Source organism: Paenibacillus sp. 05T425, from assembly GCF_056396205.1.
On sequence record NZ_JBFTLA010000001.1, the window covers coordinates 519043 to 576713 of the forward strand.

At 50.3% G+C, this 57671-nt stretch carries 44 protein-coding genes (2 of these 44 only partly in view); 13 read left to right on the top strand and 31 right to left on the bottom strand.

Annotated elements, in window-relative coordinates; all coding sequences use genetic code 11:
• Positions 1-1366: the 3' portion of a YheC/YheD family endospore coat-associated protein gene (locus tag AC1DF0_RS02225; RefSeq protein WP_442048767.1), read on the top strand. 17 nt of this gene lie to the left of the window's left edge; only the last 1366 of its 1383 coding nucleotides appear in the window; its start codon lies beyond the left edge, outside the window; its stop codon occupies positions 1364-1366.
• A gap of 1179 nt (positions 1367-2545) precedes the next feature.
• Here the strand turns inward: AC1DF0_RS02225 and AC1DF0_RS02230 are convergent.
• The 3 genes from AC1DF0_RS02230 to AC1DF0_RS02240 form a co-directional block, all read right to left on the bottom strand.
• Positions 2546-3292, bottom strand: a complete 747-nt coding sequence (locus AC1DF0_RS02230) for a DNA-binding response regulator (RefSeq protein ID WP_477572933.1) — start codon at positions 3290-3292, stop codon at positions 2546-2548.
• Between the two features lie 211 nt (positions 3293-3503).
• Positions 3504-4061 carry an NUDIX domain-containing protein gene (locus tag AC1DF0_RS02235; RefSeq protein ID WP_477572934.1) on the bottom strand — a complete coding sequence of 186 codons (558 nt, stop codon included), beginning with the start codon at positions 4059-4061 and terminating at the stop codon, positions 3504-3506.
• A 69-nt stretch (positions 4062-4130) separates the two neighbouring features.
• On the bottom strand, positions 4131-5111 hold the full coding sequence (locus AC1DF0_RS02240) for an aldo/keto reductase (RefSeq protein WP_477572935.1): 981 nt from the start codon (positions 5109-5111) through the stop codon (positions 4131-4133).
• Positions 5112-5289: 178 nt separating this feature from the next.
• Between AC1DF0_RS02240 and AC1DF0_RS02245 the strand changes: the two genes are divergently transcribed.
• The gene (locus tag AC1DF0_RS02245; RefSeq protein ID WP_477572936.1) at positions 5290-8679 is read left to right on the top strand and encodes a DEAD/DEAH box helicase; all 3390 of its coding nucleotides are present in this window, start codon (positions 5290-5292) and stop codon (positions 8677-8679) included.
• Between the two features lie 66 nt (positions 8680-8745).
• On the top strand, positions 8746-9735 hold the full coding sequence (locus AC1DF0_RS02250) for a lipoate--protein ligase (protein WP_477572937.1): 990 nt from the start codon (positions 8746-8748) through the stop codon (positions 9733-9735).
• 52 nt (positions 9736-9787) lie between these two features.
• Here AC1DF0_RS02250 and AC1DF0_RS02255 read toward each other — a convergent pair whose 3' ends face one another.
• Complete coding sequence (locus tag AC1DF0_RS02255; protein WP_477572938.1) at positions 9788-10957, bottom strand: MFS transporter; 1170 nt, start codon at positions 10955-10957, stop codon at positions 9788-9790.
• 176 nt (positions 10958-11133) lie between these two features.
• On the opposite strand from AC1DF0_RS02255, the gene AC1DF0_RS02260 reads away from it, so the two are divergent.
• Positions 11134-11502, top strand: a complete 369-nt coding sequence (locus AC1DF0_RS02260; RefSeq protein ID WP_477572939.1) for a winged helix-turn-helix transcriptional regulator — start codon at positions 11134-11136, stop codon at positions 11500-11502.
• 85 nt (positions 11503-11587) lie between these two features.
• Here AC1DF0_RS02260 and AC1DF0_RS02265 read toward each other — a convergent pair whose 3' ends face one another.
• Positions 11588-12328 (bottom strand): SDR family NAD(P)-dependent oxidoreductase, encoded by a 741-nt coding sequence (locus AC1DF0_RS02265; protein WP_442048775.1) that lies wholly within the window; start codon positions 12326-12328, stop codon positions 11588-11590.
• A gap of 133 nt (positions 12329-12461) precedes the next feature.
• Between AC1DF0_RS02265 and AC1DF0_RS02270 the strand changes: the two genes are divergently transcribed.
• Both AC1DF0_RS02270 and AC1DF0_RS02275 read left to right on the top strand, forming a co-directional pair.
• Positions 12462-13370, top strand: coding sequence for a LysR family transcriptional regulator (locus tag AC1DF0_RS02270; RefSeq protein ID WP_442048776.1), 909 nt, complete (start codon positions 12462-12464; stop codon positions 13368-13370).
• Positions 13371-13426: 56 nt separating this feature from the next.
• Complete coding sequence (locus AC1DF0_RS02275) at positions 13427-14617, top strand: oxalate decarboxylase family bicupin (RefSeq protein WP_442048777.1); 1191 nt, start codon at positions 13427-13429, stop codon at positions 14615-14617.
• A gap of 104 nt (positions 14618-14721) precedes the next feature.
• Here the strand turns inward: AC1DF0_RS02275 and AC1DF0_RS02280 are convergent, their stop codons facing one another.
• Together AC1DF0_RS02280 and AC1DF0_RS02285 are read right to left on the bottom strand one after the other, a co-directional pair.
• Entirely contained in the window at positions 14722-15174 is a 453-nt protein-coding gene (locus AC1DF0_RS02280; RefSeq protein WP_442048778.1) for an SRPBCC family protein, read from the bottom strand.
• A 36-nt stretch (positions 15175-15210) separates the two neighbouring features.
• The gene (locus tag AC1DF0_RS02285) at positions 15211-15978 is read right to left on the bottom strand and encodes a PIG-L family deacetylase (protein WP_442048779.1); all 768 of its coding nucleotides are present in this window, start codon (positions 15976-15978) and stop codon (positions 15211-15213) included.
• A gap of 206 nt (positions 15979-16184) precedes the next feature.
• Here AC1DF0_RS02285 and AC1DF0_RS02290 point away from each other — a divergent pair, with 206 nt between their 5' ends.
• Positions 16185-16307 (top strand): hypothetical protein, encoded by a 123-nt coding sequence (locus AC1DF0_RS02290; RefSeq protein WP_477572940.1) that lies wholly within the window; start codon positions 16185-16187, stop codon positions 16305-16307.
• Positions 16308-16362: 55 nt separating this feature from the next.
• Here the strand turns inward: AC1DF0_RS02290 and AC1DF0_RS02295 are convergent, their stop codons facing one another.
• Together AC1DF0_RS02295 and AC1DF0_RS02300 are read right to left on the bottom strand one after the other, a co-directional pair.
• Positions 16363-16920 carry a hypothetical protein gene (locus AC1DF0_RS02295; RefSeq protein ID WP_477572941.1) on the bottom strand — a complete coding sequence of 186 codons (558 nt, stop codon included), beginning with the start codon at positions 16918-16920 and terminating at the stop codon, positions 16363-16365.
• Positions 16921-16933: 13 nt separating this feature from the next.
• On the bottom strand, positions 16934-17116 hold the full coding sequence (locus AC1DF0_RS02300; protein ID WP_442048781.1) for a DUF3934 family protein: 183 nt from the start codon (positions 17114-17116) through the stop codon (positions 16934-16936).
• 247 nt (positions 17117-17363) lie between these two features.
• Here AC1DF0_RS02300 and AC1DF0_RS02305 point away from each other — a divergent pair, with 247 nt between their 5' ends.
• Together AC1DF0_RS02305 and AC1DF0_RS02310 are read left to right on the top strand one after the other, a co-directional pair.
• Positions 17364-17936 carry a TetR/AcrR family transcriptional regulator gene (locus AC1DF0_RS02305; protein WP_442048782.1) on the top strand — a complete coding sequence of 191 codons (573 nt, stop codon included), beginning with the start codon at positions 17364-17366 and terminating at the stop codon, positions 17934-17936.
• Positions 17937-18039: 103 nt separating this feature from the next.
• Entirely contained in the window at positions 18040-18690 is a 651-nt protein-coding gene (locus AC1DF0_RS02310) for a DUF2306 domain-containing protein (RefSeq protein ID WP_442048783.1), read from the top strand.
• Between the two features lie 75 nt (positions 18691-18765).
• Here AC1DF0_RS02310 and serS read toward each other — a convergent pair whose 3' ends face one another.
• Together serS and serC are read right to left on the bottom strand one after the other, a co-directional pair.
• The gene (serS, locus tag AC1DF0_RS02315; protein WP_442048784.1) at positions 18766-20043 is read right to left on the bottom strand and encodes a serine--tRNA ligase; all 1278 of its coding nucleotides are present in this window, start codon (positions 20041-20043) and stop codon (positions 18766-18768) included.
• A 12-nt stretch (positions 20044-20055) separates the two neighbouring features.
• On the bottom strand, positions 20056-21150 hold the full coding sequence (gene serC, locus AC1DF0_RS02320; protein WP_442048785.1) for a 3-phosphoserine/phosphohydroxythreonine transaminase: 1095 nt from the start codon (positions 21148-21150) through the stop codon (positions 20056-20058).
• Between the two features lie 604 nt (positions 21151-21754).
• Here serC and AC1DF0_RS02325 point away from each other — a divergent pair.
• Both AC1DF0_RS02325 and AC1DF0_RS02330 read left to right on the top strand, forming a co-directional pair.
• Positions 21755-22309 carry a GNAT family N-acetyltransferase gene (locus AC1DF0_RS02325; protein WP_477572942.1) on the top strand — a complete coding sequence of 185 codons (555 nt, stop codon included), beginning with the start codon at positions 21755-21757 and terminating at the stop codon, positions 22307-22309.
• Positions 22310-22439: 130 nt separating this feature from the next.
• Positions 22440-24002, top strand: a complete 1563-nt coding sequence (locus AC1DF0_RS02330) for a sensor domain-containing diguanylate cyclase (protein ID WP_477572943.1) — start codon at positions 22440-22442, stop codon at positions 24000-24002.
• Positions 24003-24066: 64 nt separating this feature from the next.
• Here the strand turns inward: AC1DF0_RS02330 and AC1DF0_RS02335 are convergent, their stop codons facing one another.
• From AC1DF0_RS02335 to AC1DF0_RS02425, 19 genes are all read right to left on the bottom strand, one after another.
• Positions 24067-24786, bottom strand: a complete 720-nt coding sequence (locus AC1DF0_RS02335) for a YebC/PmpR family DNA-binding transcriptional regulator (RefSeq protein ID WP_442052491.1) — start codon at positions 24784-24786, stop codon at positions 24067-24069.
• 121 nt (positions 24787-24907) lie between these two features.
• Complete coding sequence (locus AC1DF0_RS02340) at positions 24908-25159, bottom strand: hypothetical protein (RefSeq protein WP_442052492.1); 252 nt, start codon at positions 25157-25159, stop codon at positions 24908-24910.
• Between the two features lie 75 nt (positions 25160-25234).
• Positions 25235-26230: a Gfo/Idh/MocA family protein gene (locus AC1DF0_RS02345; protein ID WP_442052493.1), complete on the bottom strand. Its 996-nt coding sequence runs from the start codon at positions 26228-26230 to the stop codon at positions 25235-25237.
• A gap of 668 nt (positions 26231-26898) precedes the next feature.
• Positions 26899-29718: a glycoside hydrolase family 2 protein gene (locus AC1DF0_RS02350; protein WP_477572944.1), complete on the bottom strand. Its 2820-nt coding sequence runs from the start codon at positions 29716-29718 to the stop codon at positions 26899-26901.
• 29 nt (positions 29719-29747) lie between these two features.
• On the bottom strand, positions 29748-31346 hold the full coding sequence (locus AC1DF0_RS02355; RefSeq protein ID WP_477572945.1) for a response regulator transcription factor: 1599 nt from the start codon (positions 31344-31346) through the stop codon (positions 29748-29750).
• Positions 31346-33133 carry a cache domain-containing sensor histidine kinase gene (locus tag AC1DF0_RS02360; protein ID WP_477572946.1) on the bottom strand — a complete coding sequence of 596 codons (1788 nt, stop codon included), beginning with the start codon at positions 33131-33133 and terminating at the stop codon, positions 31346-31348. The genes AC1DF0_RS02355 and AC1DF0_RS02360 overlap by 1 nt, the downstream gene beginning before the upstream one ends.
• Before the next feature lie 98 nt (positions 33134-33231).
• The gene (locus AC1DF0_RS02365) at positions 33232-34935 is read right to left on the bottom strand and encodes a type 2 periplasmic-binding domain-containing protein (protein ID WP_477572947.1); all 1704 of its coding nucleotides are present in this window, start codon (positions 34933-34935) and stop codon (positions 33232-33234) included.
• Between the two features lie 75 nt (positions 34936-35010).
• Positions 35011-35907 (bottom strand): carbohydrate ABC transporter permease, encoded by an 897-nt coding sequence (locus tag AC1DF0_RS02370; RefSeq protein WP_442052498.1) that lies wholly within the window; start codon positions 35905-35907, stop codon positions 35011-35013.
• Between the two features lie 3 nt (positions 35908-35910).
• Positions 35911-36804 carry an ABC transporter permease gene (locus AC1DF0_RS02375; RefSeq protein ID WP_442052499.1) on the bottom strand — a complete coding sequence of 298 codons (894 nt, stop codon included), beginning with the start codon at positions 36802-36804 and terminating at the stop codon, positions 35911-35913.
• 540 nt (positions 36805-37344) lie between these two features.
• Positions 37345-40008, bottom strand: a complete 2664-nt coding sequence (locus AC1DF0_RS02380) for a family 78 glycoside hydrolase catalytic domain (protein ID WP_477572948.1) — start codon at positions 40006-40008, stop codon at positions 37345-37347.
• 16 nt (positions 40009-40024) lie between these two features.
• Positions 40025-43138 (bottom strand): glycosyl hydrolase, encoded by a 3114-nt coding sequence (locus AC1DF0_RS02385; protein ID WP_477572949.1) that lies wholly within the window; start codon positions 43136-43138, stop codon positions 40025-40027.
• Positions 43139-43175: 37 nt separating this feature from the next.
• A complete protein-coding gene (locus AC1DF0_RS02390; protein WP_442052502.1) occupies positions 43176-44060 on the bottom strand; it encodes a carbohydrate ABC transporter permease in 885 nt (294 codons plus the stop codon).
• Positions 44061-44074: 14 nt separating this feature from the next.
• Positions 44075-44980: an ABC transporter permease gene (locus AC1DF0_RS02395; RefSeq protein WP_477573127.1), complete on the bottom strand. Its 906-nt coding sequence runs from the start codon at positions 44978-44980 to the stop codon at positions 44075-44077.
• An 85-nt stretch (positions 44981-45065) separates the two neighbouring features.
• The gene (locus AC1DF0_RS02400; RefSeq protein ID WP_477572950.1) at positions 45066-46754 is read right to left on the bottom strand and encodes an extracellular solute-binding protein; all 1689 of its coding nucleotides are present in this window, start codon (positions 46752-46754) and stop codon (positions 45066-45068) included.
• 140 nt (positions 46755-46894) lie between these two features.
• Positions 46895-48550 (bottom strand): type 2 periplasmic-binding domain-containing protein, encoded by a 1656-nt coding sequence (locus AC1DF0_RS02405; protein ID WP_477572951.1) that lies wholly within the window; start codon positions 48548-48550, stop codon positions 46895-46897.
• 29 nt (positions 48551-48579) lie between these two features.
• Positions 48580-50211: a response regulator gene (locus AC1DF0_RS02410; RefSeq protein WP_442052505.1), complete on the bottom strand. Its 1632-nt coding sequence runs from the start codon at positions 50209-50211 to the stop codon at positions 48580-48582.
• Complete coding sequence (locus tag AC1DF0_RS02415; RefSeq protein WP_477572952.1) at positions 50186-51955, bottom strand: sensor histidine kinase; 1770 nt, start codon at positions 51953-51955, stop codon at positions 50186-50188. Before AC1DF0_RS02415 ends, AC1DF0_RS02410 begins: the two co-directional genes overlap by 26 nt.
• Before the next feature lie 233 nt (positions 51956-52188).
• On the bottom strand, positions 52189-53166 hold the full coding sequence (locus AC1DF0_RS02420; protein ID WP_477572953.1) for a glycosyl hydrolase: 978 nt from the start codon (positions 53164-53166) through the stop codon (positions 52189-52191).
• A 43-nt stretch (positions 53167-53209) separates the two neighbouring features.
• On the bottom strand, positions 53210-55387 hold the full coding sequence (locus AC1DF0_RS02425; protein ID WP_477572954.1) for an alpha-galactosidase: 2178 nt from the start codon (positions 55385-55387) through the stop codon (positions 53210-53212).
• A 205-nt stretch (positions 55388-55592) separates the two neighbouring features.
• Here AC1DF0_RS02425 and AC1DF0_RS02430 point away from each other — a divergent pair, with 205 nt between their 5' ends.
• Positions 55593-56420: an AraC family transcriptional regulator gene (locus tag AC1DF0_RS02430; RefSeq protein ID WP_477572955.1), complete on the top strand. Its 828-nt coding sequence runs from the start codon at positions 55593-55595 to the stop codon at positions 56418-56420.
• Positions 56421-56570: 150 nt separating this feature from the next.
• Here the strand turns inward: AC1DF0_RS02430 and AC1DF0_RS02435 are convergent, their stop codons facing one another.
• On the bottom strand, positions 56571-57413 hold the full coding sequence (locus tag AC1DF0_RS02435) for a helix-turn-helix transcriptional regulator (protein ID WP_477572956.1): 843 nt from the start codon (positions 57411-57413) through the stop codon (positions 56571-56573).
• Between the two features lie 116 nt (positions 57414-57529).
• Here AC1DF0_RS02435 and AC1DF0_RS02440 point away from each other — a divergent pair, with 116 nt between their 5' ends.
• Positions 57530-57671, top strand: partial view of a beta-galactosidase gene (locus AC1DF0_RS02440; protein ID WP_477572957.1) — the 5' end (the start) only. It continues 1844 nt past the right edge of the window; 142 of the gene's 1986 nt are visible here — the first part of the coding sequence; it begins with the start codon at positions 57530-57532; its stop codon lies beyond the right edge, outside the window.

A 57671-nucleotide genomic window follows, 5' to 3' on the forward strand; every position in this document is an offset into this window, starting at 1 on the left:
AACGCTGCGCATCACTCAGGAAGAATTCGCTGCAGGCGAGCCCCTACTGATGCTCAGCGAAGCACATGCCAAGAAATGGAGCATTCCCTTTCGCACGCCCCTGACAATATCGTTCGGCTCGGCCAGGCAAGAGATAATGGCTGAGCCATCGCCTGACGGCAGCTTCTTGCAAATCGATGCAGCGCTAGCCGCCAGATGGGGCGTCGTACATGACCAGGTGCTAAGCTTCAACTATAAAAGCTCCTCCAAGACGGTGCAGCTTGGTCCGCTGATCGGGGTCATTGTCAGCCGTTTTAACCGGCACTCTACCCTACTGCCGTTCGGTCCCAATACGACTTTCTGCCAAGAGCTATCCGAGCTTTGCAAAAGCTACGGAGCTTCCATCTTCTTTTTCACAGGGGAAGATATCGTCAGCACGGGCGACGCAGTCAAAGGTTGGCATTATACGGATAAATGGATGCGCGGGCGCTTCCCCGTTCCCCATGTCATCTATAACCGAATCACGTCCCGCAAGAAGGAGAAGCTGCCGGACGTGCAGAGGTTCGTGAGAAATGCGAAGAAACGGCATAATGCCGTATTTTTCAATGAGAAATATTTGAATAAGACGGAAGTATTCGGAGCTCTTATCAAGGAGCCTTCGCTGCGCGTCTACCTGCCTGAGTCTTATCCGCTTAAGGGCGCTAAGTTGCTGAAGTCGATGTGCAGCAAATACGATGTTGTCTTCATTAAGCCGAATAACGGAAGCCTGGGCAAAGGCATCGTGAAGGTGTACCGGAGCGATTTTCCCGAGACTGGTTATACGAGCCATATGAACAATGTGACCGGTATTCGAGCGCAAACCTTCGCAACGTTGGATCAGCTGTACGGCTCGCTTGCCGCCAAGCTGAAGAAAAGCGAGCATCAGATCCAGCGCGGACTGAAGCTGCTGTCGGTGGGCGGCCGGCCGCTCGACTTCCGGTCGCTCGTCCAGCGTGGCGAGACCGGGCAATGGACCGTTACTTCGATCGTAGCGCGGATTGCCGACAATAATCAGTTCGTCTCGAACGTAGCGCGGGGCGGTACGATCAGCACCGTTAAAGCCGCTTTGGCGCGAACGGGCTCCTCCGCGGCGGCTGGCGGCTTGACGAAGCTGCGGCGCGCCTCGCTGCTGATCGCCAAAGGAATTGAATCGCAGATCGCCGGCCACTATGCCGAGCTCGGTATCGATTTGGCGATCGACACGCAGGGGCGGGTATGGCTAATCGAGGTCAACGCGAAGCCGTCCAAGGAGGACACCTCCCCTCTCGATCCAGACGGAAGCAAAGCCCGTCCCTCTGTGAAGAAGTTCGTCCAGTACGCCTTCTTCGTCTCCGGCTTCAAGGGGTAAAGTGGGTGGGAGCGTGCCGATGTGGGCACGCTCCTCTTTATTGCGTTCGAAGGTGCCCCCATGTGCTAATGCACACTTTCGCCGCCAACCTTGGAGGATAGAGATACTTTCTATCTCTATCGGTCTCCAACACACCTCGATTTGTGGAATAGAGCTGGTTTCTAGCTCTATTCTGCTCAGTCTCCCCGCTGTATGCTCACTTTCGCCGCTCATCCTTGCCAATAGAGATACTTTCTATCTCTATCTGTCTCCAACACACCTCAGTTTGCTGAATAGAGCTGTTTTCTAGCTCAATTCTGTACAGCACCCCCGCCGTATGCTCACTTTCGTCGCTCTCCCTTGCCGATAGAGATACTTTCTATCTCTATCTGTCTCTAACACACCTCGATTTGTGGAATAGAGCTGTTTTCTAGCTCTATTCCGCTCAGTAACCCCACCGTATGCTCACTTTCGCCGCTCTACCTTGCCAATAGAGATACTTTCTATCTCTATCTGTCTCCAACACACCTCAGTTTGTTGAATAGAGCTGTTTTCTAGCTCTATTCCGTTCAGCACCCCCACCATTTGCTCACTTTCGCCGCTCGTCCTTGCCAATAGAGATACTTTCTATCTCTATCTGTCTCCAACACACCTCGATTTGTTGAATAAAGCTGTTTTCTAGCTCTATTCTGCTCAGTAACCCCGCTGTATGCTCACTTTCGCCGCCCACCTTGTAAGATAGAGATACTTTCTATCTCTATCTGTCTCAAACACACATCCATTTGTTGAATAGAGCTGTTTTTTAGCTCTATTCCGTTCAGCATCCCCACCGTATGCTCACTTTCGCCGCTCGTCCTTGCCAATAGATATACTTTCTATCTCTATCTGTCTCAAACACACATCCATTTGTTGAATAGAGCTGTTTTCTAGCTCTATTCCGCTCAATAACCCCGCTGTATGCTCACTTTCGCCGCTCTCCCTTGTAGATAGAGATACTTTCTATCTCTATCTGTCTCAAACACACATCCATTTGTTGAATAGAGCTGTTTTCTAGCTCTATTCCGCTCAGCAGCCCCGTCGTATGCTCACTTTCGCCGCTCTCCCTTGTAGATAGAGATACTTTCTATCTCTATCTGTCTCCAACACACCTCGATTTGTGGAATAGAGCTATTTTCTAGCTCTATTCTATTCAGCACCCTGTCACAACCGAAGCTTTACCGCCTTCTCCGTCAGGCGATAAGCACGAATCCGCTGACTACCCGAGACCGGTTCAATAAGTTGTAGGTTTCTGAGTTGTTTTAGGTATTTTTGAATAGATGCGTGACATACACCTCCCCTCAAGCTCGCCTCCTTCGGACTAAACACAAATCCTGGCCCCTGCTTGATCGCCCATCTGAGCAATTCGCATGTGCTAGCCGGCAGATCTAGCTCTTCAACTGTCTGGCGACCGACGCCATAGAGCTTCCCTAGCAGTTGTTGAATGAATTGCTGGCACTGCCTGGGCTTATCAACAATGTCGTCGTAAGAGAATCGAATTACCTTCCACTCATCCAACACTAGCTGGTTCTGTCTGAACCGATCGTCTCCGAACGTTCTGCGCGACGCATGCCTTTGATGCGTGTTGTAGCCATCTATTTCGATAGAGATACGATAATCGCCGCGAATATAAGCAAAATCAAGAAAACGGCTTCCGTCGCGATAATCATTCACCTCATATTCGGGATGTAGCTCATCCAAGTTGCCTACAACCGGCCACCAAACACTCTTAATAAAGGAATTCTCCCCATGGTCATTCCGTTCAACTAATCTACGTCTTCGCTCACTATTAACATCACGTCTCCCAAGATGCAGCTCAATCCACTTGCTGTATGCCTGATCAACTGCACTTACACTTACATTTATTTTCCCGCCGCTATTCAACAACCTAACACTCTCCACTTGCTCCATATTCCTCCACACTCCCTATTAGCTAGTTTATTTACAAAAAAACACCGTTCTTCCCGGACGAATAGTCCAAGGATGAACGGTGTGCTTCACCAGATATGTCTATGTTATTCTACTTTCTTCGCTAAAAACTATCATTCCTAATCCCTATCATTATATATCATTGCTGTAGCGCAGTCAGTAACGCAATTAGCCGCAACCTACATCAGCAGCCTTAAGCCCGGAACAACCCGTACCCGTTCAGAGGAACAATCGGTTTCGTATCCTGCAGCAAGCCTTTCGAGCGTGCACCGTAAGCGACATCAACGAGCCAGCGGGTGAATCCTGCTACGTTCATCGTCTCCATCTCCTGCAAGGAGAAGAAGCCCGCGGCATCGACCTCCACGCCGTCCGGCGTCGGATCTCCGCTTACATAGTCCATATCAAAGGCGATGTAGATATTATGAATGCCCCTTGGCTGATCGCGAAGCGCGACTACGCTCTTCACAGCTGCATCGATGCCGCATTCCTCCTGCACCTCCCGCCGAATAGTCTCCTCGATCGGTTCAAACTGCTCGATATAGCCTCCCGGATTCGTCCAGTAGCCTTTGCCGGGCTCCTGCGCCCTGCGAACAAGGAGGAGCTTATCTCCCTTCATGACAAGCGCCCCGACGCCGATGCTGTAGTTGCCCCAATGCACGTAGCTGCAAGCCGTACACGCTCTTCTGACCGTGCCGTCAACATCTCGCGACTCCATTTTGCTTCCGCAAGTTATGCAAAAATTAACTTCCACCTCTGTCACCTCTACCCTCAAGTAAGTCTTCTCTTCTATTTACCGTTTCGCGCCGCCCGTGCCCCTTACCTATTTCTTCGGCAGCCGATAGACGGCCAGCGGCTTGCCATTGCGGAACGGGCTGCTGATCTCATCCAGCTCATTCATAAGCCCCGCATCGAGCTGCAGCTCGGCGCTCAGCAGATTGTCCTCCAGCTGCTGCTCGCGCGTAGCGCCGACGATTACCGTCGAAACAGCTGGTCGGTTCATTAGCCACGCGAGTGACATAATGCCTGGGCTGATGCCAGCCTGCTCGCCAAGCGCTGCGACTTGATCGCTAAGCGCAAGCGTCTGCTCGGTTATGAAGCGGCCGAAGCTCGGATCAGTCTGACCGCGCGACCCTTCGGGCGCCTTATCCGCTGCACTGTATTTCCCGGTCAATATCCCACCCGCAAGCGGAAAATAGGGAATAATGCCGACGCCTTGATCCAGGCACATCGGGACAAGCTCCTTCTCCGGCGTACGGTCTGCAAGCGAATAGCTCGTCTGCGTCGAGACGAACCGATTCAGGCCCAGCCGGTCGCTGATACCAAGCGCCTTCATCAGCTCCCATGCATAATAATTGGAAGCTCCAATATATCGAACCTTGCCCGATCGAATCATATCCTCAAGCGCGCGCAGCGTTTCCTCCAGCGGCGTTTCCGGATCGAACGTATGTATTTGATACAGATCGACATAATCCGTCTTAAGCCGCTTCAAGCTTTGCTCCAGCTCCGTCTGCAAATGATACCTTGACGAACCTCGCTCATTGTCTCCAGGTCCCCTGACAAGTCCTGCTTTCGTCGCCAATACGACCTGCTGCCGCTTGCCCGCAAGCGCCTCGCCAATAAGCCGTTCGGATTCAGTACCTGCATAAATGTTAGCCGTATCAATAAAATTAATGCCCCGCTCTATTGCTAGGTCTATGATTCTCTTCGACGTATCGCCGTCGGCCCGCTTGCCGAAAGCGTTCGTACCGAGGCCAAGCGCGGAAACCTTCAAGCCGCTGTTACCCAATCTGCGATATTGCATATTCTGCACCGCTCCCTCTGTCTATGAAATAACTTTATTATACTGCAATCTGCCGCCGATTCCACACTTGTCCATGCGCGCACGTCTAAGCTCGCCCCCTCTGCTTAAAGAACTACTCTCCATGATGTGTTAATATATAAAAATAAAAGTTCACCACAAAAGGACTGAACAAAAGGCTATGAGCTTTCGATTAACGAAGCGCATTATCAAATTATTATGCGGAGAGACAGCTTACGAGAGAGGCGAGGCCCTTCAACAGGAAGGAAAGGTGGCGTTGACCAAGGAAGACGCCGCTGACCCAGGCTTCAATCACAGCTACAAGGCTGTCGTTCACGGCAACAACCGCTATCATATAACCGTTCATATTGACGGCAACGGAGACGTTGACGCCGAATGCTCCTGTCTTGCCTTCTATTCGTCCGATAAGCTGTGCAAGCATGTTGCAGCCGTGCTGCTGCATATCCACGAGGAGCAATACGGCGATGACGCGCCGATCCATTCCCATTCCTTTCTAGATGGACAAGACAGCCGCCCTTCTTTCACCGACAGAGCTAATAAACGTACAGCTCATGCTCGGCGTTCCTCCGACACGCATGCCCAAGAAGAAGATAGCCAGAGAATCGTAAGCGGCTTGTTAGGCTTATTCGGAGACAAGCCCGTCAGGCCGACCGGTGCCGGAGCGCTCTTCGATTCCAGAACGCGGCTGGAGACGGAGTTCACCTTGAAGCTGCACGAGTACGGCCAGCGCAAGCTGATGTTCGGCATTGAGCTGAAGGCAGGGCCTGCTCGTCGACCTTACATCGTTCAGCGAATCAGAGACTTTCTTCATTCCATAGAGCGAAGGAAGCCTTACCCGTTCTCGAAACATTTCATCTATGATCCAGCCATCCATAGCTTCCGCGCGGAGGATGATGCGGTGCTGCAGCTGCTTATCCGTATTTACCGGAATGAAGCTTTGATACGGGAGACCGCACTCGGTTACTCCGGCAATAACCGCGGCGCGGGCGGAGACCGCATGTTGCTCCTGCCCCCTGCTTATTGGGAGGAGCTGCTTCCGGTGCTTCGACAAGCGGGAACAGCAAGGCTAGAGCAGGACGGCCGCCTCTACGAAGGCATCGATGTCTCCGATGAAGCCATTCCGCTGCAGTTCCGCTTCGACCAAGCGGAAGCAACTTCAGCCGATGCTGATAGCTGCCGTCTTGAGGTGCAAGGGATCGATCAGATCGCCGTTATGGCAGACTATGGGCTCGTCTTATCGGAGGGCAAGCTGCTGCAGACAACAGCGGACCTATGCAGCCGTTTGGCTGAACTGAAGCTGATGCTGGATCAGACGGACAATCAGCATATTACGATTGCATCGGCTCAGATAGAGCCTTTCATGGAGAAGGTCATACCGGGGTTAATGAAGCTCGGCACAGTCCATATCTCCGAGGCGGTATCCGAGCGAATCATGCAGGTGCCGCTTAAGGCTAAGCTCTATCTCGACCGCATCAAGGATCGGCTGCTGATCGGCATGGAATTCCATTACGGCCGCTTCGTCATTAATCCGCTGAACAGCGAATCGGCGAAGCGCGCTTCGGATCGCATTATTATGCGCGACGGCGAGCAGGAACGGCGCATCATGGCGCTTATGGAGCAAGAGAGCTTCGGCAAAACAGAAGGCGGCTTCTTCATCGACGACGAGGACGCGCAATACGATTTTCTATATCATATTGTTCCTGAGCTGGAGAAGCTTGCCGAGATTCATGCGACCGGCGCCGTCAAGCTTAGACTGTTCAACGAGCATCCACCGCCTCGCGTCCGAATAGATGTCGACGAGCGAACGGATTGGCTCGCCTTTACCTTCAATATTGACGGCATTCCTGAAAGCGAGATAAAAGGTATTCTCAAGTCGCTCAGCGAGAAACGCAAATATTACCGGATGCCGGGCGGCGGCCTCATGCCGCTCGAAACCGAGCAGTTTCAAGAAATCATTAAGCTCATCAATGAGCTTGGTTTCGTAAGCGACGAGCTTCTCGGCAAATATGGATCGCATCTGCGCGTGCCTGCCGTTCGCGCCCTTCGCCTGCTCGATCGGCAGACGCGAGGCGATACGGTCAAGCTCGGCAAGTCGCTGCGTCAACTGCTCGACGACATGCGCAATCCGGATAATCTCGAATTTGCCGTTCCCGATTCACTCGTCCCCATCCTGCGCGACTATCAAATCTATGGCTACCAATGGATGCGTACCATCGCCCATTATCGATTCGGCGGCATCCTGGCTGACGATATGGGTCTTGGCAAAACGATCCAGAGCATCGCGTTCATCATTTCCATGCTGCCCGAAATCCGAAGCGCGGGGCTTCCGGCTATCGTCGTCTCACCGGCTTCGCTGACGTACAATTGGCTTAACGAGTTCCATCGTTTCGCTCCGGATGTGCGCGTCGTCATCGCCGATGGCACGAAGGAGGAGCGCAACGACATTGTGAGCCACGCCGCAACCGCCGCGCGAACGGACGTCATCATTACGTCATACCCGCTGCTGCGCAGAGATATCCTGCACTATGCGGATCAAGCGTTCCATACGCTCATCCTAGATGAAGCGCAAGCGTTCAAGAACTACGCGACCCAGACGGCTGGGGCCGTCAAGGCGCTGCAAGCGCGGCATCGCTTCGCGCTTACAGGCACGCCCGTCGAGAACGGCTTGGAGGAGCTATGGTCGATATTCGACGCCGTATTTCCCGGGCTGTTCCCCGGCCGCCGGCAGTTCGGCGAGATGCAGCGCGAGACGATCGCAAGGCGAATCCGGCCTTTCCTGCTGCGCCGCCTGAAGCGCGACGTACTTGGCGAGCTGCCGGAGAAGATCGAAACGATCCAGACGTCCGAGCTGTTGCCGGAACAGAAGAAGCTCTACGTCGCCTACTTGGCCGAGCTGCGACAGGACACGGTGCAGCATCTTAACAAGGACAGCTTCAATAAACACCGCATCCGCATCCTGGCAGGCATTACGAGGCTTCGCCAGCTATGCGATCATCCCGCATTGTTCGTGGAGGGCTACCAAGGAAGTTCTGCCAAGCTGGAGCAGTTGCTGGAAATCATCGAGGAATGCCGGAGCGCCGGCAAGCGGCTGCTCATCTTCTCGCAGTTCACTCAGATGCTCGGCCTGATCGCACAGCAGCTTGGTTACCAAGGCATCTCCCACTTCTATCTCGATGGCAGTACACCTGCTGCCGAGCGCGTCGAGCTGTGCAGCCGGTTCAATGCCGGAGAGCGCGAGCTGTTCCTGCTCTCCCTTAAGGCCGGCGGGACCGGGCTTAACCTGACCGGCGCCGATACCGTCATTCTGTACGACCTATGGTGGAATCCAGCCGTCGAGCAGCAAGCGGCCGATCGCGCGCATCGGATCGGACAGCGCAACGTCGTACAGATTATTCGCCTCGTGACGCAAGGCACGATCGAAGACAAGATGTACGATCTGCAGCAGCGCAAGCTGAACCTCATCGATGAAGTGGTGCAATCTGGCGGCGAAGAGGCATTCACCTCCTTAACCGAACAGGACGTGCGCGAGCTGCTCATGCTGGAAGGTTAGAGCGTTGAACGCCGCTTCGCTACGGAGTATAATGCGTGTAACCGCAACTAATGAAGGAGTGAGACGATGCGTTTCATAAGCAATAACAACATAACTGATCCGGCGCTTAACCTGGCTTTGGAGGAATATATTCTTCGCTCGTTGCCTGACAACGACGATTATTTGCTTTTCTATATTAATGAGCCTTCGATCATCATCGGCAAAAATCAAAATACGGTCGAAGAGGTCAACGCCGAATATGTCGAAGCGAACAAGCTGCACGTCGTTCGGCGTCTGTCGGGGGGCGGGGCTGTCTATCACGATCTCGGCAACCTCAATTTTAGCTTCATCATGAAGGATGACGGACAATCGTTCCACAACTTCAAGAAATTCACGGAGCCTGTCGTCCGTGCGCTTCGCAAGCTTGGCGTTGATGCCGAGATGACGGGACGCAACGATCTTCAGGTCGGCGAGCGCAAAATCTCGGGCAATGCGCAGTTTTCCACCAAAGGCAAAATGTTCAGTCATGGCACGCTGCTATTCGATTCGGAGATGGAGAACGTCGTATCCGCGCTGAAAGCAAATGCCGAGAAATATGTGTCGAAATCGACAAAATCGATACGCAGCCGCGTAGCGAACATTACGGAGTTTCTGGCTGAACCGATGACAATCGACCAATTCCGTCAGCATATTCTGGCATCGATCTTCGAGGATCAGAGCGAAATTCCATTCTATGACCTGACTGAGCAGGACTGGGCGAATGTGCAAAAATTAGCGGACGAGCGCTACCGCAGCTGGGAATGGAACTACGGACGCTCGCCTGCCTTCAACATGCGTCAGGCGAAGCGGATCGAGGGCGCCGGAACCTTCGACGTGCGCCTGCAGGTCGAGGAAGGCGTCATCGTAGATGCAGCCATCTTCGGCGACTTCTTCGGCAGAGGCGACAGCGGCGAAGTCGCGCAACGCCTCATCGGCACGCGGTATGACGCGGCTGCGCTGAAGGAGCTCGTGAGCGGCATCGATCTGCCGTACTATTTCGGGCCCGTCACCCAAGAGCAGTGGCTTGAGCTCCTATAAGTGAAGAAAGCAAAAGTCCTGCTCCCATTCATGGCAGCAGGGCTTTGCTATATTATTGCGTAATCGGACGGACCTGCTTCTTCCGCAGCGACAACGATAACGCCGCTGCAGCGAGCCCCAGCAAAGCCGCTCCGCTTGCGAACCAAGGATGGTAAAGCACGGTATCAGCAGCGTTAACAGCCGCTCCACCCACTCCTGCCCCAAGCGAAATGCCTAGATGGATGACGGACAAGTTGATACTGAGCACGAAGTTGGAAGACTGCGGCGATTGCTGAATGAAATACATATTTAGCGCCGGCGCCGTCATAAAGACCGAGCTCATCCATAACGCCAGCAGCGCCAGCTCAACGATGAGAACGATCGTGAAGACTGGCACGAGTGCAAGCGACAGCGAAGTAATAATCAAGCTGCCCACGAGCATTTGTCCTGCGCCCCATTTATCCGCTCCGTAACCTCCGATCCGCGAACCTATGGCGCCGAACACCCCAAGCATTAGCATAACTGCGCCAAGCGCCACATTGTTCATATGAAGAATATCCGTCAAGAAAGGCGCAATATACGTTAACAGCACCGCATGGCTTACGCATACCATAAGCGAGATGAGAAGCCCCGTGCTAATGGCAGGCTTGCGTAATACGGTAAGCTGCGACCGGAATGAAGCATGCGCATCCCCTTCGATTTGCGGCAGCAAGCGTAGCAGGATAAACAATATGACCAGGCTAAGCGCACCGAGCACGATGAAGATCGCCCTCCAGCCCCACCAATCGGCAATCGCTACCCCAAAAGGGACGCCAAGAGCCATCGCGGTGCTGAAGCCGAAAGCAATCGTTCCGATAGCAGCGCCGATTCGGTTCGGGGGAACAAGCTTCGCTACCGAGCTAATGGCAACAACCGAGTACACCCCCGCACTGGCTCCAAGAATAATACGCGATACAATTAACGTCTCATAATTAAAACTAAACAGCGCAACGAGGCTGCCGAAGACAAATACGGCAATGGCTCCAGCCAGCACTTTTTTACGAGCCCAGCGTGCCGTTAAAGCAATAAGGATTGGCGTGCCAATAGCGAACGAAAGCGAGAAAGCCGTCACCAGCTGCCCCGCCAAGGCTAACGAAATATCCATATCGCTAGCGATCGTACTCACCACTCCAGATACGACAAGCTCAGCAGACCCGGCTAGAAACGCGCCAAGCGCGATCACGTAAACAATAAATCGGTTCATTGTAACTCCACCCTTCCACCTCTACAAAATAATCGAATTTGCACTTGCATTTACTCGATTAATTGTCATTATAATAAGGTAACGATATTAATGTAAGAAGGCAAAGTATTTGGACATTGTCCTGTTAAATGGATCTACTTACAATAAGTAAGTTAAAAAGGAAGGGTGAAGCTTTTATGAGTGAGCAGACGGGGAATAGCGCGGAAGATGTTCAAGAACTGTCTTCCATTTGCGAGGTGTTGCAAATTCTTGGAGCAAAATGGTCTTTTCTCGTCATTGCCGAGCTCAATAAAGGACCGCAAAGATTCAAGCAGCTTCAACGAAACATAGTGGTCGTGAAGACGCAATCGCTAACGGACACGCTGCGGCATCTGGAGAAAACGGGTATCGTGAACCGCGAAGTATTTCCGACTGTGCCCGTAACCGTTGAATATTCTCTTACGGACAAAGGAAAAGACTTTCGTTATGCGCTTAATGAAATGGATATATGGATGCAAAAATGGGGCAAAAAAAGCCTTACGGATGACGTTGCCACTAGCGGCTAACAACCATGCAACCATACAAAAAAGCTGAGTCGGCCGTCATTTGGCGCCATTCTCAGCTTTTTTTTCATTCCTAACGTCAACCCATTTAGAGCGTCTGTCCGCAATCCGCGGTTACGATCTGCCCGGTCATCGAATCCTGCTCCAAAAGCGAGCAAATGAGCATCGCGATTTCATCCGGCGAGGATACCCGTTCCAGCAGCACGTTACCGCTTAACTTCTTCATTTGCTCCTCGCGGCCTTCCCACCATCTCGTCGCTACGGCGCCAGGCGCTACGCTGTTCACTCGAATGGCTGGTGCAAGAGCACGAGCAAGCGATTTAGTTAATCCATGCACGGCCGCTTTCGACACCGCATAAGGCAGCGAAGAGCCTAATCCCGTCAGGCCGGCAATGCTTCCTACATTGACAATGGCTCCTTGCTTGTTCTGCTTCATCAGAGGCGCAACCGCCCTGGCGCAAAAGAACATCCCCTTCACGTTGACATCGTAGAGCTCGTCCCATACTTCCTCGGTTGCGGCATCCAGATCGTCAAGCGGTATATGCCTGGTGATGCTCGCATTGTTGACGAGAAAATCGATTGTCCCGAATGCTTGTGATGCCAGCTCCACCATCCCCCGAACTTCCTTGTCCTTGGAGACATCGGCTTTGACTGCAACGGCCCGACCTCCTGCTTCTTGGATAATACGGACCGTCTCCTCCGCTTCGCATTCTGAATGCGCATAATTGATCACAACGCTTGCGCCCCGCCTTGCCAATTCAATCGAGACTGCTCTTCCTATTCCCGTTCCTCCTCCGGTTATTAGTGCGACTTTGTTCTGTACATCCATATAAGCTCCCCCTCGATTAAACGAATTGTATGCATATTCTTATTTTATTACGCGGCCTCGATTACGTATAATTGAATTATCTGAATTGTCAATTCAATATTATTGAACTCTTAAAAGGAGGCATGCAGCTGCCATGGACCTTAAAGCGATCAAATCGTTCCAGCTCATCGTCGCTTACGGGAGCTTCAAACGTGCTGCCGAAGAACTCAATTACGCGCAGTCGACCGTCACGATGCAAATTCAGCGATTAGAGAACGATCTCGGCGTTCAACTCATAGAACGGGGAACGAAATTCAAGCTGACCGAGGCCGGCAGACTGTTCTATGAACAGAGTCTCCCTATTGCCCAAGACTTGGAGCGGCTTCAAGCCGCTATAACTGATGCGCGCTCGGGCGAGGCGGGCCATATCCGCTTAGGCGTCACCGAACCAACGGCCAGCTACCGTCTTCCGCCTTTACTGTCTAGATTCATGGCCGACTTTCCTCGCATTCATATATCCATTGAGATAGCGAGTACGCCGACACTTTGCGATCGGCTGCAACAGAATGAGCTTGATATTGTAATAGGCTCCGCGCCCGAGCTGGGAACGCGGCTTTATTTTGAACCGCTCTTTACCGAACCCTTCGCCTTATTGCTGCCTGAGGAGCACCCGCTTGCAGGTGCAGCAAATATTGCGCTAAGAGATATTCAGGGACATCGTCTCCTGATCACATCAGCCAATTGCCCTTACCGCAAGCAGCTTTCTTTCCTGCTCCATCAACAGGGTTCTGCCGCCTCTGACACAATCGAAATTGGCAGCATGGCCGCTCTACCGCATTATGTCGCTTACGGACTGGGCATTGCGCTCGTTCCCATGGTTATCCTGCAGCCGCCGCCAGCCGGCACCGTCATTCGTACGATCAATATTGACGGCATTCATATGACGAGCGGAATTACATGCCATACTTCCTTTCATCCGATGAAGCCTGCCGTCTCGAAGCTATATCAGTACTTGAAGCATGAGCTTCAACATATGAAGCAAGCTCTGGGCATACAGTTGTAAGTAGAAGCATTTCGCTATGCGACACGGACCAGCTCGATGGAAAGGGGCTTCCACGAATGGATAAAGACGCAACCAAATACGGCAGTTTCTATGGCGATATTCCGCAGCCGATTAGAGGCAATGAAGGGGCAACGGACAACGGGCCGCGCGATATTATGAGAGATCGGGAGAATCCCGATATGCTCGTTCCTCCGGCAACGGATGCCGGCTTAATACCGAACTTGAAGTTCGCGTTCTCGGATACGCATATGCAGCTGAACGAGGGCGGCTGGTCGCGGGAAATAACGGTGCGGGACCTGCCGATCGCTACTACGCTGGCAGGCGTGAACATGCGTCTCACCGCAGGAGGCGTGCGCGAGATGCATTGGCATCAGCAAGCCGAATGGGCTTATATGCTGCTTGGCAGCGCGCGCATCACATCCGTTGACGCACAAGGACGGAACTTCATCGCCGATATCGAGGAAGGCGATCTATGGTATTTTCCCGCCGGCTTGCCCCACTCCATACAAGGGCTCGCCGAAGGTTGCGAATTTCTGCTCGTCTTCGATGACGGCAGCTTCTCCGACCTTAACACGCTATCGATCTCCGATTGGTTCGCGCATACGCCGCCCGACGTGCTATCGGCGAACTTCGGCGTGCCGGTCAGCGACTTTAGCCGCATTCCAAGCGAACAGGTATATATTTATCAGACCGATGTTCCAGGGCCAATCCAATCAGAAGCCATCGCTTCGCCTTACGGCACCATTCCGCTCAGCTTCAAGCATCGGCTGCTGGCGCAGCCGCCGATCAAGACGTCAGGCGGAAGCGTAAGAATCGTGGACTCGACCAATTTTCCGATTGCCAAGACCATAGCGGCAGCGCTAGTGGAGATCAAGCCCGGCGGCATGCGCGAGCTTCACTGGCATCCGAATCAAGACGAGTGGCAATATTACTTGAGCGGTCAAGGCAGGATGACCGTATTCGCCGGCAACGGCGTCGCGCGCACGTTCAATTACCGAGCCGGCGACGTCGGATACGTGCCTTTTGCCTACGGCCACTATATCCAAAATACAGGCGAGCAGTCGTTATGGTTTCTCGAAATGTTCAAGAGCGACCGCTTCCTCGACATTTCACTGAATCAATGGATGGCGCTCACGCCTAAGCCGCTCGTCGAGAGCAACCTGAACGTCGATGAAGCGTTCACGAACAAGCTGCATAAGGTTAAGTCGCCCGTTGTCCGCTTTCCCGGCTTCACCTATTATCCTTAGAAGTGCTAGAATCGGCAAAAGGCCGCTCCTGCAATGCCGTAGGCTTCTCGCCTAAAGCATGCAGGAGCGGCCTTTTGCACAGCAGCACCATTATCGATTTAATTTTACCAACCAAAGTCGAGCGTCTTGCCTGTCTCGACATAACTCTTCACATTGCTCAATATCATCGGCCAGCTCTTCTTCGTATTCGCATAGGAGGGATGGTTGTCCGGCCACTGATCATTAACGAGAGTCAGCTTCGTTGTGCTGCCGACTGGCTCCAGCGTAAGCGTAATCCTCGTCTCCAGCTCCGCATGATTAGCCCGATACGACGGGCCTGCATGTTCCGTATAGCTCATTCTTTTATTCACATCGAATTCCAATATTTCGCCGTACACATGCACCGTTTCTTCGCCTTCGCTGCCCGGACCTATGTATTCGTATCGAGCTCCCACCTCGAAAGTCGACCTCAGCACGCTTCCGAAGAAGATCGCCCGCGTCCCTTCAGGCGACAAAAAGACGTTCCAAACCGTTTCGGGCGCTGCCCCGACGTAAATCTCGTAGCTTAATGGCTCCATGCGATTTGCTCCATTTCTTTATATGTATGTAATCTCTCACAAAAACATATCAAACAACATGTCAGAGCGGCTTGTATGCGAAGGATCTGCACCTGCCCCTCCAGCAAAGTTTTCGTAACACTCGTACCTCGATACCGTCTCCAGCATTTTCAAAGGCATTTTATAATAAAAACCCCGTTCATCCGGAAATTGGCTTCTGTATATATCAAGGACGGTAAGCTTCATAAGATGCTCTTCCTTGGATAAGGCGACGATGGCGGATACCTCGCTGTCATTGATCGTAATTTGATCCATGATCGGCGGAGGAAGCTTCAGCAACGTATGGGCCTCCGAGAAGCTTTTTGGAAACAGCGTACTGAAATAGAGTATGTAATCGTTCTTAGGCAGCCCGCCGAACGCCTGCACCGTCATCTGGTGCATGCCGACATGGTCTGGATGACGATTGCCGCCGTCACTATTGAACGTAACAATAACCGAGGAGCCAATGCTTAACAGAATTGCTTCCAGCTCCGCAGCCGACTCTTCGATATTCCATGATTCAGCCCCATGATCCGGCAAGCCGAGATTGTGATAGCTGTCTATATTCAAGAGAAGGCAGGACACGCCGAATTCCTTCTGCCTGATCGTACTCAGCTCCTCGTCCCTATTGCCGCGAAAATGCTGCCCTTTGATACGGCCTGCCTCTCCTTGCGTGCCGCAAATCAAATGCGTACTGTATCCAAGCGATTTGGCCCGTATGAGCAAGCCTGCTGCCATAAATTCATCATCGGGATGGGCAATTACAGCAACTAAATGTTGTTGCATTAGAAGCACCTCCTGTATTCAATCTTCTAACGCAACGGTTATTCCAAATGTTACAAGCTTATAGAAAAAAATATACTAGCCTGTCCGCATTGAATTGCCGTAACAAGCTTTTGATGAAAGGATCTCTTTATGCTGCTTCTTGCCGTGGCAAGCCTTGCTGTGATCTTATTTTTTGGAAAGCGGTAGAATGCGAGGAATATTGGGCAGTGCGTATGCTTCTCGAGGCTGGCGCCGATCCGCATGCCGTACATGGCGATATTTGGATCACCGTCTTCATAGTTGCCGAGGAAGCTAGATTAGCCAGTAAAGCAGCGAATGCGTTCCATTAGAGGTGCTCTATCCTGCAGAAATCCAATATAGCAGCCTATTTACTACTAAGCTACCTCAATTTAGCAGCTCTTCGATTTGATCCAAGCTGTTCTTGGCTCTTAGATTGAGCGCACGCTTGTCTCTCAATTGAAACGACTGCAACGAATGGCCTTCATCCACAATGAGCGGCTGCGATATAAGGTCTCGAAGCGTCCGATCTGTTGCTTTGCATGCGCTATGCAATAGATCGGGCGTTATTGTTTTTTTCATCAACTTGATGAGCTGAATCATTTTCTCCGCATAGACAAGCTTGACCAAGCTATCCGCGCCAGAGATATGCCGCGAGGCGAACATCACTACCCGCTCCAATATTGCAGGAGATGGGTAATATTTAGCCATCGTCTCCAGCTCGGTCACCGCTTCCCCGTTCATAATCGACAGCTGGCTGGCAAGCGACTCAATTATTTCCGAGTACCAATGCGCCTCTATCTCCACACTTATGCCATGCGCTTTATACGGTACTAATACACCTGCTTTGTGCATGGCTACAAGACTGCCTCTATATTGCTCGAACATCGCTTTTGCTTCTGCCTCTGCTTCTGTCGAAGGCGATGCATGTGTATGGTCTTCCATGGAATCACCTGCTTTATTGCGGCTTCTTAGCCGCCGTCGTTTTCGCTGCTGCGTCTGCGCCCTTTGCATCTGCGCCTTTAGCGCCTTGCGGCTTGCCGAATATTTTTTTCGCAGCTTTCTTCTTAGCGCTGGCCTGCCATCGATTCCAGCCTTTCTTATCCGTGCCTCTACCTGTTCCGCCTTTTGCTTTTACCATGCTTGCTTCACCACTCCAACATCGTCATTATCGTTCCATTCTTGTCGATAGCATCCATTATACCATTAATTCGCCTTGTAAAATCTTGCTGCCCTCTTTATTTATATCCGCACGCCAAATTTCAATTCTTCACCCTTAATTCGTAACTTGAAAATAATGGTTGATTTTAATTGAACATCGGTCAATAATGGAGCTACATCTTGCTTATGACGAACATAATCAATTCACCATATAAGGAGGGAAGTTAATGAGCCCTAGACCTACCGCAGCCAATGAACTGGGGCGAGATCAAATATTAGAGGCTGCCCGCGAGCGATTCATTGAATTCGGCTATCGCGCGGTATCGATGCGCGCGCTGGCGTTAAGCCTAGGCTGCAGTCACGGAGCGATCTACTATCACTTTAAAGATAAAGCCGAGTTGTACGCCCGAGTTGTCGAACAAGATTTTGACCGCCTTCGCGATGTTCTTGAGCAGACGATTGCCGGAAAGACTCCATGCATAACGCTGCTTCATGAAGTGCTGACCGGCTACATCAAGTTTGGCCTCGATCGTCCGCAATCGTATGAAATGATGTTCATGATGAACGATCCTGAGCTTGATTGCAATGTCGCCGCCGACCAGATGCGCTGCTTTAATCGTTTCTCCGAAACAGTGCAAGTGTGCATTGATCGAATAGGGGAGGAAGGCAATGCTACAGCTTGGATGCTGTTTCTTGGACTTCACGGCTTCGTATCCCGTCACATTGCGATGAAACGCGCTTATGCCGATGTTCTATCGTCTGCCGAGCAATATGCAACCTTCCTTCTAGGCGGCATTTAGGCAGTAGATTAATGCTTGCCTTGCTGCGAGTCCATCACGCCGCAGAGGGTAAAGTTATTCCCTTAACTGACCATAGGTCAATAAAGAATAAGGAGGGCTAGCGATGAAGAAGAAAAGCAGTGTAGGCATCTGGGTTACAGCTATATTTGCAATTGCAATCGCCTTATACGGATTTGTATTATACGGCGTTCTTGACGGCAGGGAAACTCCGTTCGTTCAGCAAAAAGAAGAGATGGAGCTGAGCGGAAGCTGGATGACGTGGCTCACCGTGCATGCCATGTCGGCGGCATTCGCCTTGCTCATCGGCTGGTTGCAGTTTGTGAAAAGGCTGCGCCTGACGCATCTGGGCTTACATCGGGCCATTGGCATGCTCTATACGCTTGCAATAGCAGTTGGCGGAGTAACAGGCCTCTACTTGTCGTTCTATGCATCCGGAGGTATCTCCGGCATGTTAGGTTTCGGTCTACTTGCGATCGTATGGCTTATCTCAACGGGCATCGGCATAGCGGCGATTATCGTTCGCCGCGATCCCGCTGCGCATGGCAAGTGGATGCTGCGGAGCTACGCGCTTGCTTTCGCCGGCGTAACGCTTCGCGCTTATTTGCCGCTGTCCATGGTTTTATTCGGGCAAGAAGTCTTTGATATCTATTATGCCGTGATCGCCTGGATCTGCTGGATTCCGAATCTGTTTGTGGCGGAATGGCTGATCCGCAGGAAGAAGCGCCCGACGACGCGAAATACATTGAGCGCTTGAGCAGGCACACGCAAAAAGGCGTCCAGCATCGATCCTTCGATCGAAGCGGACGCCTTTCATCTGTGGAAGCTGCGGCTAGCCTTCTATATATTCCATGCCTTTCATATAAGGCCGCAGCGCTTTCGGAATGTAGATGCTGCCATCCTCACGCTGATGATTCTCAAGCAGAGGAATTAAAATTCTAGGCGTTGCCACAGCCGTATTGTTAAGCGTGTGACAATAACGCAGCTTCCCGTCAGCCGCACGGTAACGAATGTTGGCGCGGCGAGCCTGGAAGTCGAGCAAGTTCGACGACGAGTGCGTCTCCCCGTACGCTTGCCTACTCGGCATCCAGGTCTCGACATCGTATTGTTTATACGTCTTCTGCGACATATCGCCGATACATACGGCCACGACCCGGTAAGGGAGCTCCAGCAGTTGCAGAATTCGCTCCGCATTCGCAGTCATCTCTTGAAGCATACGCTCCGATAGCGCCGGGTCATTCTCGCAGATAACAACCTGCTCGACCTTCGCGAACTGATGCACGCGGTACAATCCATGCACATCCCGTCCCGCCGAGCCTATCTCTTGGCGGAAGCAGGCCGACATTGCCGCTAGTCGGATCGGTTCGCGAGCATTCACGATCTCGTCGCTGAAGCCCGATATGAGGCTTACCTCCGAGGTGCCGACGAGGTATTTATTGTCCTCCTCAAGGCGGAAAAGCTGCTCCTGTCCGAGCGGCAGGAACCCCGAATGGCGGAACGACTCGCCCCGAGCCATCATCGGCACATCCATTGGCGTGAAGCCGTCTGCTTCGAGCACATCCATCGCCAGGCGTTGAACGGCGTGATGCAAATGGAAGCCAGCTCCCTTCAGCACATAGTTGCGGCTGCCGCCGATCTTGACACCGCGCGCGATGTCGAGCATGCCGAGTTGCTCGGCCAGCTCCACATGATTTTTCGGCTCGAATTCAAATCCAGGAGGCTCGCCGTTTTTCCTAATCTCCACATTGTCTGCATCCGATGCCCCGTCGGGTGTATCGGGCGATACGAGATTAGGCACAAGCAGCAGCAAACGCTCATGCTTAATATTCAATTCACCAAGCTCGGCCTCCAATTCCGTTAAAGCCGCATTCGTCTGCCTTACCTCTTGCTTCATCCTCTCCGCATCCTGCTGCTCGCCCTTCGACAGCTTCATGCCGATTTGCTCCGAGAGTTCATTGCGCGTATGCCGCAGACCATCGATCATTTGCTGCAAGCCGCGCTTCTTATCATCAAGCTCGAGCAGCTCGGGGATGGAGACTTCGATACCTTTCTTAGCCGCAATCTGCTCAAGCACCGCTTGCTGTTCGCGAATAAATGCCATGTTCAGCATGTGCATTCCTCCCTATCCGCGAGTCCGCTTGAATTCGGTCATCAAGTCGGCAAGCGCCTCGCACGCCTCAAGCGAAACTGCGTTATAGATCGACGCACGCAAGCCGCCGACGCTGCGATGTCCGGCCAGTCCTTCGATGCCGCGCTCCTCTGCTGCACCGATCAAGTCCCGTTCCAGCGCCTCGTCCTTCATGCGCCAAGTTACGTTCATGCTCGAACGATAAGGCTTCTCTATAACGCCTTGATAGAAGCCGTCGCTTGCATCGATAACGCCGTAGAGCATAGCTGCTTTCTGCTGACTCAGCCGCTCCATTGCCGCAACGCCGCCAAGGCGTTCGGTCCATTCCAATACGAGCTTCGTCATATAGAGCGAATGAACCGGAGGCGTATTGTACAGCGAGTCGTTGTCCGCGTACGTGCTGTACTTCATAATCGTCGGAATACGATCCGAGCAGTCGGCAAGCAAGCTTTCATGAATCGCGGCTACCGTCACTCCCGCCGGTCCTAGATTCTTTTGCGCTCCCGCATAGAACATTGCGAATCGGCTGAAGTCGAGCTTACGGCTCATGATGTCGCTCGTCATATCGCCGATCAGCGGCACTCCTTTCGTTTCCGGAATATAGCCGAACTGCGAGCCTTCAATCGTATTGTTCGTCGTTATATGGACGTAAGCGACATCCTCCCCGATCGGCAGATCAGCGGTATCCGGCAGCACGCGCCACTTCGCATCCTTGCTGCTCGCCGCCACGACCGCCTTGCCGACAGCGCGAGCCTCCGAATAGGCTTTATCCGAGAAGCTGCCCGACAGTATATAATGCGCCGCCCGTCCCTCCTTCAGAAAGTTCATCGGGATGAGACCGAATTGCATGCTTGCTCCGCCGCCCATGAACAAGATCCGGTACGTATCGGGAAGTCCAAGCAATTTCTTGAACAGCTCCTCCGTCTCCGCAACCATCCGCTCCACCGCCGCACTCCGGTGCGACATCTCCATAATCGACATGCCGCCTCCGCCGTAGGCAACGAATTGCCGCTGCGCCTCCTCCAATACTTCCAGCGGCAGCGCCGCCGGTCCCGGGTTGAAATTGTAATTCCGCTTCATGTTCTGCATGTTGCACCGTCCGTTTCCTCGTTTTTTGGAAAACAAAAAGACGCCCTCGTCTTATTGGGACGAGGAGCGTCTGCTCGCGGTGCCACCCAACTTGACCGAAGCAGCGACAAGCGCTGTCTCGATCCTCTTGGTTCCGCGGTAACGGGCGGGCCGGTTAACTTAGGACGTATTCCGCTAGGGAACACTCTTGACGAGAACGCCTCCGAGTTGGAATCTCTTCATAGGCATGATCCGAATGTTTGATATTGCACACATTATATACACGCAGCGAAAGGAATGTCAACACAACTATTTAATTCGGTACACTACTATTGAAATGACCTCACTAGTAGTGTCTATATTGGATATTTGCATTAACTTTTGCCGATATGGGGTAGAGGTTCTCTACACTGCAGAAATCCAATATAGCCTTCTTAACCCGAATATCTAGCCAGCAGCCCGCGACTAGCGACACGCTAAGCGATCTTGATTACATGAAACATCAATTTTTAAAACCATTTTATACCGATAGCTCCATAACAGCCACATGTTAAAGTAAAGAGTAATACCAGCACCAGCCCCGACAAACAAAATCAATTTTTAGAACGGAGAACAATCATCCCCTATGAATCCAATATTTACGATCGACTGCAAAGATATCTACTTGCGGGAATACCAGCTTGAAGACTTGGATGAACTGCATGCGCTGACGATGCAACCGGAGATTCATACGTTTCTGCCGGACTGGAACGTGCCGAAGGAGCAGCGCGCCGACTGGATAGCAAACTATGAAATTCCGGAAAACAAACAATTTCTGAAGACCGTAGAGGAAGGACGTCCCATTCACGATATAAGACTTCGCTTAGGCATTATTCATAAGGAAACCGGCGCTTTTATCGGTTGGTGCTGCACGGGTCCGAAGGAAGAGCTGCCAGAGCCGAATCGCGAGATTATGTACGCCGTGTCCAAAGATTATAGAGGCAAAGGTTATGCGACGCAAGCGGCATCAGGGCTAATTCATTATTTATTCACTCAGGCCCAAGTTACGGAGCTTCACGCGCTTGCCCTTACGCATAATACGGGCTCTATTGGGGTCATTCTGCGCTGCGGCTTCACACCTGCCGGGCAGATCGAGATCGACGGTGAGAGATTCCTACATTATACGCTTAAGAGGCATTGAACCCGCAAAACACGACAATGATGTTATTTCCTATAGCCCAACTTGTCTTTGACGCTTACCTATCATTACTGTAATGTAATAAATATATATACAGTAATGTCAGTGAATTGGGGACAAGGAGTACATCGTTATGCGAACACAGCACAGAGGACTTACCCTTAATAATTTAGTTAATATACTCATCGTTTTCTCGGTTCTCGTCACGCTTGTCGTCTGCGCTATTGTCGGTTACAACAGTGACAAACAATCACTCATCTCCAGCACGCTCGAATTCAATCGAATCAACGCGGAGAAGCTTGCCCAGACGACTAACGATCTATTAACCTCTGCCAAAAAAACATTAACCGAATCTGCCGATTACATATCTCATCAAGATTTAAAGAACGCTCAATTAACGCTCAACTTCATTAAACGAAGCAATAATATGTTCAACTCCTTGTTCGTCGTGAACGAAGCAGGTCTTGTCCTGCTCACCTCTCCGGAGTCTCTCGGCGTCGTGAACAAAACGTTGACCAGCGATGCTGCGATACAAGCGCTTGCGCTTAAGAAACCGTTAATTTCAGAGCCCTATATCGCCATTACGGGACGCTTCATTATTCTTGTATCCGTCCCAATCTTCGATCAGTCAGGCGATTACAAAGGTTTTTTGGCTGGCTCCATCTATTTGCATGAATCAAATATATTAGAAAGCGTACTAGGCACGCATACCACTAGTGACAGCGGCTCCTATGTGTATGTCGTTTCCAACAAAGGCGAGCTGCTATACCACCCCGACAAAACGAGAATAGGCGATGTCGTGATGGAAAACCCTGCTGTTCAGCAAGTCGTAAGCGGCCATATCGGCACAAAAGTGGTAACGAACACGGTTGGCGAAAAGATGAACGCCGGATATGCTCCCGTTCCGGAAGCCAGCTGGGGGATTGTATCCCAAACTCCTGCTTCTACCGTAACGGTTTCCGCTAGAAATTTGATTTGGAACATTTGCCTGTATTCCGTTCCATTAATTTTATTGCTAATCGCTTTGGCCTTCGTCTTGATCCGATACATTTCCCGGCCTTTATATAAGCTCGCTCATTTCGCAGAAAATTTGAATGAAAGCAATCAAGCGATGCCGTTTCCAAAAACTCAGAGCTGGTACTATGAAGCCAAGCAGCTTCAAAAAGCAATGACAAGAGCGATCAGCATGATGCAGGAACAAATTCATACGCTCTCGACCGAAGCCCAAAAGGATACGTTGACGGGGTTAAACAACAGGCGAACAATGGATAAGGTGCTGCAGAGCTGGATTAATTCGAATACGCCGTTCTGTTATATGATTCTCGATATTGACCACTTCAAATGTGTGAACGATACGTATGGACACCCAATGGGCGATGAGGTATTGAAGTTTCTTGCTCAAAAAATGTTAGAGCTGACAAGCTATGACGATGATGTGGTTTGTTGCCGATACGGCGGGGAAGAATTTGTTATCCTTGTGCCAAATATGAATCTAGACGGATCCTATCTGCTTGCAGAGCATATTAGAACAACCATCGAACAATCCGATAGTCCAATTGGGAAACCTATTACCGTATCGATTGGGGTCGCTTCCATCGATGACAGTCAGGGCGAGCTGGAGGTCATGATGCAGACGGCAGATGACGCATTATACCGCTCCAAACAATCGGGAAGAAACAAAGTAAACGTAGGTTAAGACGCTAACATAACCAAAGAAGAGACGGGGCCGCAGCCCCGTCTCTTCTTCTAGCTTCTAAGCTCTACTCTTCCAGCTCGACGTTGTGGTACACTTGCTGCACGTCTTCGAGATTCTCGATGACATCAAGCATTTTCTCGAACTGCGCTTGCGCGTCTGCAGGCAGCGTCAGATCGTTCTGAGCAAGCATCGTCAGCTCGGCAATCGAGAATTCGGTTACGCCGGCGTTCTTAAGCGCTTCCTGTACGGCATGGAATTGCTCGGGATCGGCATAGACGATAACCGTGTCTTCTTCCTCCATGACGTCGCGAACGTCTACTTCCGCTTCCACCAAAATCTCAAATACTTCGTCGGCGCTTTTGCCGCTAAGACCGATAACCGCTGTTGCATCGAACATATAGGCAACGGAGCCGCTTACGCCCAGACTGCCGCCGTTCTTCGTAAAGGCAGCGCGCACCTCGGACGCGGTACGGTTCACGTTATTCGTAAGCGCATCGACGATGACCATCGCGCCGTTAGGCCCGAAGCCTTCATAACGAAGCTCGTCGTAATTCTCTTCCGCACCGCCTTTTGCTTTCTCAACCGCACGGTCAATGATCGCTTTCGGCACGTTGTACGTCTTTGCACGCTCAAGCACAACCTTCAGCGCGCGGTTCGATTCCGGATCCGGCTCGCCGGATTTCGCCGCTACATAGATCTCGCGTCCGAACCTAGCGTAGATACGGCTTGTTTGCCCGTCCTTCGAAGCTTTTTTCTCTTTAATATTATTCCACTTACGTCCCATACTGTTCCCGCTCTCTTTCGCTCATAAATTAAGTACGTGAATGATGCTTGTACGTGATTACTAATATTTTATAGGTTATCCGCAGGGGAATGCAACCCCGCCGCAGAGGGATTGTCGATTATTAGAGTAAACTGCCCCACCACGCCTTAAGCTCATAGACACATAATCCTTCATGCTCGCCGAACATTTGCATATCCTGCTTCTCTTCGTCCGTCCAAGCCGCAACCTCGCTTACCGATGCTACGGAGTATCTTTTGCCCGTTAGACCGGATACGAACACAATGCTTCCATCATAACCTTCGGACTGCTCCAGCATCTCGGCCGGCACGCCCGTTACCGCGACAACCGCCGCTTTCTCTGCTTCCAATGCCATCTGTCTTGCCCTCCCAAAAAAATCGAGCCACCGGTCACGTACCCGGCGACTCGATTATAAATTCAGCTGTGCCTATTAGACTTGCTCGTCCGCCGGGTAGCGCAAGCCCCATTGCGAACGGATCGTATCCAATGTCTGCATAATCGCAAGCGTCTCGTCCAGCGGCATCGTTGCGCTCTCCAGCTTGCCTTCGCGCAAGCAATTCATCGCTTCCTCGGCCTCGAAGTTATAGCCGCTCTGTTCGCGGCCGTCCTCGAACCGAACCGGTTCCGAGCCGGATACATGCAGCGTAGCCGACTTTCCGAACAAGAAGTTCGGCGCATGAATGTAACCTTTCGTACCGTAAATATAAGCGTCGCTCACCATACCAAGCTGAACCGCGCCGTTCAGCGCTGCTGTCCTGCCGCCCTCGTATTCGAACAAGAGGGAGAACTGCTCGTCCACGCCAGTCTGTCCAATCCGAGCGCTGCTCATAATGTTCGTAGGCTGCTCGCCAAATACCATTGAAGCGAAGGATATCGGGTAGATGCCTGCATCCAGAAGCGCTCCGCCGCCAAGCTTCGGATCAAGCAGGCGGCTTTCCGGCGCCCAACCGATATTGAAGCCGAAGTCGGCCTTAACCATGCGCACTTCGCCAATGTGACCCTCTGCCAGCCACTCTCTTACCTTGCGAATCGGCGGCAAGTAACGGGTCCACATCGCTTCCATCAAGAACACGCCGCTTTGGCGCGCCAATTGAATCATTTCCTCCGCTTCCGCCGCATTCATCGTGAACGGCTTCTCGCATAAAACCGCTTTGCCTGCACGCAGCAGCATAAGCGCGTTCTCTTTATGTGCAGGATGCAGCGTCCCGATATAAACAATATCTACTTCCTCGTCAGCGGCAAGCTCTTCCAAGCTGCCGTAGGCGCGAGGAATATTGAATTTACTAGCGAAGCTTTCTGCCTTCACTAGGTTTCTTCCCCCAACGGCTACTAGCTTGGCGCCTTCAGCATGAGCCAAGTCAGTAGCGAATTTTGAAGCAATCCCGCCAGGACCTGCGATACCCCAATTAATCGTCTTTACTGTCACGTTCTCGTCCACCCCTTAATGAATAATAATAGCTAACCTTATTATAAAGTTATTTCTTCATAATCGAAAGCTCGTGCTTCAACGTTCCCTCCCCAGACCTGCGACGGCTGGGTTTGCACTATCGGTTGTGTCGGTCGCGAGAGTAGATTTTGTCCATTCAAAATACTCCTCTGCGCGACAACTAGACTTTTGAGCGGAAAACGGAGACTGTCGATTTACTTGTTATACCGAAATCTTATACATAACTACGATCCTTTAAAAGATCTCGTCACCATGTTGTCACTCATTTGGCTCTATCAGAGTTGTACTTGCCTTTTAATTGGATTTCATCCAATCAAAAGGCAAGGAACGAGCTGATTTCAGAGTTTGATTGGATTTGATACAGTCAAATAGGCGTTGGCGGGCCGCTGAGGGCAAGAATGCCGGATTTGACTGTATGTTTTCCAATCAAGTGTCACTTTATCGGTGAAAGAGCCGATTAGACTGTATGAAATATAGGCAAAACGCACATCCTAATCCGCCGATATGTCTACTTTCCGCTCGAACACCCACTTTAGCCTGTACAAATTCCAATCAAACCGAAGATTCGGAGCCAATCGCTCCCTTTCGTTGGATGAAGTCCAATGACCTATAAGCCGCCCTGTGCCTAGAAGACAGGGCGGCTATTGTTATTCGTTCGGGTAAGAAGGATTAAGGACAGCTTCTCCGCGATGCGACTGCCTTTCAACCGCCGCATTCGGGTCCAAGACCGCGCGCAGCTGCTCGAAGCTTAACTCCTCGGACGGCTTGAAGTCCGCGGAAGCCGCATATTCCAGCAAGCTATGCAGCAGTTGGCGCGCTTCCGGCTTATCTTGCTGCCCGATCAGATCGCTTGCGCATACGAGCAAGCTTCCTTTGCCAACCCTAGCTTCGACAATTAGGCCCAGCTTATGATTGCGCTCGAAATTGTCGATGACCTGTACGACTGGACGGAATGTATCCGGCCATTCGTCTAAGATGAGCGAATGCGAGTTCATGACAATCGGCCACCATTGCCAATTGCTATGGAACTCGGTCGGAAACGCCTTGAACGCAGGATGCTCCTCGTCGCATAACAGGCCGAGCGTTCCCGGTGCAGGCGCCGCATTATTCCCTTCGCAAATGGAGCGAAACATCGGATAACACCAGAAGTCCGATGCAAAAAATCCTTGAATGTGCGAGGTGAGCTGCTCCTGATCAGGTATAAGCAGCACCCTTCCGCCGCCCGCAAGCAAATCACATGTCGCTTCGTCAAGCGACCTCCGGATATGAACGGAATCGGCCGGATTCGTATCAACGTCCGCAGGATAGACCCAAATCGGATAATGATTCGTGACCTCGCTGCCCTTCCATCTCAGCTCCAGCTCCAACTTGCCCGGCGCCTCTATCTCCGCGTGAGACAGATCTATTCGAATCGTTCCCATAAACTCCAAAACGCCTTGGCCGACATCCTTCGCCGCAGTCACTCCATTTCCGATGAACCGCTCGCCTTGCTTAAGCGACCACACCAGCTGAACGTCCTCAAGCGCGATGCCGCCGTAATTCGCCATTTCCAGTTGCGCTTCGAAATGTTCGCCTACGGTATAAGTATATCGCGGGAATCTCGCAAGCAATACGATGTCCGAGCAGAACTCGCGCCAACGCTCCGGCTCGATGAACCCTTTGGATTCCATGAACGCATCGAGTACGCCGACTAATGCCGTTCCTTGGCCGGGAAAGTCTTGCAGATCGAGCAGCTGAAATCCTCCGAAGCCCGGCGTGCGTAAAGCGGCTTCGATTTCTTCGCGATAGCATATAACCGCAAGCTGCCCCGATGCCTTAAAGAAATCATCGGCTTGACTTAACATGCCGGCATGCTGCAGCCGTTCGCGGAATACTTCAAAATTGCGCGCCTCTAAGACGCCTGTATATTTGTCGATCTCGTCAAAATTCGGAAACGATTGAAATTGACCGATCTCATGACCGACGATTGGAATCGGAGCGTCCGGCAAATTGTCTCTATAGTCCACGACCGTTGAAGGGTAGCTTGCTTGCACATGGCCAAGCGGCAGATCCGCGTGAGAGAATGAAGCCCGTACGATCGAGCCGCCAACCCCCGTTCGCATCGTCACCCAGAAATCCGATTCCTCCGAAAACGATGGCGCCCAGAAATAGTTGTTCGCTCCCTCGGCGTACAAGCGTCTGTTGTCATGCTCCCGATATTCCTTCAGGAGCGCCGACATCGCCGGGCGGCTTCCATGCAGTTCGTTGCCAAGCGTGAATAAGGCAAAGGAAGGATGGTTGCCGTAAGCATCTAGAATACGCAAGCCTTCACTCCGCAAATATTCCGCTCTCGCTTCGTCGTAATCCTCGTCCCCCGGTTCTTGAAACGCCCCCCAATACGGGAGCTCCGGCTCGAAGTAGACGCCGAGCATATCGGCAGCCATAAAACCCGCTTCCGGCGGGCAGCATGTATGGAATCGATAATGATTGATACCGTAGGATTTGGCGATAGACAGCACCCGCACCCACTCTTCGACGGTCATCGGCGCGTAACCCGTCAATGGGAAAGCAAGCGCATCATGCTTGCCGCGCAAAAAGACTTTGCTGCCGTTATTCGTAAACTGTGTTCCTTCCGTTGCGAATTGACGCATACCGAAGGTTACACTTTGCTCATCACGGTAAGATTCCCCTATTACAGCAGCCTCAAGAACGATGTTCAAACGATATAGGACTGGATTGAATTCATTCCATAACGCTATCTCTTTTCCAAGGTCATAACTTACTTCCATCGTCTGCTTTCCAGGAACCGCTTGAAGCAAAGTTGTCTTTTCCTTTGGTCTATCGCAGCTTGCTCGTTCGCCTATCATGTCCGACAGCGCAATCGAAATATGGGCATCTGCCGCAAAGCCAGTATCGTTATGCACATCAAACTTCAGTCGAACGGACCTATTCGCTACATCCGGGAACGCTTGGATATTGTCCAGACGAATCTGTTCCATCGCCTGAATCTCGAGCCTGCCCAGCAGCCCGTTCCAGTTCGTCTGCGTATCAGGCGACGTCATATGCCCGCCCTTAATCGGCAAGCCGCTATTGTCGACAAGCACCGTTAATGTATACGTTCCGGGCTTCATAGCACTAAATTCATAGATATGCGGCGCACTTACGCTGTTCTGCGTACCATGGCATTGCTCCCCGATCCATACCTGAGAGACTCTCGTTCGCTCCATATACAGACGAATCGGCTTGCCCGCCCATTCATCCTTAATTACGATATCGCGTTGATACCAGGCATACCCGATTAAAGGATACACTTCCGTAAGATGAGCAATTTCCTTGGCGTTGTTGTATTCGCCTTTCTTATTCTCCGAGGTCGTCCCCGGCAACTGAATGTCATCCTGCAGCTTCTCATTAAAATATTGACGCTCAATGCCCTGTTTCGAGTCATCTAAGCAAAATCTCCACGTACCTGCCAATGATTCTATGATCATATGAATCCTGCCTCCAGCCCTAGTCTATCTCAATGGTAATCCCTATATTCCTGCGGCGTATAGCCCGTTGTCTTCTTGAACAAATAAGCGAAATACGCCGACGTCTGAAATCCGACCTGCTCCGATACCTCGTAGATCTTAATGTTTGGATCGCGAAGCAACTCCTTCGCTTTGTTCATGCGTGTTTCCTGCAGAAAGTCGGATATCGTCTTGCCCATCTCTTTTTTGAACAGAACGCTTAAGTAGCTCGCATTCAAATGATGGAGCTCGGCGAGCTGCTTCACCGTAATATGATCTTGGAAATGCGCCTCCAAATACTCCGTCACCTTGCCGATCAGGTTATGTCTTTGGTTCGCTTCGCCCTTCGTTTCGATCACCATATAGCGCTGCACGTAATCAAGCACGACTTCTCGGATCTGCACCTCGCTCCTGCAATCGATCAGCTTCTGCCACATCTCCAAATTCATTTCCCCGCCCAGCTCTTTGTTCCACTTCTGCTTGCGGGCAAGCTCGCTGAGAAGCGCCATGCCGAATGCCTGCATATACGTAAACATCATCGAAGGCTGAGAAAGCAGCATATCGAACACATTGTTCACGTAGTCGACCACCTTGCTCGCATCCGCGGCCGTTTCCGTAAGCCCGATAATTTCGGGGATCATCTCTTCACGCAGCCTGAATTGTTGAAAATCGGATTCGTCCAAACGGTCATAATGCAAAATTTGTCCGCCTTCCATCAAGCGGGATCTCGCCATCATGAATTTCACTTCCTTGTAAAGCGACGGCACCTCTTCCCATGTCGTGCACACTCTGCTCGTGCCGATCGTGACCGTTGAGCCGTATTGCTCCTGCATGACGTTTTGGATGAACAGAAGCTGTTTCTCTATCGATGCCCGTTCGATGGGAGTCAAATTAATATGCATCGCGACAATCTCATCCGTGCCGGTCTTCGCAACATATACATGCTGGTAATCGGAAAGCCCGACATGAACCGCTTTCAAAAATCCGGTGCCGATCACGACCCGCTCTCTCGCGTCCTGTCCCGAAGAGTGGAACTGATCATAACCGAAGACGATTAACCCGATTTCTTGCTGGCTTGCGGGAAGCTCCAGCAACCGCCCCCATGAATGCAGCATGTCAAGATCGATGCCTGCCTCCACGATTACATCCGCCACGAACCGTTCTCTGACGATGTCCAGGCTGCCGGATACTTTCTCTTGCAGCTCCTGCGCCTGTTCCTCGATTTGCAGCAGCTTCGTCAACGTCTTCCGAAACCCGCCTAGCTTGCTCTCGACCTCTTCCACCTTAATCGGTTTAAGAACATAGGCTTGCGCCCCGACGTTCATCGCTTCCTGCACGAATTCGAATTCGTTATACCCGCTGATCATTAGCACTTGAAGCTGCGGATGGATGGCTTTGGCCTTCGCGACAAGCTCGATCCCCGTCATAACAGGCATGGAAACATCCGATATGAGCACATCCACAGGAGCATTCCGCATTATTTCGAGCGCTTCGTGACCGGACTCTGCGGTAAAGGGAATATCGAAGCCAAGCTCATTCCACTTAATATAACGAACCAGTCCTTGAATATGGGTAGGCTCGTCATCGACAATCAACGCTTTTAACAACATCACATCACCTTCCTGATCTGCGGCCTATTGGCGCATGCAGGTATAATAATCGTTACCGCCGTCCACTCGTTCTCTTTGCTGTCTATCGTAAATTCATGCTTATTCTCAAAATAAAGCTGTAGCCGCTCTCGAATGTTGGCCGTGCCGAAGCCGTTGCCGTTCCCCGCCTGCTTCCCTAACCGGATTTGTTCCAGCATATCGCCCGGGATGCCTCTGCCGTTGTCGAACACCTCGAATCGGACGTTATCCTGCTCTAGCAGTGCCGAGATGCGGATGATGGCGCCTTTCTTCCCCGTAACGTTGCCGTGCAAATAACAGTTCTCCACGATAGGCTGCAACAACAGCTTGATCGTATACAGGTCGAGCAGCTCCTGATCGATATTCCATTCGATCGTTACCCTGCCCGGATAACGCATCTCTTGGATTTCCAAATAAGCTCTCACATGGTCAAGCTCGCCTTTTATTTGCGTCACATTGATTTTATTGTCCAGCGCCAGCCGGTAAAAGGCAGTCAGTGCGTCGATCGTGCGCAGCTGCGTATCGTCCTGCAAATCCATCGCCCGCCATCTCAGCAGGCTTAACGAATTGTATATAAAATGCGGATTGATCTGGGCCTGCAACGCCTTGAATGATTGCTCCCGCTCCTTGAGCTTCGCTTGCGTAATGTCTTCTACCAGCCCGCCTAGACGTCCGGACATCGAGTTGAATAATACCTCAAGCTCGCCAAGCTCGTCCTTCTCCGTATTCCGAATGCTGACGTCGAATTGGCCTTGGCTGACATCATACATGCGGGTACCAAGCTTGCGGATGCGCCAAACGACATTTTTCAATACGGTCATTATTAAGAAGGTGGAGCATAACAAAAAAATGAGTATAGCGGCAATAATGCCGTATAGGATCGTCTTCGATTGGCTCTCAAGCTCATCCATCTGAATCAGCGCGGCCACCTGCCAGTTCGAATCGATTGGTCTGACCATAAGCAAATTGCCGTCGACCATCAAGCCCTCGGAGAGGCTCGCTTCCTCCCAGTGATCATTCAGCGATGTCGCTTGAAGCTTTAAGCCAATCTTCCGGGGATCGGAGGAGACGATGATCGTGCTGTTGTCGTCGATAATCGACAGCTCACCCGAACCGCTGAACGGCCGGTCGAACAGCTTGCCGAATACCGTTTTGTAATCTAGCAGCATATAGATGAGACCGAGCAAATTGCCGGACGGACTCATAATTTTATGCGAAATGACGAGTTTGTCTTTGTTGACGTTGCTCCAGGTTAAAACGTTTGGATCCCCGCTAGCGCTCGCGAACCAATCGGTTTCGGTAAAGCCCGGCCGCAAAATGCGCCCCTCCGGTTTCCACAGCAGACGTCCGTCCTGGACTAACATCGTGTTCGTATGATAGATTCGGAAGTCATCGATTCCCGGCAAATATTGACTCGTAAAGACGAAGGAGCGATCGACGTACTCAACCGTATTGAGCTGCTCGAACATATTCGAATAATCGCGGCTTAAGCGCGCTACAAGCTCCCCGTCCGTTCCCGTACGCGTGGCAAGCACGTCGTAGCTTTGCTTGCGAACCTCGATATTTTGAACCGTTTGGCGCATCGCCTCTTTAATGGTAACCATATAATTATCTCTAAAGCTTTGCAGTGCTAAATAACCCGCGACAATCCCCAGCAATATTGTAGGGACGAATATAATAGCTCCGTAGAGAAAAAATATTTTTCCGCGAAGATTCATCTTGCTCGTGATTCGGATAACGATTCTTTCCAGGCTGCGGCGCAATGTCATTGGAATTCCCCCTCTCCATAGTTTAATGGCAAAATAGCGATCGCAACAATGGAAAAGGGAGCAAGCTCCCGAGGGAACTGCTCCTTCCGTGACTATAACTAGCCTTGCTCTTTAGCTAAGATGTCATATTGCTCCTGCCATTCCTGCTTCACTTCCGACCAGTGGCCGCGTTTCTCGAGGGCATCGCGGAAAGCGTTCCAAGTCGACTCGAATTGCTCGTCGCTGGTCGCCATAATGAATTTGGCTCTGTATTCCTTGCGGATATTTTCGAGCTCAGGCAAATACTTCTCGATCAGTCCGCCTTCCTTCGCCTTAACAAGGTCATGCGTTTGAATGCTGCGAACGGCGCCCATCTGTCCTACCGCCGCTGTGAACTCTGCCGTTTTTTTGCTGCCGGCCTTGTCGCTTGAACCATAGTTCCACCATGGATACCAGTCGTTATTGTAGGAAGAAAGCATATACAGCTCAGGTGTGACTTTTGCCTTCTGAGCAGGCTCGCCGGAATTGCGCGCCTTCTCATATTCAGCATCGATATATTCCCACAGACCAAGCGGTTGGTCGACCCAGTCCCAGAACTTGCCTACCGGCCCTTCATTAATAACGTTTTGCTGCTCGGCCTTCGGCTGCAGCGAATACTCAAGGAACTTAAGAATCGCATCAATGTTTTTGCTGTCTTTGCTAATGTAGACATCATAGCCTGGATACGGATTGATGACCGTATTCGCACCAAGCTTCTCGACGCCGGCTACTTTCGGGAATGGAACGACTTGATAGAACCAGCCCGGCTCCGTCGGCCCATCTAGCGTCTCCCATATATCAGGGTCTATGTTAAAGAAGGTACCCACATTCATCGCTACGCGTCCGGCTTTGTTTTTCTCTTTATAACGTTCCTTCTTGTCGGTTACGACTTCCGGATCGATCAGATTGGAACGGTACATTTTGTTCATCCACTGATAAGCCGCTTTATACTGCGGATCGTCATACATAAGGACGAATTGGTCGCCTTTCTTCTCTACCGGAATAATGCCGCCGCTCGTCGTGACGCCGAATGTGCTCAGTACCGCATTCTCGTCGTTCCATCCGGCCGTATCGTTAGGATCCATCAGGAAGCTAAGCGGCAGAAGAGACTTGCCCGACTCGTCCTTTTGCTCGGACGCTTTGGCCAGGAACGCTTCTACTCCTTCAATAGTAGCCAAATCAGCTACGGTCATTCCCGCTTTCTCCAGCACATCCGTGCGAACGGTCCATGATTGCGAAGCCCAGCCCGGCCAAGGATTGTCGGGATTCTGATCGAACCAGGTCGGAATCGACCAGATATGGCCTTCGGCATCCTTCATTTGATCCAAATATACTTTCGGAATCGCCGCGAGGTTCGGATATTTGTCAGGCATATCGAAATATTGCTCGACCGAAAGCACTTTATTCGAGCGAATCATCGCCGCTTTGACGATATCGCTGCGGCCGAATATGGCTGCGTCTTTGAAGCCGCCCGTGTTCAGCTTCAGGTTAAGCGCGGTTACCGCGTCCCCCTGCGTCGCCTCAAGCTCCACTTCTACGCCCGGCTCTTCTTCCTTCCAGTATTTTTGCACGAGGCTGTCATTGTTGATCGTCGTCGACCAGCCCAGCCAAAGATTGAACTTTTGCGGACCCGTCGCGCTTCCGCCGCCGCTTTGTTCCGTGTTTGCGCCGCTTAGTTCCTTGTTCGCATTATTCGAACCGGAGCAGCCCGCAATAACCGAAACCAATAAAACCGCCGCAATCGCAAGAAGGCTGTTTTTCTGTACCCATTTGCCCTTCAACATGTTCGTTTTTCTCCCCTTTTCAATATCGATATTACTGGTATATGGTTAGTCATTATACCCATTAGCAGCTTGCTGTTACCCTTTGACGGAGCCGATCAATACGCCCTTCACGAAATATTTCTGAAGGAACGGATATACGCACAGAATCGGAATCGCGCTTACCATTACGGTAGCCATCTTCACCGACATGAGCGTCACGTTCTGCATTTGCGAACCTCTGGCTAAAGCTTCTTGATTCGAGTTCGATCCTAAGATGGCCGACATATCCTGGGCCTGCAGCAGCTGCTGCAAGAACGTCTGTACCGGAATCAGATCTTGTTCGGTCACGAAGAACGCGCCGGCGAACCAATCATTCCAATGCCCGACGGCGGTGAACAATCCGATTGCCGCGAGCATCGGCTTCGACAGCGGCACAATGATTTGGAACAAGATACGGAACGGCCCTGCGCCGTCCAACTCCGCCGATTCGATGAGCGCCTCGGGAATGCCTTGAATGAATTTCAGCATGACGAACATATTCCAAGCCGAGAACATGCCCGGGATGATGTAGACCATGAAGTTGTTGATCAGCCCTAGGTTATACAATTGAATGTAGAGCGGAACAAGACCGCCGCTGAACAGCATCGTGAGCAAAATGTAGCTCAGAATCGATTTCCGGAACGGAACCTGGTGATACGATAAACCGAATGCGACCATGAGCGTAACGAGAAGCCCGGCGATTGTGCCTGCAACTGTACGAGCAATCGTAATGAGATAAGCATGCTGGATCACTTCATTTCCAAGCACGATTTCATAGTTGATCAGCGTAAACGCTCTCGGCCATAAGTAAACTCCGCCCTTCGCCGCATCCGTCCCCTCATTCAGCGATATCGCCAGCATATAAGCGAACGGATAAAGCACGGATAAGCATAACAGGAGCATGAGAGCGATAACGATGCCTTGCGATATTTTTTCACCCGTTGTACGTTTCATTACTTACCATAACCCCTCACCGTTCAATTTTCTGGATAGCTGATTCGTGAGTACGACTAGGATAAGGCTAATAACGGACGATAGCAGGCCAATTGCGGTAGCCATCCCGAAATACCCTTGCTGAAGGCCGGTTCGCAGCACATACGTATCCAGCACATCCGCCACCTGCATATTCGCCGGGTTCATGAGCGGATAAATCTGATCCATGCCAACGGCGATCAAGCTCGGAATGCTCAAGATAAGGACGATCGATACGGTTGGCATAATGCCCGGAATGGTGACATGCTTGATTTGCGACCACTTCCCTGCTCCTTCGACCTTAGCCGCTTCGTACAGCTGCGGATCGATTGCCGATATAGCCGCAAGATACAGGATCGTATTCCAGCCTACCTCTTTCCACAATCCACTGGAGATAATCATAGGTCGGAACCATTGCTCCGATCCGAGGAAGAAGATAGGTTCTCCGCCCATCCTCGCAATCAGATCGTTAGCTAATCCCCCGTCCAGCGTCAGAAACGACTGCAGAATATAAGCAACGACAATCCATGAGAAGAAATGGGGCAAATAGCTAACGGACTGAACGAACCTCTTGAAGCCGTTATGCATTAATTCATTGATCATTAAGGCAAGGATGATCGGAGCCGGAAACCCGAATATGAATTTCAACACCGAGATGAACAGCGTATTTTTGACAACGACCCAAAACTGCGGTTCTTGCAGAAATGCGAAATTGTCCAAGCCTACCCATGCGCTCTCCCAAATGGAGGAGCCGATCTGAAAATCGCGGAATGCGATTTGAATCCCCGCCATCGGTACATAATTGAACAGAAACAGAAGCAACACGGCAGGAAATATCATTACATATTGCCACCGGTATTTGTATAATCTTGCTAACATGATGTCTAAGTTCCCCCCTTCTGCTCTTAATTGTAAGTGCTTACGGGGAGTTGAACCATATAACGGTGATTGGATTTTCATCGTAATGATTGGACGTTTGACGACTATTTAGACGGATTTCGTACAATCAAAACAGTCTTTACTGCGCCAAAAGTTCTTTTGAGTGGAAAACATACAGGCTAATCAGCCTCTGTGACGCATATCCGTCCGCATGCGACTAGACTAATTAGTAGACACGCCTTAATGGAGACCTGCAATGCTATTGATAATAATAGGTTGAGGTGAATGCAATGGAAGAGAAACGCAAGCGTTATAGCGAAGAGTTTCGACGGAAAAGACGATTGAGCAACTAGAACAAGAGGATTGGGTGTATTGGGCCAGCCTTATGGACCTCTACTCCCTGAAACGGGAGCTTGTTTACCAAATCAAACTTCGGACTCGGAAACAAGCTTGGGCTGCGATTAATGGATATATTGAACGCTCGAGTATAATCGCATTCGCAGCCATTCTACAATAGGCATGAAATCTACGGTTCTTTGGTTAAACTGCTTTTTTTCGCACTTCAAATTGGTAACTTCCTGAACCTACGCGACTAATTGCAAATAGACGCCCATGCTCTTGAACAATTTCAAAGTTGATCAAAGTGTCCCTCTCCATGATTACCGTTTCTTCCGACGCAATAGGAAGTTTAATCGTTCCGCTTGTATTCGGAGGCAAGCTGACTGCTAACCGCAAGCCACTCGCCTCGGACATGAAATCGACATGAATCTCGCCTCTAACAGAGCGATGGCTGCCTGTTACACGTTGGATTAAGCCCGAACAACCTGATGCAATGAGGATTTCCTTGTAAGCATCCCGTATTGACGATATACCTAGCAGTTCCTTATACAGCCACTCCAAAATATGTCCCATCATATCGTGGTTTCGGGAACGGGAATCATCCGTCCAAAATTCAGGCAGCGCCGTTTCGCCTCGTTCGACGAACCGAATATAGCTCGGATGCTCGGGCTGCATCATCATATCGAATACAATATCGTTTCGTTTCATGCCAGCAAGCGCGCCGAACAAATAACGAAGCCCTATCTCTCCCGATCGCAGCTGCCGCCCTGACGCCGCATGCAATAGAGCCGATTCAATATCGGAACGATGCTCTTCATCCACGAGTCCAAAGTAAAGCGGAATGGCCTGAACGACCTGATTCAACGGATCGAATTCTCCGTTCAGCTTACAATAGGCATAATGCCCTTCACCTTCGCTCGCGATCCGGCGCAATAGTTTCGCATTATAGCATCGCTTCACCCGTTCGGCTTCCGCCGCGTAATGCTCCACATCGCTGACTAGCCCGAGCAAGGACGCGAACTTGGACGTTAACCTGTAGCTCTCATAATAGAAAGCAGTCTCTACGTTCTCGACGTAGTCTCCTCCGGTCTGCGGCGCAATGCCCCAGTCTCCGAGTCCATGGTTAATAAGTCCTCCGTCCACTTCCTTCGACTTCAAGTATTTCAAATAGGCTTTCATGGCAGGATATGCTTCTTCCATAGCGGTTCGGTTACCATAGGTCCGCAAGAGTAGCTCGGGAACGAGAATAATCGCGCTTCCCCATGCTATCGAATCACGGAAACCATCGCTAAATCTCGAATATTCCGGTGCTATATCAGGAATTAAGCCTTCCTCCGTCTGGGCTTCCATCATATCTCGCGTAATTTTCAGCCAGAGCTCTTCGACGCTCTTCACGTACATAATCGATGGGCCCATCAGACTTGCCGTTTCAATCCAACCCAGCTTCTCGATCGTAGGGCAATCGGAATGCACGCTTTGCAGATTGCTCTCGATCGCTTTGATAATAATCTGGGCAAGCTTCGTTATGCGAGGATCATCTGTCTCCAGTCGACCCACATCCTCTGATGCCGATGTTACGAAATGTCCCTTGACATCATGAATGATCGGCTTAAACTTGTCTGAACCATCACGGGTGCAGCCTTCGATCTGCACCCATCTCGCACCGTAACAGGAGAAGTCGGGCTTCCATGCTTCGATCTCCCCTGTACCGGCTAGCGTGTACTCGGAATAGGTAACAATGTCCCACGGGGTAGCTACCGTACCGTCCTCGTTCCGTAGTTCACCAGGCTTTATAGTGACTTTAGAGCCGGCAGGGCCGCTGACATAAATTTCGAACATGCCAGACATATTTTGGCCCAAGTCGTAAATATACACTTGCTCGAGCGGCTCTTCGATTCCGATCGTATCGTAGACCGTTCTCACCGTAATCGGCGGCTGGTTCTGGCTCACGAGATTACCGGCAGGAGAAGCCAACACCTTGGCAGTCTCCCAACCCGAATCGTCGAAATCAAATCCGTACCATCCATTCGGATATAGCCTCGCGTCAAAATTTTCGGAGCCGTACACGTTCGCTAGCGTCGTCGCGCTCTCGCGAACTTTCCAGTTCTCGCCCTCCGTCCTTACATATAGAACGGAGCCGTCCTCATATTCAATATGCCATTCTCCAATAGCAAGCAGCTCGGCGCCGTAGGGCTCGTACCCTTTTCCTATCGTATAGAAATGCCGATCTCCCGCATCTCCCGCATAAAATCCGTTGCCGACCGAAAACCCGATTACGTTACTGCCTTCGCGAATCCTGTCCGTCACATCAAAGCAAACATATTGTACGGACTTTGTATAATTAGTCCAGCCTGGATCCATCTCATTAGGCCCGACTTTCTCGCCGTTCATGTACAGCTTGAAGTGGCCAAGTCCCGACACGAGCGCATAGGCGCACTTAACTCGTCCCTCCGAGGCAAATTCCGTTCTGGCGTAAAAGGGTTTGGATCCGCCGCTACCGATCCACTCGGCCTTCCAGGTTTCAGCTTTCAGATAGCCAGTAAACAGCGTTTGCACTTCGCTCCATGCCAATACGCCATGCTGATTCCATACTGCGACTCTCCAATAGTAGGCAGTAACGCTTTGAAGCGGTTGCCCTTGATAGACAATGCCAAATTGCTCCGAAGAGCTTACCTTGCCGCTGTCCCAAAGCAGTTGCTCACAACTAATGACCGACTCTTCTCGTTTAGCGAGTATGATTCGATAGTGAGTCTGACTCTGATTCTGCTGCTCGCTTTCCAATTGCCAGCCAAATAGAGGGCTAACCGTATCAATCCCCAAGGGAGAGTAATAGTTATTGATCTTTAAATGTACCGGTCTCATCATTTCGTATCACCTCGTTCTATTTGCTGGAACGCAGCAATCTAACCGGATCTATTAACCCGTATGGAGTACCTCTGTATTCGGTCGTATAATCGTTGTCCTCGGGGTGGAATGACCACCAATCCATCCATTTAGGATTAGTATCCAATTGATGGAGCGGACCAAACAAATTGCGCGGGCTGCCTACGACCTCGATAACGATTCGATTTTCTCCATGTTTCACTAAAAACGGATCCAAATCCACATAGGCTTCGCTTCGCCACGGAATCATCTTGCACGCCGCCCCATTCACTTTCACGTCCATCAGCACAGCTTCATAACGGCCAAACACCAGACTGTATCCGTTGCCTTCGTTCGTTTCCTTCTCAATCTCGAAACAATAATTCATACTGCCGCAATAGTAAGGATAACCTTGACTACGCCAGTCTCCGTAACTCAGATTGCTAGGTTCGTCCACAATTCTGCGATACGAATCAATTGCAAAGTCTCCTATAATATAACCGTTCTCCAGCTCCATGTCGTTGCAATAAGCGATAAGAACATCAAGCGTGTTCACACCCTCCCGCAAAGTCGGCAGCTTCACCTTCTTCATGCTCATATCCAAATAGTAGCCTTCTGGTTCTGCCTCAACACGCTTACCATTAAGCTCATAATCGAAGCGGTTCGCATCCTCGAATACAAAGTACGTATCGGTTGAAGGTACTTGGGCTGCAGTAAACGTAAATCGCAGCTCGAATGGTGTCTCGTTACCGGGATGTTCCTCATGAATCCAGAAATACCGCTGCAGATTGCCGGAATGCAAAACTTGGCGCATGCCAAGCCGCTCGCGAATGATCCGCTGGGCTCTCCATACCTCCATGGGTTCCGACCACTGCTCTTCCCCCATTCGAAATTGGCATTGATCGAGAATAAGCGCGTTAGGCGCGGACCGCTTACAGGAAACAGGCTTCAGCTCCGTTAGCTGTTCATGGCCTGAGCAAGCAATCTCGCTTTGAGGAACAGCCATTTGCTCCATTCGCTCAAACGGAGCATTCCCTATAACGTAAAGCTTGGACTGCGCCGGTTCAAAATTTTCTTTGAACGTAACTCCGCCTTCTTCCAAGCGAACGGAACGTGTTATTACTTTCCCCGTCCAAGCATCCCATTCCTCCAAGCATTGCCCGCCTGAGAGCTGAATCTCAACTTGATGTGCATGCTCCCGATCATTATTTACGATAAATGCAATTGAGCAGCCGTCCATCTGCCGATGCATATGGAGAAACGGCTTCGCTTCTACGCCAGCCTCATCCTTAATGCTTACTGCCCTTGACGCAGCCCCGTTCAGTAACGGTTCCAGCTCTTCAGCATCCTGTAATCGGATAAACCCTTTATGCCCAAGCAGCTCCTCCAAGCGATGAAGATTCTCCGATCGGCCATCCACTAATGATGGCATAGCCCCGTACGCAGATACTTTGCCGCCTCCGTCCATATAAGCGAGCAGCACCTCAACCGTGGAGGACATCAGATTGTTAAGAGACGGAAGAATAACGAATTCATAGCTGGCCTCGCCAACGATAAGCCGTTCTTCATCAGCCCTCGCGAAATCCTTCAGGATCAGTTCGTCTCCCAGATCGTAATCGACATGCAGCTCGACTAGACGGTTAACGAATGCGTTGAACGACTTGTCGTAATCCGCCAGCAGCGTCTCGCTGCCTGCGTTGTTTTTCCATGCAGCCGAATGGACGCTTTGTCCTAGCTTCGTCCATACTGAAGTGGAGGGATGAATGACGAGTACGTTACGGGTAAGCTTGCCTTCGCTCAGCACCGCGCTAAGCCTTGCGTAATAATCCTCCATCTTTCGGTCATGATTCCACCAATTCGTATGGTAGTTGAAGGATGGCGGGTAATCGCGCTTGCGGCATCCTCTGAGCGAATACCAGGAAAGATGATGCGTCAATAGATTGACTCCTAGCGCATATTGCCAGTCGCCGATCCATCTCCTGTTCTCGAAGGTCAAATCCCAGCCCGTCACGCCATATGTCTCAGTAATGACCCGCTTCTTCCCAAGCTGGTTTGCAATGCTGGAAACTTGCTTTATCGTCAAATGCTCGGCCGTCTGCTCGCACAGCGTATCGACGCCCGGTATATCCATATACCGATAATGCAGCATCAAGGATCCGCTATGCTGGACCTGTCCGACAAGGCTGCCTTCGGAATGAAAATGACCGGTGAGCTGTATGCCTTGCTCTCTGCACCAATCGCCGATTTGTTTCGTATACGATTCGCTGAAAGTCTCTGCCACCGTTAACCAGTAGTCATGCCGAATTTGAGCAGAAGCCTCCCCTCCAAAGAAAAAGAAAGGAAGCAGCTCCCAGATCGGATAACCCCTTCTCCGTTGAAACTCGCTTGCCAGCACCTCGCTCCAAGCGATCCATGTCAGCTCCGGCTCATCCAGCCGTTCGGAAAACCCTTTCACCGTCGGTTCGTCGGTGAATATGCCAGGTACGGTTTTGCCGAATTCCTCCCCTACCGCTTTCCGGTACGGTTCATAATTTTTCTCGATAAACAGCCTAACCGTCTCCGGATTCATTAAATCCGTATAGGTATCGCCGTGACACCAATCGTTCTTAGCGGCAATTCGAACCCGAAACACAAGGTAAGTGTCGGTACCTCCATCTAGCCTCTTTCCGCCTTTACCCGGCATAAGCCGAGTCAACTCTGTTATTTGATCTCCCTCGATGACCGCCTTATAAGCGGCAACGATCGACTCATCGCCAGACTCGATGGATTGGCTCAAACTGAGCGTCAGTGCTTTGGCGCGTACCGCATCGCCGCCCGCCCTCGCAACCAATCCGCCGCCCATGCCGGAGGAATACCGATCTTCGTCGTACAACCATGCTTTCATGCCGGATTCCTTGGCCTTGGCCACGCTTCCCTTGATGCGCTCCATGAATTCATCGCCCAAATAGGGAGTTTCCAAGCCCTCGCGCACATGCATCATAAATCCACCCATGCCTTGCTCCTTGAAGCCGTCGATCTGACGATCCAATTCCTCCTGCTTCAAATCGTCATTCCAAGCCCAGAACGGAACAGGGCGGAACGGGATTCCCGGATCCATGAATGATTGTTTTAATTGGTTTCGATTTCGATCCATTGGACACCTCTCTGATTTCTATATCGTAATAAACGACTTACCCCTTCACGCTTCCCAATACAAGACCTTTAACGAAGTATTTTTGCAAAAACGGATAAATGCATAGGACCGGCAGCATCGATACGAACAACTGAGCCGCCAAAACGGTTCGGTTCGAAATATTGGCAATCAGCGACAGATCGTTTGCATTCATATTCGTTAAGTCCCTGGCCACGATAACGGTACGCAAATAAGTCTGCAGCGGATAATGGGATGGCGAGTTCATATAGATCATGCCATCAAACCAAGAATTCCAGTGAAAAATAATCGTGAACAGCGCAATCGTAGCCAAAGACGGCTTGGATATCGGCAAATAGATGCTCCATAGCGTTCTCCATGTGCCTGCTCCGTCCATTTGCGCCGATTCCTCCAGCTCGGCCGGCTGCGTGCGGAAGAAATTAAGCATGAGCACGATGTTAAAGACATTAACCGCAGACGGAATCACAAGCGCCCAGATTGAATCCATTAATCCTGTTTCCTTGACCACCATAAAGGTCGGAATAAGTCCTCCGTTGAAGATCATCGTCACGACGAAAAACCATGAATATACGGATCTCGAACGAAACTTCAGATTCGACTTAGACAGCGGATAAGCGGCAAGAACAGTCAGCGACAAGCTTAGAAGGACCCCAAGAATTAGCCTTTGAAAAGATACGCCTACCGTGTTCATAAAAATATGGTTGCTGAAAATATATTTGTAGGAGTCCAGATTAAATCCGACAGGCCATACGGTGACCCACCCTGCCGTAACGGCCGCATTGCTGCTTAGCGACATCGCCGCCATATGAATAATCGGGAACAAGCAGGTTAACGAGAATAGGGCAAGAAAAATATAGTTGGCATATAGAAATAGCAGCCGGGAAGGCGTGCGCCGTTCGATCATAAGATGATACCTCCTTAGAAAATCCTGTAGTTGGCGAGCCTGTAAGCGAGCAAGTAGGATGTGCAAATAAAGACGAAGGATACGAACGACTTGAACAAGCCGACAGCGGTCGCTACGCCGTATTGCATTTGCTCCATGCCGATCCGGAATACGTACGTATCCAGAATATCCGCGCTGGAGTAGACTTGAGGACTATATAAATTGAATACTTGGTCGAAGCCCGCATTCAAAATATTTCCAAGACTTAGAACGCTGAGCAGCACAATTATAGGTCTCATGCCTGGAAGCGTGATATGCCACATTTGCTTCATATGCCCCGCACCGTCTAGCGCGGCAGCTTCATACAACGATTTATCGATGCTAAGTATAGCGGCCAAATATACGATCGTATCGAAGCCGAGCTCCTTCCAGATATGCGAAGCGACGATGACAAAGCGGAACCAAGGGCCGCTTCCGAGGAAGTAAATCGGTTCGAAACCTAGAAATTGCAATAGATTGTTGATGATGCCTCCCGAAGGCGACAAGATATCGATTAGAATGCCGGATAAAATAATCCACGAAATAAAATAAGGCATGTAGACGACTGTTTGAACGGTTCTTTTAAACATTGCGCTTTTCACTTCGTTAAGCAATATGGCCAGACCTAGAGGGAACACGATTCCGACGACCATTTTCATAAATGAGATTAATAGCGTATTGCCAATCACCTGCAGCGTATCCGGCATGCCGAATACGTACTTAAAGTTGTCAAAGCCGATCCACTCCGAGCCGAACCAACCGTTTGAAGGAATAAAATCTTGAAAAGCGATGACGATGCCAACGATCGGCCCATAGCTGTAAATAAGCACTAGGATGACCGCCGGCAGCAGCATCATATGATAAGCTCCAGTAGAAAACCGACGTTTGCGGGTCCCTTTCATCTCCATCGACATGCACGCTCCATCCGTATAGAAGGAGGGACGACTGAGGTCCCTCCTTCTCTTCTTTTTTTCAATTCATTAACGATTACTTAGCAGCGTCCCAATCATTAACTTCCTTCGTTACGTCTTCAAGTCCGAGCTTGTTCAGCTGGCTGACGAATTTATCGAAGTTATCGATGGAGTCAGAGCCCATAATAACTTTCGTGTAGTATTCGATAACGGCTTGCTCGATCGTCTTCAAGCGATTTTTCATAGCGTCCGTTGAAGCGCCGTAAAACTCGTCCATCTTGAACAGGTTATTGTTCACATACTCGTTCATGTACCTGAAGGAACCTGTTTCACCGAATACCTTCTCGAATTGCGCATTGGCGTTGTCGCCGTCTTTGTATTTTTGAATGTTATCGTAATAGCCTTTCTCCTCGGCATTCAGCTTAGACGCATCGCCAGTCTTGAATGCCTCCGTCACCTTCAGGTGGGCTTGCAAGTTTTTCTGTGCCTTCCAAGCCTTTGCGACCGCATAGTGGTGCCCTGGAGCAGGCGCCGGTCCCAAGAACTTATCGAACTCCTCTTGCGTTGTATCGCCGTAGTTCAGCTCCGTCCAGAAATTGATTAGCTTCATAATCGCTTCAGGATGCTCATAGCCACTGCGCATCACAAAGTAGCTTTCCACGTTCAGCTTGATCTGAGGATTAGCGGGTTTATCATCCTTGGACACGATCGGATAAGCCAGCCAGTTCGAATCCGGGAAATTGTCCTTCGTTTGCTGCATCGGGTACATGCCGTTCCACATCGCGCCGAAGTTGAAGCCAACAAGTCCAGATGCAGCCAACTCCGCTGCTTTGCCCGAATCCTTGGCTCCGAAGTCCTTCTCGATCAAGCCTTCTTTGTATAATTTGTTTAAATACGCAAGGGCGTCCTTTACTTCCGGTTGCGCACTGCCGTATACGAGCTTGCCATCCGCGCCGCGAACCCACGCTTTCGGGTAAGCATCGAATGCATTGAATAGGCCGAGCGCTTCGGCGACGCCGGGAGCTAGGAAATCCTTGTTCAGCATGAGGCCGACCGTATCCTTCTTGCCGTTGCCGTCAGGATCCTGCTCTACAATAGCTTTCATTGCAGTGTACAGCTCGTCCGTCGTCTTCGGAACCGGAAGACTCAGCTTATCGAGCCAATCCTGCCTAGCCCACAGGAAGGACGCCCCGTCGATCGCGGAGTTCGTTCCTGGAATCGCAATCAGCTTGCCTCCGAAGGTTGCCGATTCGAGCGCCGTATTGCCTTCCTCCGTAATAATCTGCTTCGTCAATGGTGTCGAAAATTTCTCGTATACGTCCGTTAAATCCGCATATAGATTCGTTTTGGACAAGGATGCCAGCTGCTCTTGACTGACGCCGATCAGATCGGGAATATCGCCCGAAGCAATGGCTACGCTCATCTTCTGCTTCGCAGCGTCTCCGCCCTTCGTATACCATAGAGGCTTAATGATAATGCCAAGCTCTTCTTTATAGGCTTTAATCCATTCGCTGTTTTCCCATTTTTCTTCGGTAAACTCATCGGCGATGGGATCTCCGATTGCAACGCCAACTGTCAATTCAATAGGCGGATCGAACTTGGCCATCGGATCAATCGGCGCTTCGATCGCTGCATTCGCGCCATTATTGCCACCTTCGTTGTTAGGTGCATTGTTGCCGCCATTAGAGCTGCACCCGGCCAGAAGCGATATGCTCAGAAGCGTTGCCGCCGCCGAGGTCATTACTTTCTTTTTGTTATTTGTCATGCTTGCTCCCCCTGTCATTCTTAATTACTTACATAATAAGCTTATCGTCCGAAGGGGAAGAAAACGATTTCACAATTCCGAGAATCCTTGCACTCTACCGACTTCATTAAAGAAACAGACCGTGCAGCTCTCCATATCTTTCATTTGGAGAACATTGCACGGTCTGTTTCTTTCCATTCATTAACTTCCTTCGTTATTTCATCAAGTCCGATTTGGCCAAGCTTGGCTGCGAAAGCATCGAATTGGTCAATAGACTCTGTCCCCATAATCACTTTCGTGTAATATTCGGAAATCATTTGATCAATCGTCAGCAATCGAGACCTCATCGCTTCCGTAGAAGCGCCGTAAAACTCGTCCATTTTGAACAAATCACGTTGTACATAATCGTTCATGACGGCGTAGGAGCCCGTCCTGCCAAATACTTTCTCGTATTGGGCAAAGGAATCGTCGCCGGCGCTGTATTTGAGAATATTGTCATAGTAGCCCTTTTCCTCGGCATTCAGCTTGGACAGCACTCCCGTCTCGAGAGCATCTTTAATATCCAAATAAGCTTGCAGGTTTTTATTCGATTTCCACACTTTGGCTACTGCATAATGATGGCCGGGAGCCGGAGGCAGACCAAGAAATCGATCGTACCTCTCTCTCCCCGCATCGCCGTAGTTCAGCTCCGTCCAAAAGTTTATCAGCTTGATCAAAGCTTCCGGATGCTCGTAGCCGCTTCGAACGACGAAATATTGCTCCACATTCAGCTTGATTTGCGGATGAGCGGGCTGTTCATTCTTGGACACGATAGGGTATGCTCTCCAGTCGGAATCCTTGAATCGATCTTTCGTTCCTTGCAGCGGATACATGCCGTTCCACATCGCGCCGAATACGACGCCCCCTCTTCCGCTTGCTGCAAGCTCTGCTGCCGCAGGTGTGTCCATTGCCGCAAAATCGGTCTCAATAATTCCTTCCTTATACATGCGGCTCAAAAAGGCAAGCGCATCTTTCACTTCAGGCTGAACGCTTCCGTATGCTAGATTTCCGCCTTTGTCTTTGACCCAAATTTTCGGATAAGCGTCAAAAGCGTTAAACAAACCGATAGCTTCAGCCAAGCCTTGATTCAAAAAATCTTTGCTCAGGACGAGACCGATCGTATCTGCCTTGCCGTTGCCATCCGGATCTCGGTCCTCAAAAGCTCTCATGACCTCTTCCAGCTCGCTTGCCGTTTCCGGCACCTTCAACCCGAGCTTGTCCAGCCAATCTTGGCGAATCCACATGAAGGAAGCTCCGTCAATAGCGGAGTTAAGCCCTGGAATCGCTATAAGCTTTCCGTCAAACGTAGCGGATGCCAGCGAACGCTTGTCGTCCTCATTCAGAATCGATTTGGTCAGCGGTGTCGCAAAGGTATCATATACGCTCGTCAGATCGGTATACAAGTTGGTTCTCGAGATCGCAGATAATTGTTCGCTGTTAACGGCCAACAAATCAGGAATTTTGCCCGACGCGATCGCAACGCTCACCTTTTGCGTGATCGCTTCCTTTCCCTTCGCATACCAAGCAGCCTTCATATCAATGCCCAATTCGTCCCGATAAGCGCGTAACCATACGCTATCCTCCCACTTCTCTTCGGTAAAGTCCGACATGACGTCTCCGATCCCGACTCCGGTCGTCATCACCACACTTCCGCGACCATCAGGCGGAACGCTTACCTGGACTCCCGCCACGCCGGAATCGCCCGTCTGGCCGGCGCATGAGGCCAGTATGCATGTCGCAAGAAGTATGGAGGCAGCCTTCATGCTTCGTCGTGCCATTTCCAGCCCCCTCAAAGCCGTTTCCCTCCTCATGCTGTCCGAAATTCCTGCGGTGTCTGCCCCGTTTCCTTCTTGAAGAAGCGGCTGAAATAACCGGCTGACGTGAAGCCAAGCGCTTTGGCAATATCCTGCACGAGTCTTTGCGGCTCAGAAAGCATTTCTTTGGCTCTTTGAATCTTCAAAGCGGCGATATAATCGGATATCGTAATACCCTTTGATTGCTTGAACATTCTAGATAAATAATCCGGATTCAGGTATACCTGCTCCGCCAGGTTCGTTATGGAGAGGTCGCCATCCAAATGGGTTTCGATATAATAAATGATTTTCCCCAGCACGTCTCCCCGCATTTTGGAAGACTGCGCCGCATGATAATGATCGAATAAATTAACGAGGTGCTCAAGCGTTGCTATGCTTTCCTTACGCGAGTGAAAGATCGCAGGCTGGAGGAGCTTAGCAATATGAGGAGCAACGGCTGAGTCGCGGTCCAATCCGAATTTGTTGGCTGCCGTCAGAAGCCGCAGCGCAACCGCGCAATACATTTCCATATACCTCATCTCGTCGATGGCCTCCCACTCTGCATAGGAGCTGAGTTCCGATAGAATCGACTGCACTTCGTCCTTTCGCCCGGATTCGATGTACGTCTCCAGCGCATTCGCTCGTTTGTGGAACACCTCGATGAATCCACGTACTTCCTCCTCATCCTGCTTGGCCATGAACGGCAGATTTCTGTCCGTTATAATAATTTGCTTCGCGTCATAACAACGGGACAAGAACGCTTTGAGGATCGTGAACTGTTTAGAGGTGTCGCCCCATTCTATGAACTTATCCGTAAGCGCGAACGAGAATGTGTGTCCCGTAGATTTCTCGGCCGTTTGCTGTATCGTTTCGATTGAACCTTGAAGAAAGGTTATAAGCCTCTCTTGCGTTTGAAAGGCGTTGTCACGAGCTTGTATGAGCAGCACATAATACTCCCGATTGTAAATAACATCCGCATAATCTACATAGGTGGACAAAAAACGAACGCAAACGGAGTGAAGGGCCGTGAACAAAAGCTCCTTTTCGGGAAGCCTTATCGAAGTCGCGGCCAAATCCATCCTCGCAACCGCCATGATGAGCGACCGATCGATAGCAAGTCGGATTCCGAGACCCTCCAACGTATGCGCTGTGAGCTCTTCCTTGGGCTGCAATCCCTCCAGCAGGTCGGATATGAACAGCGCGCGATGATGACCCGCTTGCTGCCGCTGGATCTCGCGTGCTTGCTTGATCAGCATGTCCATCCTCTGCTGCTCTTCGAGCTCCGCTATCGTCTTGCGAACCGCCTCGACAATCGCTTCGTCCCCCTCGGACTTCAGTATATAGTTTTCGGCGCCGTTCTTGATCGCATGATGAACATAATCAAATTCGTCGAAGCCCGTTAGAAAGATAAGCCTGCACTCCGGCCAGCTTTGCTTGACCCGATCACCGAGCTCCAAGCCCGACATCTTAGGCATCTTTATGTCCGACAGTAAGATGTCGATGCGCTTCTCCGACATGGCCCTGAGCGCTTCCAGTCCGCTGGATGCCTTGTACAGTTCAAGCCGGTGGCCTTCATTTTCCTGAAATAGCTCGTGCAAACCGTCAAGCAGAAGCTTTTCGTCATCCACGATTAACATCCGATACATCTGCCATCGCACCTTTCCGTTCGATGATCAATTCTATTTTTAGGCCTCCAAGCTCGCTTCTGCTGGCCCGCAACCCGCTTCCAGCACCGTAGCTATATTGAAGTCTCTTATGAACGTTCAAAATCCCTGTAATCTCCTGAGCTTCTTGGTCTCCTGTCAGAAGAGCATTCAGCTTCGCCAAACCGTTGTCGCTGTCTTCGCCATTATCCTCCACAACGACGACGGCTCTTTCCCATTCATCCAGAAAGCTTACTCGGAGCATGCCGCCTTCGGTCACGTTTTCTAAACCGTGCACGAATGCATTTTCCACCAATGGCTGGATAATGAGACGGGGGACCGATAATGGCTTGAGGCTGTCCGGCACTTCACCAAACTCGACCGACACCCGATCCGAGAATCTTGCAAGCTGGAGCATTACGTAATTGCGAGCGTGCGAAGCTTCATTCTCAAGCGGCACCGTATCTCTCTTATTGCGTGTGATGAACTGAAAATACTTGGCGAGCTGATTCGTGAACTGTACAGCTTCCTCGTCTTTCTGCATCTTAATGAGTCGGATAATACTGAATAAGCAATTATAGAGAAAATGCGGGTTGATCTGTGACTGGAGTTGCTTTAGCTCCGCATTTTGCCGATGAATCTGCTGATTGTACACCTCGTCGATGGATACCTTCATGTTGATAAGCATTTCATTGAATCGTTCATACAAATATCCGAATTCGTCGTCCTTGTCATGGCGAATATTAAGCTCGAAATTGCCTTCCTCCACTCTTTTAAAAGCACGAACAAGCTTCACCATCGGTTTGTTAATGACTCTGTTGATATAGTACAGATAAAGCGCAACCATCATAACGGTAGCCCCGAAGAATAGCCAAAACCATTGAATATACTCGGATATCGTCCGAAACATCGTAGGCTTGTACAAATAATGATCGACATATAAACGGCTCTCCGTCAAATCCGAGTGAACGAAGATATAGTCTTTATCCAAATCTGCGGGGGGCAGCTCGTTGGATGATTCTGACTCAACCTTTACGAGCTTTCTATAATGCTCCTTAATGGGTTGCTCTAGCTTATCATCCGCAACTGCAATTATATTATTGGCATTGCTGCCTAGTCCAAGAACGAGCGCACCCGTAAATTCTTTTTCTAATGCGGCTTGGGCCCCCCGCTTCAGTTCGCTGGATCGCAGTTCGATTTCAACGATTATTTCAGGAGTGTCTTTATATTCGCTCTCAAGGGGGTATGCGACGATAAGCAGGCTATCGTTATATGAAATAATGTTATAGGGATCATTAAGCATCGCAGGAGTAATCACATCCTCCTTCATCAACCCATATCCATCGACAGCCGAAATTTCTATTCCGATGTTTGACAGATATAGTCGCGTGTCTACGATTAAGTCGCTGCTATTCCGGATAGACACAAGCTTTGCCCGTAAAAAATGAATCAATTCGATTTTGCGATAAGGTTCAAGAATGTCGTACGCATTGACCAATTGGATCAGATACGTATCGTTCAGCATGTCATATTGGAGCGAATTAAAGCGGTCCAGTGTCCCGTTAAGCCCGCTTATATAGTTCTCGGACTGGGTTTCGGCAGAGTCCACGATATCTTTCCTGAGCAGGCTGGATGCCCAACTATATAATATCCCGGCAAGAATATAGATCGGAATCGTTGCGGCAATGAAAGCAATAAACAAACGTTTATAAATAGATGATTGCCATAAGCGATGCGTAAGCTTCATTTCCGTCCCCTTTCATAGACGCGTTGGTAATATTTTATTATACCCGTCTGCTGAAAGGCATAACAATGAGACAAATCCGACTCTTCTTTCACTTTGCCGATGCAAATGATATGGCCAGATAACGGGCAAACAAATGAAATCGCCCTCCGCTTCAAAGGGAAGCGCAGGGCGATTTATAAACGGGAGATCAAAACTCAGCAAAACGCTAAATAAGATTGCAGTAAAAAACCGGATTAATACAATACGGGTAACTTATCAAGTGTAATCGCATATTCATGATGGTACGCCTGGAGTAGTTCCTCCTCGGAAGTCCACTCTGCAGTCGATCCAAATTCGTTTGACCAGATCATGTACCAAACCCACGGAATTCTAGTTATCGAGAGTTGATTTATACTGGGCAGCACCCCAATCTCTCCTAATGCAACTAACTTCGGTTCTGAGGTTATGCGCACGAGTTCCTCATATTCGGGCTGCAAATCCGTATGCGTATGCTTGGGAGGATACAGGTCTCTTGATATCACGTCAGTTACATCATCACCTACATATCCTTCCGCCAAAGGTGAGTTCCAGACCCAGATCAGATTATTCAGAGCATGAACGCGCGTATATCGGTCATACATAATGCGGTACAACTGCTTAGCAACCTCCGGGCCTTTGTGACCCCACCAGAACCATTCCCCCTCGGCTTCATGGAAGGGTCTCCATAGAACCGGAATCCGAATCTCGCAAAAAGGTTTCAGGATATCGGCCATATGATCCATATCGGAAATGAACGCCTTATACTCTTCCGTTCCTTCTATTACAGCCTTGGAGGCGTCAAATGTTGTATGATTCGAATAGAATCCCTTATCCCAGCTTCCAAAAGGAGAGAACCAATGCCAGGTGAAGGTGATCAAGCCTTTTCGTTCTGCCCATTCCCAAGCCCGGTCAAGCGTATTTCGGTTCTCTTCAATCTCAAGCAGGCACTCAGCACTGCTGTTTTCATAATTAATATTCGGCGAATAACTTAACAGCTCAAAGCCGCAAAGCGCAGGAAGCTTCCCCGTAACCTTTTCGATGTACTGGAGTTCCTGTTGCGAATTGGTTTGCGTGTGTTGTCCGGTAATAATAGCTTTGCCAGCTATCCCGATTAAGTACTGTAGTACTGCTTTTACTTCGTTGGAAGCATTCGGATTGCAAGGTGCAATTGCAGCGATATTCGGATTTCCCATGGGTCACTTCCTCTTTTTTGGATAGGCTTAGAGGAGTCAAGCCTTACTCTGCCTTAACTGCTTTAAGTCTGAACCATCCGCTTTCATAGTCTTTCTGATGATAAGCAAGGCGCAGTCCCAATTGCATGAGCCTGTCTCCCCCATAGCTTGACGTTTCCCCATGGTCACCTGACCAAACTTCGTATTCAAGTTCCGGGTTAAGCCCATCAAGCCGCAAGGCTCTTCGCGGTGCATTCGGCACGGCCATCACTTGGAAATAGTACACAACGGCTTCCTCTTTGTCTTCGGATACAAACATCCAAGCCGATTCGTTCCCTTCAAATGGACTCTTCAGGCGATACAAGTCGCCCTTTTGAACTAATCCGCGAATTTGCTTGTAGGTCATGACTTGGTTTTTGACGATCTCTTTTTCTTCATCGCTGAATTTGGTTAGATCAAGCTCATAGCCAAAGTTTCCGGACATGGCGACGTTCCCTCGAAAATCAAGTGGCGTTATCCGTCCAACTTGATGGTTAGGAACGGCTGAGACATGAGCTCCAATTGCACTTACTGGGTAAACAAGGCTCGTACCGTATTGTATCTTTAACCGTTCTACAGCATCCGTATTATCACTTGTCCAGGTTTGAGGCATGTAGTAGAGCATTCCAGGATCGAAGCGGCCTCCACCGCTTGAGCAGCTCTCAAACAGAATATTCGGATATGCCGTGGTGATGCGTTCCAACAGCTCGTACAATCCTAGAACATAGCGATGGGCCGTCTCCGATTGACGTTCAGAGGGCAGTGAAGCGGAACCCATTTCAGTTAGAGCACGGTTCATGTCCCATTTCACATAAGAGACCGGCACGCTGGAGAAGATCGCCGAAAGGGAGTCGTAAATGTAATCTCGAACTTCCTTTCGAGTATAATCCAGCACGAGCTGCCATCTTGCTTCGCTGCGCCTGCGTCCGGGAACATGAAGACACCAGTCCGGATGCTCCCGGTAAAGATCGCTGTCCGGCGATATCATCTCGGGTTCAAACCAAAGTCCGAATTCTAGCCCAAGCCGATTAATGCGTTCCGCCACATCCGCAAGTCCGTCCGGCAGCTTCCGGCGATCCTCGTGCCAATCTCCAAGAGATGAATTATCGGAATCCCGCTTGCCGAACCAGCCGTCGTCCAATACGAACAGCTCTATTCCTAGCTTCGACCCCTCTTCCGCTATTGCTAACAACTTATCAGCATTGAAGTTAAAATAAGTAGCCTCCCAGTTATTGACTAGAATCGGCCGCTCTTTATCCCGATATCCCCCTCGGCATAGCCTTGTCCGGTACAAGCGATGATAAGTACGCGACATCTCGCCCAATCCTTGCTTAGAGTAAACCATAACGACTTCCGGTGTTTGGAAGCTATCGCTTGGATTTAGCAGCCATGTGAAGTCAAAGGAATTCACTCCCATGCTCATTCGCGTAGAGCCGAATGAATCCACTTCAGCTGCCGCTTCGAATCCGCCGCTGTATACTAAGCTGAAGCCGTAAGCTTCACCATGGTTTTCCGTTGTATCAGGAGTGACCAACGCGGAAAAGGGGTTTAACTGATGGCTGCTCATGCCTCTCTTGCTATCGATTCGAGTCTCGCCTTGATGAAGCGCTCTACGGGTTATATTGCCTTCTCGCGCCCAGGCTCCGGAAAGATAGATGATTTCTAAGTCCCCTTTATCCATGAAGTCTACGCTTGCACTTAGCGCACGGAGAAGCCGAAGCTTCTTCCCCCCTTCATTGCTCAAGCGTGCAGAACGGATAATGACATTCCGATCAGCGAAGACGGTATAGATAAGGACAACTTTTAGACCCGAATAGGCATCCTTCAGCTCCAGCTCCAAAGTTTCTACTTCGGTTTCATCCTCTACATAAACGGCTGGAAGTCCAGCTAATGAAGGTTTCCCCCTTATGAGCTTGTAACCTTCGTACTTTAGCTCCGTAATTCGAGTTCCATCCTCAAGCTCTACTTGATAAGCCGGGTTACGAAAGTCCCCGCTCCCGTATTGAGGGTATTCTTGGAATAAGCGATCCAATCCAGCCTTCTCTGGAGTGTGAATGAATAAATCCGCCATGGGTTCCCGGTGCTTCAGTTTATCCCCCCAATATACGTGAATAGGATAACCGTCCACAATTTGAATAAGATAACTCATGCCGGCCGACTGCAGATGAAAAAGCCCCGTATTCTCTTGAACAATGATGCCCATAACACTTCTCCTCTCAACACTGCCCATTCAGAGCAAATGTTTTCATGTGTTCTCAAATAAAATATGGTTTTAAGCTTGGCACTGATTACTAGATGCTATGTCAACTATACAGGAATAATATATCAATCCTTATTAATGAGTACATAGCATGATGCTCACTAATTATGTTATAATGCTTGGTATTTTAATATTAAGGGGTTATACCATGATTGAGTATTTGTCACGAAGCAAGCAGCACACTGAATTGTATTTAACTCAATTTGGCATTGAAGAATGTATTCCGAATCATTTTTTTGGGCCAGCCATAAGAAGTCACTTTCTTCTCCATTATATTTTGGACGGAGAAGGGATCTTTGAAGTCGACGGAAACAAATACCGGCTTCAGAAGGGTCAGGGCTTTCTTATATGCCCCGATGTCATTACTTATTATCAAGCCGATTCCATAAACCCTTGGTCATATTGCTGGTTTGGTTTTGACGGAACACTGGCGGAATTGCTCCTCAAGCAAGCAGGATTAACAAGGGCATGCCCAATCCTCAACTATGGTAAAGACGATAAGATCTATAATTATTTGAAGTTAATGGCCGAGGCCAATAGAAATCATAAAGCGAGAGAAACCAGACTGACCGGTTTGCTTTACTTGTTATTATCCCTACTTGCAGAATATGGTCCGGTAACGCCAACAGAGCAAAAGGAAAGTCGCGCGGAAATTTACGTTGAAAAGGTGAAGGACATCGTCGAAACCAACTTTGCTCAGATAATCACCATTGAGGACATTGCTCGCATAGTCGGGCTCAATCGAAGCTATCTTTGTTCGTTATTCAAACAACAAATGAATATTAGTATCCAGGAATACTTAATTCGTATTAGGATCCAAAAAGCATGTGAAATGATGGGGAACATTGAACTGTCGATAGGTGATATCTCCCGTTCCGTCGGCTACAATGACCCTTTGCTCTTCTCCAAAATGTTTAAAAAGATAATAGGAGCTTCCCCTAAGCATTACCGAACAAAAGAGGTAATCTTTTCCTAATGCCTGCTCAAGCACAGCTGGCATTTCAATGAAATCCTGAAAAAATCGCGTTATCCCATTTGGATAACGCGATTTTTATGTCCATTGATTTTACTTCCAAGTTGACTAGGTACGCATTTACACCCCGAACGCACTTGGACAGTGAATATGTTACGACTTTTGATAGCTGCGGCGGAAGGCGCCGGGTGTGAGCCGCTCCAGCTTCTTGAAGATTGCTCCATAATAGCTGGCAGATTCGAAGCCGACTTGATGAGCAATATCCTGCATCCCGGGCTGCACATTGTCGAGCAACAGTTCCTTGCTCTTGTTGATCCTTACTTGATTGACATAGCTGATGGGACGAATGCCCGTCGTTTTCTTGAACAAATGGCAGAAATATTCCGGTGTGACGCACATCAGTCCGGCGAGCGTCTGCAAAGTAATCTCTTCGGCATAATGCTGGTCAATATAGTCCAGGACCGGCTTTAACCGCTCATACTGCTGCCCGACGGTATCGCTGCCCTCGACAGAGATTCGCTGAATAATCTCCGTCAATAAGGTATAGAGGATGGCGGAGCAGGCGTAATTGTTTAACGTTTGCTCTTGCGGCGTTAGGGCAGCTTGCAGCAGCTCCCGCATTCGGGATAGAAGGTATTCGGGCGATGCGAGCGCGAATACGCATGTGTCTACAATGCCGACTGATTCAAACAAGTTCGCTGACCCGCTGCCATCGAAGATGATCCAGTCGACTTCCCAGCTCCCCGATAAAGCATAGTATTCGTGCTTCTGGCCGGGGAACAACAGCATGCCCATGCCTTGCTTGACGATATACTCCGTTTCACTTAGCTTGAGCTTGCCCTCGCCACTGCGGCATTGAATCCACTGATAATCCTGAATGCCTGAGTCTCGGCGTATTTGCTCCTGTTCATGATGCAGACCAATGCCAAGCAAATAAAAAGGGAGCAGCCTGTCTCGGGCGGAAAGTACCGGGAAAGCGCGATTGGGATTAGGCATGCGATCAACTCTCCTGTTATCTTAATATTATTATATCGTATTAATTATTTAAGATATTCACTCGAATTAATATATCATATAATCGCAATATATTGATGAATAAAGGAGATCACAGGATGACGATTAAGATCGGAATTGATTATTATCCAGAGCAATGGACTCCCGAGCTATGGGAGAAGGATGCAGCGCTTATGCAAGAGACGGGTGTTGCGGTTGTGCGAATGGCGGAGTTCGCTTGGAGCCGAATGGAACCGACCG

Coding starts and splice junctions, on each gene's coding strand:
- AC1DF0_RS02300 (WP_442048781.1), bottom strand. CDS start 17,116: ATGGTAAAAGCAAAAGGCGGAACAGGTAGAGGCACGGATAAGAAAGGC.
- AC1DF0_RS02285 (WP_442048779.1), bottom strand. CDS start 15,978: ATGCAACAACATTTAGTTGCTGTAATTGCCCATCCCGATGATGAATTT.
- AC1DF0_RS02340 (WP_442052492.1), bottom strand. CDS start 25,159: ATGGCATTGGAAGCAGAGAAAGCGGCGGTTGTCGCGGTAACGGGCGTG.
- AC1DF0_RS02325 (WP_477572942.1), top strand. CDS start 21,755: ATGAATCCAATATTTACGATCGACTGCAAAGATATCTACTTGCGGGAA.
- AC1DF0_RS02395 (WP_477573127.1), bottom strand. CDS start 44,980: ATGAAAGGGACCCGCAAACGTCGGTTTTCTACTGGAGCTTATCATATG.
- AC1DF0_RS02370 (WP_442052498.1), bottom strand. CDS start 35,907: ATGAAACGTACAACGGGTGAAAAAATATCGCAAGGCATCGTTATCGCT.
- AC1DF0_RS02430 (WP_477572955.1), top strand. CDS start 55,593: ATGATTGAGTATTTGTCACGAAGCAAGCAGCACACTGAATTGTATTTA.
- AC1DF0_RS02275 (WP_442048777.1), top strand. CDS start 13,427: ATGGATAAAGACGCAACCAAATACGGCAGTTTCTATGGCGATATTCCG.
- AC1DF0_RS02270 (WP_442048776.1), top strand. CDS start 12,462: ATGGACCTTAAAGCGATCAAATCGTTCCAGCTCATCGTCGCTTACGGG.
- AC1DF0_RS02410 (WP_442052505.1), bottom strand. CDS start 50,211: ATGTATCGGATGTTAATCGTGGATGACGAAAAGCTTCTGCTTGACGGT.
- AC1DF0_RS02360 (WP_477572946.1), bottom strand. CDS start 33,133: ATGACATTGCGCCGCAGCCTGGAAAGAATCGTTATCCGAATCACGAGC.
- serS (WP_442048784.1), bottom strand. CDS start 20,043: ATGCTGAACATGGCATTTATTCGCGAACAGCAAGCGGTGCTTGAGCAG.
- serC (WP_442048785.1), bottom strand. CDS start 21,150: ATGCAGAACATGAAGCGGAATTACAATTTCAACCCGGGACCGGCGGCG.
- AC1DF0_RS02310 (WP_442048783.1), top strand. CDS start 18,040: ATGAAGAAGAAAAGCAGTGTAGGCATCTGGGTTACAGCTATATTTGCA.
- AC1DF0_RS02375 (WP_442052499.1), bottom strand. CDS start 36,804: ATGTTAGCAAGATTATACAAATACCGGTGGCAATATGTAATGATATTT.
- AC1DF0_RS02295 (WP_477572941.1), bottom strand. CDS start 16,920: ATGGAAGACCATACACATGCATCGCCTTCGACAGAAGCAGAGGCAGAA.
- AC1DF0_RS02425 (WP_477572954.1), bottom strand. CDS start 55,387: ATGGGCATCATTGTTCAAGAGAATACGGGGCTTTTTCATCTGCAGTCG.
- AC1DF0_RS02350 (WP_477572944.1), bottom strand. CDS start 29,718: ATGATCATAGAATCATTGGCAGGTACGTGGAGATTTTGCTTAGATGAC.
- AC1DF0_RS02335 (WP_442052491.1), bottom strand. CDS start 24,786: ATGGGACGTAAGTGGAATAATATTAAAGAGAAAAAAGCTTCGAAGGAC.
- AC1DF0_RS02435 (WP_477572956.1), bottom strand. CDS start 57,413: ATGCCTAATCCCAATCGCGCTTTCCCGGTACTTTCCGCCCGAGACAGG.
- AC1DF0_RS02265 (WP_442048775.1), bottom strand. CDS start 12,328: ATGGATGTACAGAACAAAGTCGCACTAATAACCGGAGGAGGAACGGGA.
- AC1DF0_RS02390 (WP_442052502.1), bottom strand. CDS start 44,060: ATGATCGAACGGCGCACGCCTTCCCGGCTGCTATTTCTATATGCCAAC.
- AC1DF0_RS02330 (WP_477572943.1), top strand. CDS start 22,440: ATGCGAACACAGCACAGAGGACTTACCCTTAATAATTTAGTTAATATA.
- AC1DF0_RS02260 (WP_477572939.1), top strand. CDS start 11,134: ATGAGTGAGCAGACGGGGAATAGCGCGGAAGATGTTCAAGAACTGTCT.
- AC1DF0_RS02240 (WP_477572935.1), bottom strand. CDS start 5,111: ATGCAATATCGCAGATTGGGTAACAGCGGCTTGAAGGTTTCCGCGCTT.
- AC1DF0_RS02255 (WP_477572938.1), bottom strand. CDS start 10,957: ATGAACCGATTTATTGTTTACGTGATCGCGCTTGGCGCGTTTCTAGCC.
- AC1DF0_RS02405 (WP_477572951.1), bottom strand. CDS start 48,550: ATGGCACGACGAAGCATGAAGGCTGCCTCCATACTTCTTGCGACATGC.
- AC1DF0_RS02420 (WP_477572953.1), bottom strand. CDS start 53,166: ATGGGAAATCCGAATATCGCTGCAATTGCACCTTGCAATCCGAATGCT.
- AC1DF0_RS02245 (WP_477572936.1), top strand. CDS start 5,290: ATGAGCTTTCGATTAACGAAGCGCATTATCAAATTATTATGCGGAGAG.
- AC1DF0_RS02385 (WP_477572949.1), bottom strand. CDS start 43,138: ATGGATCGAAATCGAAACCAATTAAAACAATCATTCATGGATCCGGGA.
- AC1DF0_RS02250 (WP_477572937.1), top strand. CDS start 8,746: ATGCGTTTCATAAGCAATAACAACATAACTGATCCGGCGCTTAACCTG.
- AC1DF0_RS02380 (WP_477572948.1), bottom strand. CDS start 40,008: ATGATGAGACCGGTACATTTAAAGATCAATAACTATTACTCTCCCTTG.
- AC1DF0_RS02355 (WP_477572945.1), bottom strand. CDS start 31,346: ATGTTGTTAAAAGCGTTGATTGTCGATGACGAGCCTACCCATATTCAA.
- AC1DF0_RS02305 (WP_442048782.1), top strand. CDS start 17,364: ATGAGCCCTAGACCTACCGCAGCCAATGAACTGGGGCGAGATCAAATA.
- AC1DF0_RS02230 (WP_477572933.1), bottom strand. CDS start 3,292: ATGGAGCAAGTGGAGAGTGTTAGGTTGTTGAATAGCGGCGGGAAAATA.
- AC1DF0_RS02280 (WP_442048778.1), bottom strand. CDS start 15,174: ATGGAGCCATTAAGCTACGAGATTTACGTCGGGGCAGCGCCCGAAACG.
- AC1DF0_RS02400 (WP_477572950.1), bottom strand. CDS start 46,754: ATGACAAATAACAAAAAGAAAGTAATGACCTCGGCGGCGGCAACGCTT.
- AC1DF0_RS02365 (WP_477572947.1), bottom strand. CDS start 34,935: ATGTTGAAGGGCAAATGGGTACAGAAAAACAGCCTTCTTGCGATTGCG.
- AC1DF0_RS02415 (WP_477572952.1), bottom strand. CDS start 51,955: ATGAAGCTTACGCATCGCTTATGGCAATCATCTATTTATAAACGTTTG.